The 57098-nt window shown below is 73.2% G+C and carries 53 protein-coding genes and 2 pseudogenes (1 of these 55 only partly in view); 38 read left to right on the top strand and 17 right to left on the bottom strand.

Annotation, left to right across the window (positions count from 1 at the left end; genetic code table 11):
* From AB0O36_RS08800 to AB0O36_RS08765, 8 genes are all read left to right on the top strand, one after another.
* Positions 1-208 carry the 3' portion of a WYL domain-containing protein gene (locus tag AB0O36_RS08800; RefSeq protein ID WP_365106085.1) on the top strand. Its footprint begins 755 nt before the window's first position, so only the last 208 of its 963 coding nucleotides appear in the window; its start codon lies beyond the left edge, outside the window; its stop codon occupies positions 206-208.
* 211 nt (positions 209-419) lie between these two features.
* Entirely contained in the window at positions 420-683 is a 264-nt protein-coding gene (locus AB0O36_RS08795; RefSeq protein WP_365106082.1) for a hypothetical protein, read from the top strand.
* Between the two features lie 112 nt (positions 684-795).
* Positions 796-993 (top strand): hypothetical protein, encoded by a 198-nt coding sequence (locus AB0O36_RS08790; protein ID WP_365106079.1) that lies wholly within the window; start codon positions 796-798, stop codon positions 991-993.
* A 157-nt stretch (positions 994-1150) separates the two neighbouring features.
* Entirely contained in the window at positions 1151-1438 is a 288-nt protein-coding gene (gene tatA / locus AB0O36_RS08785) for a Sec-independent protein translocase subunit TatA (protein ID WP_365106076.1), read from the top strand.
* Between the two features lie 50 nt (positions 1439-1488).
* The gene (gene tatC, locus AB0O36_RS08780; RefSeq protein WP_365106073.1) at positions 1489-2454 is read left to right on the top strand and encodes a twin-arginine translocase subunit TatC; all 966 of its coding nucleotides are present in this window, start codon (positions 1489-1491) and stop codon (positions 2452-2454) included.
* 17 nt (positions 2455-2471) lie between these two features.
* Complete coding sequence (locus tag AB0O36_RS08775; RefSeq protein ID WP_365106070.1) at positions 2472-3359, top strand: diacylglycerol kinase; 888 nt, start codon at positions 2472-2474, stop codon at positions 3357-3359.
* 46 nt (positions 3360-3405) lie between these two features.
* The gene (locus AB0O36_RS08770) at positions 3406-6243 is read left to right on the top strand and encodes a DEAD/DEAH box helicase (protein ID WP_365106068.1); all 2838 of its coding nucleotides are present in this window, start codon (positions 3406-3408) and stop codon (positions 6241-6243) included.
* Positions 6244-6495: 252 nt separating this feature from the next.
* Positions 6496-7122, top strand: coding sequence for a helix-turn-helix domain-containing protein (locus AB0O36_RS08765; RefSeq protein ID WP_365106065.1), 627 nt, complete (start codon positions 6496-6498; stop codon positions 7120-7122).
* Here the strand turns inward: AB0O36_RS08765 and AB0O36_RS08760 are convergent.
* From AB0O36_RS08760 to AB0O36_RS08745, 4 genes are all read right to left on the bottom strand, one after another.
* Positions 7086-8054 (bottom strand): RluA family pseudouridine synthase, encoded by a 969-nt coding sequence (locus AB0O36_RS08760; protein ID WP_365106063.1) that lies wholly within the window; start codon positions 8052-8054, stop codon positions 7086-7088. The genes AB0O36_RS08765 and AB0O36_RS08760 overlap by 37 nt on opposite strands.
* Before the next feature lie 88 nt (positions 8055-8142).
* Positions 8143-9705, bottom strand: coding sequence for a serine hydrolase (locus tag AB0O36_RS08755; RefSeq protein WP_365106061.1), 1563 nt, complete (start codon positions 9703-9705; stop codon positions 8143-8145).
* A 259-nt stretch (positions 9706-9964) separates the two neighbouring features.
* Positions 9965-10795 (bottom strand): siderophore-interacting protein, encoded by an 831-nt coding sequence (locus AB0O36_RS08750; protein ID WP_365106058.1) that lies wholly within the window; start codon positions 10793-10795, stop codon positions 9965-9967.
* A 56-nt stretch (positions 10796-10851) separates the two neighbouring features.
* Entirely contained in the window at positions 10852-11757 is a 906-nt protein-coding gene (locus AB0O36_RS08745; RefSeq protein WP_365106191.1) for a 5'-3' exonuclease, read from the bottom strand.
* A gap of 161 nt (positions 11758-11918) precedes the next feature.
* Here AB0O36_RS08745 and AB0O36_RS08740 point away from each other — a divergent pair, with 161 nt between their 5' ends.
* Together AB0O36_RS08740 and AB0O36_RS08735 are read left to right on the top strand one after the other, a co-directional pair.
* Positions 11919-12512 carry an XRE family transcriptional regulator gene (locus AB0O36_RS08740; RefSeq protein WP_365106056.1) on the top strand — a complete coding sequence of 198 codons (594 nt, stop codon included), beginning with the start codon at positions 11919-11921 and terminating at the stop codon, positions 12510-12512.
* Positions 12513-12514: 2 nt separating this feature from the next.
* A complete protein-coding gene (locus tag AB0O36_RS08735; RefSeq protein ID WP_365106054.1) occupies positions 12515-13225 on the top strand; it encodes a helical backbone metal receptor in 711 nt (236 codons plus the stop codon).
* Positions 13226-13283: 58 nt separating this feature from the next.
* On the opposite strand, the gene AB0O36_RS08730 is transcribed toward AB0O36_RS08735, so the two are convergent.
* Positions 13284-14408, bottom strand: a complete 1125-nt coding sequence (locus AB0O36_RS08730; protein ID WP_365106051.1) for a TDT family transporter — start codon at positions 14406-14408, stop codon at positions 13284-13286.
* 70 nt (positions 14409-14478) lie between these two features.
* On the opposite strand from AB0O36_RS08730, the gene AB0O36_RS08725 reads away from it, so the two are divergent.
* The gene (locus tag AB0O36_RS08725) at positions 14479-15411 is read left to right on the top strand and encodes a LysR family transcriptional regulator (RefSeq protein WP_365106048.1); all 933 of its coding nucleotides are present in this window, start codon (positions 14479-14481) and stop codon (positions 15409-15411) included.
* Positions 15412-15648: 237 nt separating this feature from the next.
* Here AB0O36_RS08725 and AB0O36_RS08720 read toward each other — a convergent pair whose 3' ends face one another.
* The 5 genes from AB0O36_RS08720 to AB0O36_RS08700 form a co-directional block, all read right to left on the bottom strand.
* A complete protein-coding gene (locus AB0O36_RS08720) occupies positions 15649-16119 on the bottom strand; it encodes a hypothetical protein (protein WP_365106045.1) in 471 nt (156 codons plus the stop codon).
* A gap of 188 nt (positions 16120-16307) precedes the next feature.
* Positions 16308-16745 carry a hypothetical protein gene (locus AB0O36_RS08715; RefSeq protein WP_365106042.1) on the bottom strand — a complete coding sequence of 146 codons (438 nt, stop codon included), beginning with the start codon at positions 16743-16745 and terminating at the stop codon, positions 16308-16310.
* A 120-nt stretch (positions 16746-16865) separates the two neighbouring features.
* Entirely contained in the window at positions 16866-17567 is a 702-nt protein-coding gene (locus AB0O36_RS08710; protein ID WP_365106039.1) for a gamma-glutamyl-gamma-aminobutyrate hydrolase family protein, read from the bottom strand.
* A gap of 80 nt (positions 17568-17647) precedes the next feature.
* The gene (gene eat / locus AB0O36_RS08705) at positions 17648-19174 is read right to left on the bottom strand and encodes an ethanolamine permease (protein ID WP_365106037.1); all 1527 of its coding nucleotides are present in this window, start codon (positions 19172-19174) and stop codon (positions 17648-17650) included.
* A gap of 150 nt (positions 19175-19324) precedes the next feature.
* Positions 19325-20095, bottom strand: a complete 771-nt coding sequence (locus AB0O36_RS08700; RefSeq protein ID WP_365106034.1) for an FCD domain-containing protein — start codon at positions 20093-20095, stop codon at positions 19325-19327.
* A 78-nt stretch (positions 20096-20173) separates the two neighbouring features.
* Between AB0O36_RS08700 and AB0O36_RS08695 the strand changes: the two genes are divergently transcribed.
* The 4 genes from AB0O36_RS08695 to AB0O36_RS08680 all read left to right on the top strand — a co-directional run bounded on the left by AB0O36_RS08695 (position 20174) and on the right by AB0O36_RS08680 (position 25271).
* The gene (locus AB0O36_RS08695) at positions 20174-21538 is read left to right on the top strand and encodes a glutamine synthetase family protein (RefSeq protein ID WP_365106032.1); all 1365 of its coding nucleotides are present in this window, start codon (positions 20174-20176) and stop codon (positions 21536-21538) included.
* Between the two features lie 7 nt (positions 21539-21545).
* The gene (locus tag AB0O36_RS08690) at positions 21546-22910 is read left to right on the top strand and encodes an aldehyde dehydrogenase family protein (protein WP_365106029.1); all 1365 of its coding nucleotides are present in this window, start codon (positions 21546-21548) and stop codon (positions 22908-22910) included.
* A 5-nt stretch (positions 22911-22915) separates the two neighbouring features.
* Positions 22916-23701 (top strand): 3-oxoacyl-ACP reductase, encoded by a 786-nt coding sequence (locus AB0O36_RS08685; RefSeq protein WP_365106026.1) that lies wholly within the window; start codon positions 22916-22918, stop codon positions 23699-23701.
* Between the two features lie 259 nt (positions 23702-23960).
* Complete coding sequence (locus AB0O36_RS08680) at positions 23961-25271, top strand: HAD family hydrolase (protein WP_365106024.1); 1311 nt, start codon at positions 23961-23963, stop codon at positions 25269-25271.
* Between the two features lie 52 nt (positions 25272-25323).
* Here the strand turns inward: AB0O36_RS08680 and AB0O36_RS08675 are convergent, their stop codons facing one another.
* Positions 25324-26526, bottom strand: a complete 1203-nt coding sequence (locus AB0O36_RS08675; protein WP_365106021.1) for an amino acid deaminase/aldolase — start codon at positions 26524-26526, stop codon at positions 25324-25326.
* Positions 26527-27078: 552 nt separating this feature from the next.
* On the opposite strand from AB0O36_RS08675, the gene AB0O36_RS08670 reads away from it, so the two are divergent.
* From AB0O36_RS08670 to AB0O36_RS08660, 3 genes are all read left to right on the top strand, one after another.
* Positions 27079-27747 (top strand): hypothetical protein, encoded by a 669-nt coding sequence (locus AB0O36_RS08670; RefSeq protein ID WP_365106018.1) that lies wholly within the window; start codon positions 27079-27081, stop codon positions 27745-27747.
* Positions 27748-27851: 104 nt separating this feature from the next.
* Positions 27852-28994 carry a type VII secretion-associated serine protease mycosin gene (gene mycP / locus AB0O36_RS08665; RefSeq protein WP_365106188.1) on the top strand — a complete coding sequence of 381 codons (1143 nt, stop codon included), beginning with the start codon at positions 27852-27854 and terminating at the stop codon, positions 28992-28994.
* A 12-nt stretch (positions 28995-29006) separates the two neighbouring features.
* Positions 29007-29747: an SseB family protein gene (locus AB0O36_RS08660; RefSeq protein WP_365106016.1), complete on the top strand. Its 741-nt coding sequence runs from the start codon at positions 29007-29009 to the stop codon at positions 29745-29747.
* 128 nt (positions 29748-29875) lie between these two features.
* Here AB0O36_RS08660 and AB0O36_RS08655 read toward each other — a convergent pair whose 3' ends face one another.
* Positions 29876-30250 (bottom strand): DUF1844 domain-containing protein, encoded by a 375-nt coding sequence (locus AB0O36_RS08655; RefSeq protein ID WP_365106013.1) that lies wholly within the window; start codon positions 30248-30250, stop codon positions 29876-29878.
* A gap of 333 nt (positions 30251-30583) precedes the next feature.
* Here AB0O36_RS08655 and infC point away from each other — a divergent pair, with 333 nt between their 5' ends.
* From infC to AB0O36_RS08600, 11 genes and pseudogenes are all read left to right on the top strand, one after another.
* Positions 30584-31264: a translation initiation factor IF-3 gene (gene infC, locus AB0O36_RS08650; protein ID WP_365106011.1), complete on the top strand. Its 681-nt coding sequence runs from the start codon at positions 30584-30586 to the stop codon at positions 31262-31264.
* Between the two features lie 106 nt (positions 31265-31370).
* On the top strand, positions 31371-31565 hold the full coding sequence (rpmI, locus tag AB0O36_RS08645) for a 50S ribosomal protein L35 (RefSeq protein ID WP_030192941.1): 195 nt from the start codon (positions 31371-31373) through the stop codon (positions 31563-31565).
* A 108-nt stretch (positions 31566-31673) separates the two neighbouring features.
* Positions 31674-32066 (top strand): 50S ribosomal protein L20, encoded by a 393-nt coding sequence (gene rplT, locus AB0O36_RS08640; RefSeq protein WP_365106009.1) that lies wholly within the window; start codon positions 31674-31676, stop codon positions 32064-32066.
* A 175-nt stretch (positions 32067-32241) separates the two neighbouring features.
* Entirely contained in the window at positions 32242-33099 is an 858-nt protein-coding gene (locus AB0O36_RS08635; protein ID WP_365106006.1) for an RNA methyltransferase, read from the top strand.
* Positions 33100-33155: 56 nt separating this feature from the next.
* A complete protein-coding gene (locus AB0O36_RS08630; protein ID WP_365106003.1) occupies positions 33156-34256 on the top strand; it encodes an ATP-binding protein in 1101 nt (366 codons plus the stop codon).
* Between the two features lie 145 nt (positions 34257-34401).
* A complete protein-coding gene (gene pheS / locus AB0O36_RS08625; RefSeq protein ID WP_365106000.1) occupies positions 34402-35532 on the top strand; it encodes a phenylalanine--tRNA ligase subunit alpha in 1131 nt (376 codons plus the stop codon).
* Positions 35532-38057, top strand: coding sequence for a phenylalanine--tRNA ligase subunit beta (gene pheT, locus AB0O36_RS08620; RefSeq protein WP_365105998.1), 2526 nt, complete (start codon positions 35532-35534; stop codon positions 38055-38057). The genes pheS and pheT overlap by 1 nt, the downstream gene beginning before the upstream one ends.
* 175 nt (positions 38058-38232) lie before the next feature.
* A pseudogene (locus AB0O36_RS08615) lies at positions 38233-38865 on the top strand (SpoIIE family protein phosphatase); the annotation flags it as partial.
* 1242 nt (positions 38866-40107) lie between these two features.
* Positions 40108-41040 (top strand): SpoIIE family protein phosphatase, encoded by a 933-nt coding sequence (locus tag AB0O36_RS08610; protein WP_365106185.1) that lies wholly within the window; start codon positions 40108-40110, stop codon positions 41038-41040.
* A gap of 1089 nt (positions 41041-42129) precedes the next feature.
* Positions 42130-43470: a transcriptional regulator gene (locus AB0O36_RS08605; protein ID WP_365105995.1), complete on the top strand. Its 1341-nt coding sequence runs from the start codon at positions 42130-42132 to the stop codon at positions 43468-43470.
* 53 nt (positions 43471-43523) lie between these two features.
* Positions 43524-44054, top strand: coding sequence for an NUDIX hydrolase (locus AB0O36_RS08600; RefSeq protein WP_365105993.1), 531 nt, complete (start codon positions 43524-43526; stop codon positions 44052-44054).
* A 40-nt stretch (positions 44055-44094) separates the two neighbouring features.
* On the opposite strand, the gene AB0O36_RS08595 is transcribed toward AB0O36_RS08600, so the two are convergent.
* A complete protein-coding gene (locus tag AB0O36_RS08595; RefSeq protein WP_365105990.1) occupies positions 44095-44967 on the bottom strand; it encodes a 3-hydroxybutyryl-CoA dehydrogenase in 873 nt (290 codons plus the stop codon).
* A gap of 162 nt (positions 44968-45129) precedes the next feature.
* Between AB0O36_RS08595 and AB0O36_RS08590 the strand changes: the two genes are divergently transcribed.
* A complete protein-coding gene (locus tag AB0O36_RS08590) occupies positions 45130-46419 on the top strand; it encodes a family 10 glycosylhydrolase (protein ID WP_365105987.1) in 1290 nt (429 codons plus the stop codon).
* 10 nt (positions 46420-46429) lie between these two features.
* On the opposite strand, the gene AB0O36_RS08585 is transcribed toward AB0O36_RS08590, so the two are convergent.
* Complete coding sequence (locus AB0O36_RS08585) at positions 46430-46657, bottom strand: DUF1918 domain-containing protein (RefSeq protein WP_365105984.1); 228 nt, start codon at positions 46655-46657, stop codon at positions 46430-46432.
* A gap of 90 nt (positions 46658-46747) precedes the next feature.
* Complete coding sequence (locus AB0O36_RS08580; protein WP_365105981.1) at positions 46748-47764, bottom strand: DMT family transporter; 1017 nt, start codon at positions 47762-47764, stop codon at positions 46748-46750.
* On the opposite strand from AB0O36_RS08580, the gene AB0O36_RS08575 reads away from it, so the two are divergent.
* The 7 genes from AB0O36_RS08575 to AB0O36_RS08545 all read left to right on the top strand — a co-directional run bounded on the left by AB0O36_RS08575 (position 47763) and on the right by AB0O36_RS08545 (position 55097).
* Positions 47763-49190 (top strand): PLP-dependent aminotransferase family protein, encoded by a 1428-nt coding sequence (locus tag AB0O36_RS08575; RefSeq protein WP_365105978.1) that lies wholly within the window; start codon positions 47763-47765, stop codon positions 49188-49190. The genes AB0O36_RS08580 and AB0O36_RS08575 overlap by 2 nt on opposite strands.
* Positions 49191-49325: 135 nt before the next feature.
* A complete protein-coding gene (locus tag AB0O36_RS08570; protein WP_365105975.1) occupies positions 49326-50075 on the top strand; it encodes an N-acetyltransferase in 750 nt (249 codons plus the stop codon).
* A 158-nt stretch (positions 50076-50233) separates the two neighbouring features.
* A complete protein-coding gene (gene argC, locus AB0O36_RS08565) occupies positions 50234-51262 on the top strand; it encodes an N-acetyl-gamma-glutamyl-phosphate reductase (protein ID WP_365105973.1) in 1029 nt (342 codons plus the stop codon).
* Entirely contained in the window at positions 51259-52431 is a 1173-nt protein-coding gene (argJ, locus tag AB0O36_RS08560) for a bifunctional glutamate N-acetyltransferase/amino-acid acetyltransferase ArgJ (protein ID WP_365105970.1), read from the top strand. The genes argC and argJ overlap by 4 nt, the downstream gene beginning before the upstream one ends.
* Positions 52428-53345, top strand: coding sequence for an acetylglutamate kinase (gene argB / locus AB0O36_RS08555; RefSeq protein ID WP_365105967.1), 918 nt, complete (start codon positions 52428-52430; stop codon positions 53343-53345). The genes argJ and argB overlap by 4 nt, the downstream gene beginning before the upstream one ends.
* Positions 53342-54553, top strand: coding sequence for an acetylornithine transaminase (locus AB0O36_RS08550; RefSeq protein WP_365105964.1), 1212 nt, complete (start codon positions 53342-53344; stop codon positions 54551-54553). The genes argB and AB0O36_RS08550 overlap by 4 nt, the downstream gene beginning before the upstream one ends.
* 7 nt (positions 54554-54560) lie before the next feature.
* Complete coding sequence (locus AB0O36_RS08545) at positions 54561-55097, top strand: arginine repressor (RefSeq protein WP_365105961.1); 537 nt, start codon at positions 54561-54563, stop codon at positions 55095-55097.
* Between the two features lie 31 nt (positions 55098-55128).
* Here AB0O36_RS08545 and AB0O36_RS08540 read toward each other — a convergent pair whose 3' ends face one another.
* Together AB0O36_RS08540 and AB0O36_RS08535 are read right to left on the bottom strand one after the other, a co-directional pair.
* Positions 55129-55806 (bottom strand): L,D-transpeptidase family protein, encoded by a 678-nt coding sequence (locus AB0O36_RS08540; RefSeq protein WP_365106182.1) that lies wholly within the window; start codon positions 55804-55806, stop codon positions 55129-55131.
* 27 nt (positions 55807-55833) lie between these two features.
* Positions 55834-56415, bottom strand: a complete 582-nt coding sequence (locus AB0O36_RS08535) for a pyridoxamine 5'-phosphate oxidase family protein (protein ID WP_365105958.1) — start codon at positions 56413-56415, stop codon at positions 55834-55836.
* Between the two features lie 204 nt (positions 56416-56619).
* On the opposite strand from AB0O36_RS08535, the pseudogene AB0O36_RS08530 reads away from it, so the two are divergent.
* Positions 56620-57098: pseudogene (locus AB0O36_RS08530) on the top strand (hypothetical protein); the annotation flags it as partial.

Below are 57098 nucleotides of genomic sequence, written 5' to 3'. Positions count from 1 at the left end.
CCGCTGGGTCGCCGAGTACTACCCGCACGACAGCGCCAAGGAGCTGCCCGACGGCGGGCTGCGGATCGCGCTGCGCACCCCGGACCCGGCGAGCCTGCGGCGGCTGGCGCTGCGGCTGGGCCGGGACGGGCGGATCGTGGAGCCGGCCGGGCTGGCCGGGAGCGCCCGCCAGGCGGCCCGGGAGGCGCTGGCCGGCTACGGCCTCTAGGCGGTGTCTTCCGGTCCGGGCCGGACGGGCCCGCGGTGCGGGGTGCCGCGGTGCGGGGTGCCGCGGTGCCGGGCCGACGCGGTGCCGGGCCGACGCGGGCCCGGCATGATCCGGAAGCCACGGCCCGGGTCCCGGGAGCGTCCGGCGGCGTGCGGAGCCGGTTTGCGGGGCGGCGCGGTGTGCGGGGCCAGGAACGATGGGGGCGAGGCGGATGTCAGCAAGTGGCGGCCGGTCCGGCGGGGCCGGGGCGGACGGTGCGCCGGGTCCGGTCACGTTCAAGGCGGCCTGTCCGGACTGCCGCGCCCGGCTGGAGCTGGCGGCGGGCGCGCTGCGGCTGGCCATCGGCGGCAGCCGGCGCACCACCTTCTACTCCTTCACCTGCCCGGAGTGCGGGGCGGCGGTCCGCAAGCCGGCCGGCGAGCGGATCGTGGAACTGCTGACCGGCGGCGGGGTGAGCACCCTGCGCAGGGTGTGAGCGCCGGTGCGGTGTCGCGCGGGCGTGAACGGCCTGCGAAATCGCGGAGGCCGCGCGCGGTGCACGAGCCCCTGCGCGCGGTGTGACCGGACCGGTGCCCTAGGCTCGGGGCATGCTGTGGCCGATGCTCGCGATCGCCCTGGGTTTCCTCGGGTGTGCCGTCCTCGCCGTCTTGTCCGTACGGGTCTACGCCGAGGTCAGACGCCTGGCCGGGCAGGTGGCCGAATCGAGCCGCAGGATCGCGGCGGCCTCGGGTGATCTCGAACACGCCGCCGAGGACCTGGCGCGTGCCGGTCACTCGTTGCGCTAGATCCACGCTGGACCTGTGCAATCAGGGGTACCCCAGGGGATTGCCGGGCGTTTACCCCTGCGGGTTACGATCCTTGAAGGGCCGGTGCGGACGTCTGTCCGGTCAGCCCTGAAGTCAGTCCAACCAGCCAGCCGTTTCGGTGAGAAGGAAGTCACACATGATCGGCAATCTGAAGCCTCTTGAGATCATTCTGATCATCGCTGTCATCCTGCTGCTGTTCGGCGCCAAGAAGCTCCCGGAGATGGCCCGCTCCCTGGGCAAGTCGGCCCGCATCCTCAAGAGCGAGGCCAAGGCCATGAAGAAGGACGGCGAGAACGAGGCCGCGGCGGCCGCACCGACCGCCGACGCCCCGCAGCAGGCCGCCCCGCGCACCATCCAGGCCGCGCCGGGTGACGTGACCAGCTCGCGTCCGGTCAACGAGCCCAACCGCACCGCCCAGGGCTGATCCCAGCCCGAAGCGCCGCCAGCCAGCTGCAACGAGACAAGGGACGTGGGTTGCTCAAGTCTGCCCGCAAGCAGGGGAAACCAGGCAAGTCGGAGAAGGACGCCGAAGGGCGGATGCCGCTTGTCGAGCACCTGCGTGAGCTGAGAAACCGCCTGCTGAAGTCGGTCCTCGCGATCCTGGTGATCACGATCGTCGCGGCGTTCTTCTACAAGGACATCATCAACTTCCTGTTGAAGCCGATGCTCGACTCCGTCGGCTGTACCGACGGGGTGGTGACCCAGCGGAACGGCCGTCCCTGCGCCGACATGACCGTCAACGGTCTGATCTCGGCGTTCTCGATCTCCCTGAAGGTCTCGCTGATGGCGGGCGTGGTGCTGTCCGCGCCGGTCTGGCTGTACCAGCTGTGGGCGTTCGCCGCGCCCGGCCTGCACAACCACGAGAAGAAGTACGCGCGGAGCTTCGTCGCGGTCGGCGCGCCCCTGTTCATGGCCGGCGCGGTCCTCGCGTACAAGATCCTTCCGCAGACCGCCGAGATCCTCCTGGAGTTCACGCCGGAGCACGCGCGGAACCTGCTGCCCGTCGACGACTACCTCGACCTGGTCGCCCGCATGGTGATCGTCTTCGGTCTGGCCTTCGAGCTGCCGCTGCTGCTGGTGCTGCTGAACTTCACCGGAGTGCTCTCCGCCCAGCGGCTGGCGAGCTGGTGGCGGGCCTTCATCCTCGGCATCACGATCTTCGCCGCGTTCGCGACGCCCACCGGTGACCCGCTCACCATGCTGACGCTGGCCGCGCCGATCGTGGCGCTCTACTTCGTCGCCCTGGGCATCTGCCTGATCAACGACCGCCGCCGCAGGCGCAACAACCCCGACGCCGAGCTGTCCGAGGACGAGGCCTCACAGCTGGACCTGAGCCCGTCCGCGCTCGGCGAGATCGAGTCGGTCGGAGCACCGGCGGCCCTGCCGGAACAGGCCGACGGCGGCCGGCACCGGATCAACGGTTACGACGACGCGACCTGACAGGTACATTCCGTCGGGTGAGTGCTGAGATCACCCTCTTCGTCAATCCCACCGCGGGACGCGGCCGGGGCGCGCAGGGCGCGCAGCCGGCCGCTGCCGCACTCCGGGCCGCGGGATTCTCCGTACGGACGGTCGTCGGCACCGACGCCGAGGACGCCCTGGCCCGGCTGCGGGCGGCCGTGCGGGAAGGGACCGGCGCGGTGATCGCCGTCGGCGGTGACGGCATGGTCCACCTGGCGCTCCAGGCCCTGGCGGGGACGCTGGTCCCGCTCGGCGTGGTGGCGGTGGGCACCGGCAACGACTTCGCGCGGGCGCTGGGACTGCCGGTGCGGGACCCGGCCGGCGCCGGGGCCATGGCCGCGGAGGCGCTCAAGGAGGGCCGGATCCACGAGGTCGACCTCGGCCGGGTCGGGGACCGCTGGTACGGGACGGTGCTCTGCTCGGGCTTCGACTCCCGGGTCAACGACCGCGGGAACCGGATGCGGTGGCCGTCCGGCCGCTTCAAGTACGACCTGGCGATGGTGGCGGAGCTGGCCGCGTTCCGGCCGTTCCCGTACCGCATCACCCTCGACGACGGCCCGGTGATCGAGACCGAGGCCACGCTGGTGGCCGTCGGCAACGGCTCCTCCTACGGCGGCGGCATGCGGATCTGCGCCGACGCCCGCACCGACGACGGGCTGTTCGACGTCACCGTGGTCGGCGACTGCTCCCGGTCCACCCTGCTGCGGGTGTTCCCCCGGGTCTACAAGGGGACGCACCTCACGCACCCCAAGGTGACCGTGCACCGCGCCGCGAAGGTCACGGTCGAGGCCGCGGGCATCACCGCGTACGCCGACGGGGAGCGGATGGGGCCGCTCCCGGTGACCGCCGACTGCGTGCCCGGAGCGCTGCAGCTCATCATGTAAATGATCGCGACTGTTGTCGGAGGCGGCGGGTAGGCTCCAGAGCAAGATGACCGAGGACCTCTCACCCGCCGAGCGGTACGCCGCTGCAAAGATCCGCGCCGCCGAGGAAGCCACCGAGCTGGCTGCCTTCCGCGAGATGTACGAATTCGGCCTTGATCCCTTCCAGATCGACGCCTGCAAGGCGCTGGAGGGCGGCAAGGGCGTGCTCGTCGCCGCACCGACCGGCTCCGGCAAGACCGTGGTCGGCGAGTTCGCCGTGCACCTGGCGCTGTCCCAGGGCCGCAAGTGCTTCTACACCACACCGATCAAGGCACTGTCGAACCAGAAGTACTCCGATCTGGTCCGGCGTTACGGCGCCGAGAAGGTCGGCCTGCTCACCGGTGACAACAGCGTCAACTCCGAGGCACCGATCGTGGTCATGACCACCGAGGTGCTCCGGAACATGCTGTACGCGGGCTCGCAGTCGCTGCTGGGCCTGGGCTACGTGGTGATGGACGAGGTGCACTACCTCTCCGACCGGTTCCGCGGGGCCGTCTGGGAGGAAGTGATCATCCACCTGCCCGAGTCGGTGACCCTGGTGTCCCTCTCGGCGACGGTCAGCAACGCCGAGGAGTTCGGCGACTGGCTGGACACGGTGCGCGGCGACACCGAGGTGATCGTCTCGGAGGAGCGGCCGGTGCCGCTGTGGCAGCACGTGATGGCCGGCCGGCGGATCTACGACCTGTTCGAGGAGGAGTCCGACCACGGAGGCCGCGGCTCGGCCCGCCGCGAGGTCAACCCCGACCTGCTGCGCATGGCGCGCGAGGAGAACAGCCGCACGTACAACCCGCGGGACCGGCGGCGCGGCAAGATGGTCCGCGAGGCCGACCGCGAGCGGGAGCGGCGCTCCCGGGGCCGGATCTGGACCCCGGGCCGCCCCGAGGTCATCGAACGGCTGGACAACGAGGGCCTGCTGCCCGCCATCACGTTCATCTTCAGCCGGGCCGGCTGCGAGGCCGCCGTCCAGCAGTGCCTGTACGCGGGGCTGCGGCTGAACGACGACGCGGCCCGGCTGCGGGTCCGGGAGATCGTCGAGGAGCGCACCTCCTCCATTCCGGCCGAGGACCTGCACGTGCTCGGCTACTACGAGTGGCTGGAAGGCCTGGAGCGGGGCGTCGCCGCGCACCATGCGGGCATGCTGCCGACCTTCAAGGAGGTCGTGGAGGAGCTGTTCGTCCGCGGTCTGGTGAAGGCCGTGTTCGCCACGGAGACCCTGGCGCTGGGCATCAACATGCCCGCCCGGACGGTGATCCTGGAGAAGCTGGTCAAGTGGAACGGTGAGCAGCACGCCGACATCACCCCGGGCGAGTACACCCAGCTGACCGGCCGGGCCGGGCGGCGCGGGATCGACGTCGAGGGTCACGCGGTGGTGCTGTGGCAGCGCGGGATGGACCCGGGCGCGCTGGCGGGCCTGGCGGGCACGCGCACGTATCCGCTGCGGTCGAGCTTCAGGCCCTCGTACAACATGGCCGTGAACCTGGTGCAGCAGTTCGGCCGGCACCGGTCGCGGGAGCTGCTGGAGACCTCGTTCGCGCAGTTCCAGGCCGACCGGTCGGTGGTCGGCATCTCCCGTCAGGTGCAGCGCAACGAGGAGGGCCTGACCGGGTACCGCGAGGGAATGACCTGCCACCTGGGCGACTTCGAGGAGTACGCGCGGCTGCGCCGGGACCTCAAGGACCGGGAGAACGAGCTGGCCAAGCAGGGTGCCGTGCAGCGCCGGGCGCAGGCGGCGGCCTCGCTGGAGCGGCTGAAGCCGGGCGACGTGATCCACGTGCCGACGGGCAAGTTCGCCGGGCTGGCGCTGGTGCTGGACCCGGGCGTGCCGGGCCGGGTGAACGGGCCCCGCGGGTACGAGTACCACGAGGGGCCGCGTCCGCTGGTGCTGACGGCGGAGCGGCAGGTGAAGCGGCTGGCCGGGATCGACTTCCCGGTGCCGGTGGAGCCGATCGAGCGGATGCGCATCCCGAAGTCGTTCAACCCGAAGTCCCCGCAGTCGCGGCGCGATCTGGCCTCGGCGCTGCGGACGAAGGCCGGGCACCTGGTGCCGGACCGGCACCGGCGGGGACGGGCGGCGGCCGCCGACGACCGGGAGATCACCCGGCTGCGGGCAGAACTGCGGGCGCACCCCTGCCACGGGTGCGACGAGCGGGAGGACCACGCCCGTTGGGCCGAGCGCTACCACCGGCTGGAGCGGGACACCAAGCAGCTGGAGCGGCGCATCGAGGGCCGCACCAACACGATCGCGCGGACCTTCGACCGGATCCACGCGCTGCTGACGGAGCTGGACTACCTGCGGGAGGACGAGGTCACCGAGCACGGCAAGCGGCTGGCCCGGCTCTACGGGGAGCTGGACCTGCTGGCTTCGGAGTGCCTGCGGGCCGGGGTCTGGGAAGGGCTCAGCCCGGCGGAACTGGCGGCCTGCGTCTCGGCGTTGGTGTTCGAGGCGCGGCAGTCGGACGACGCGGTGGCGCCGAAGGTGCCGGCCGGCGCGGCCAAGGCGGCGCTGGGCGAGATGGTGCGCATCTGGGGCCGGCTGGACGCCCTGGAGGAGGAGTACCGGATCAACGGCACCGAGGGCGTGGGCCAGCGGGAGCCGGATCTGGGCTTCGCCTGGGCCGCGTACCAGTGGGCGTCGGAGAAGAGCCTGGACGAGGTGCTGCGCGAGGCGGAGATGCCGGCCGGTGACTTCGTGCGCTGGTGCAAGCAGGTCATCGACGTGCTGGGGCAGATCGCGGCCGCGGCTCCGGGGTCCGCGGGCAACGGCGGCTCCACGGTGGCGCGGAACGCCCGGAAGGCCGTGGACTCGCTGCTGCGGGGCGTAGTGGCGTACAGCTCGGTGGGATAGATGGTTTTGGGCCTTCCTCCGAAGAGGGGGATGGCCTGATCTCATCTCCAGCCATGATCATTCCGGTGCGCGCTGTGCGACGATCTGGCCATGATGCACATGAGTGCCGATGCGGGTGCGGACCGTCACGCCGGCGGTCACGCGGACGGTCATGCGGATGGTCGCACGGGCGGTCACGCGGGCGTGGGTGACGGCCCGGGGGAGGGCACGGCCAGACGGGTCGGCCGGCCCCGGGCCGACCGGCGAAGATCGGTGACCGGCCGGCCGCCGCGCGAGGAACTCCTCGATGCGGCGGCCGAGTTGTTCACCCTCCGCGGGTACGCGGCCACCACCACGCGCGAGGTGGCCCAGCGGGCCGGACTGCGCCAGGCCACCATGTACCACTACTTCCGCGGCAAGGAGGAACTCCTCGTCGAGCTCCTGGAGTCCACGGTCGCCCCCTCGCTCCGGCTGGCCGCCCGGCTGCTGGCCGACACCGGCCGCCCGGCCGCGCTCCGGCTGTGGGAGCTGTGCCGGGCCGACGTGCTGATGCTGTGCGGCGGGCCGAACAACCTGGGCGCCCTGTACCTCCTGCCGGAGGTGAGCGACGGGGAGCGGTTCGGCGGTTTCCGCCGCATGCGGGCCGAACTCAAGAGGGTGTACCGGGGGTTGCTCGGGGAGGCGGCCGGTGCGGTGCCGGACCGGCCGGCCGATCCGGGCGGCCTGGACCTGTGCAACGACCTGGTGTTCGGGCTGATCGAAGGGGTCATCCTGGTGCACCGGGCCGCTCCGCAGCGCTCCGTGGACTCCTTCGCGGCGGCCACCGCGGACGCCGCGCTGCGGATCGCGGGGGTGAGCGTGCCTCAGCCGGCGGCGGGCCCCGCGGCCCAGCCGTCGTAGTCCGTCCAGGCCGACAGCGTCAGACCGCTGGTGAAGCGGTGCTCGGTACCGGTGACCGGGTCGGTGAACTCCAGGTGGCGGGCCAGGAGTTGCAGCGGGCGGCGGTAGTCGTCCGGGGCCGGGTCGGTGACCTCGGGATAGACCGGGTCGCCGAGGATCGGCAGGCCCAGGGCGTTCATGTGCACCCGCAGCTGGTGGGTGCGTCCGGTGTGCGGGGTCAGCCGGTAGCGGGCCAGTCCGGCAGGGTGGCCGTGCGCGAGGAGTTCCACGGTGGTCTCGGCGTTGGGCTCGCCCGGCACCTCCCGGGCCGCGATGACCCCGCGGGTCTTCTCGATGCGGCTGCGCAGGGTGCGGGGGAAGTCCGCCGAGGGGTCGTACGCGGCGACCGCCTCGTACTCCTTGCGGACCGACTTCCGCTGGAACAGCAGCTGGTAGGCGCCGCGGTCCTCGGGGCGCACGCTGAACATCACCAGCCCGGCGGTGAGCCGGTCCAGCCGGTGCGCCGGCGACAGGTCCGGCAGCTCCAGCTCGGTGCGCAGCCGGGCCAGGGCGGTCTGGGTGATGTGGCTGCCGCGCGGGGTGGTGGCCAGGAAGTGCGGCTTGTCGACGACCAGCAGGTGCGGATCGCGGTGCACCACCCGCAGCGGGAACGGCACCGGTGTCTCCGGCGCCAGCTCCCGGTGGAACCAGAGGTGTCCGCCCTCCGGCGGGTACGGGTCCTCCGCGCGCACTCCGCGGCCGTCGGGGCCGACCACCCCGCCGGTGCGGAGCAGCTCGGTCACGGCCGCGGCTCCGGGGCCGTCGGCGTAGCGGTCGGCGAGGAAGGCGCCGACGGTGGGATGGGGGCCGGCCGGGGGCATCCTGAGATGGACCGGGTCGATGCCCGATCGCTGGGGGAGCGGGGAAGGCGGTACGGCGGCGCGGCGTCTCATGGTGAGCCCAGCGTAGGCCGTGCCGCGGGGCGGACCGGACGGGGCAGGGGGCCGGGGGCCGGGCCCGGGCCGATCCGGAGGACACGCCTCAGGAGCGGCGGAAGGTGCCCAGGCCGTTGGCGTCCAGGTACTCGACGGTGACCGTGGCGCCGTCGGTGCCCGCGCCCTTGAAGGTCACGCCGGTGCGGCCGACGGCGTTCTCACCGCGGGTCTCGAAGCTGAACGTGTCGCCCTGGTAGTGGGTGAGGGGGAAGCGCAGCGGCCCGGGCCCCAGGGAGAGGGTGAGCCCGGTTCCGGGTGCGGCCCCCTCCCGCGCCGTGACCGTCAGCTTCCCGTAGTAGGCGTTGTCGTACGTGCCGGTGTACGCGGAGTCCGGACGGGCGGGCGCGGCACCGGCGGGCGGCTTCGTGTAGTCCGTGCTGCTGCCGGCCTCGTCGAGCTGCTGTGCGTACAGCGAGGCGGCCAGCGCCAGCCAGTCGGTGCTCGCCCTGCCGTGCTCGGCGGTGTCGAAGAAGTCCAGGGCGATGGCGTCGGCCTGGCCGACCGGGGCGCCGTTGGTGAGCACGACGATGCCGAGCTGCTCCAGCGGCAGCATGGTCACGTTGGTGTTCGCGCCGAGTTCGAAGGCGCCGGTGTGGGACAGGCGCAGCCGGCCGGCGTCGTCGTAGGAGACGTTCCAGCCGAGGCCGTAGAAGCCGGGGGTGCCAGCGGGTCCGGACGGCTGCCGGGACACGATCGTTGGGGCGTGGGTCGCCTCCAGGGGCGCGGCGCCGACGATCCGCCGGCCGTCCAGTACGCCGTTGCCGAGCTGGAGCCGCATCCAGCGGGCCATGTCACGGGCGGTGGAGCTGACCCCGCCGGCCGGGGCCTGGGCGTCGGGGTCGCGGACGTAGCGCGCGCTCCAGGTGCCGTCCGGGTTCCGCACGTGCGTGACCGCCTTGTTCGCGGCCTTCTCGAAGGCGGCGAAGGTGGTGGAGGTGCTCGACATGCCGGCGGGCTTGAAGAGCAGGTCCTCGTTGAGCTTCTGCCAGCTGACCCCGTGCTGCCGGGCGACGGCCTCGGCGGCCGCGGTCAGGCCGAAGTTGGTGTACGCGTAGCTCGCGCGGAAGGCGGTGAGGGGTTCCAGGCGGAGCCGGCCGAGGATGTGGTTCCGGTCGTAGCCGAGGTCCTCCAGCAGGTCGCCGGCGTGGTCGGGGAGGCCGCTGCGGTGCGCGAACAGGTCGGCGGTGGTGACGTGCCGGCTGACCCACGGGTCCTTGAGGGCGAACCCGGGGAGTTCGACGGGGCGTTCCCAGCCGGCGGGGTCGGTCATGCCGGCGGCGACCACGGTGGACGAGACCGGCTTGGAGAGGGAGGCCAGCTGGAAGACGGTGTCGGGCCCGACCGCGGCCGCGTCTCCGGCCCGGCGCACGCCGTACCCCTTGAGGTGGACCACCCGGTCGCGGTACACGACGGCGACGGAGATGCCGGGGACGCCGGTGCGCTTCATGACCTCGGCGACGTAGGCGTCGAGGTGGCGCAGTGCGGCGTCCACCTCGGCGTCGGTGATCTGCGGCTTCGGCGCGGGCGGCGGGCTGGGGGCGGCGGCCGCCGGACCGGCGGCCAGCACCAGTGCCACACCGGCCGCCCCGAGGGTGCGGAGCACGGCCATGGCGACATTGTCGCGCCGCGCCCGGAACCCCGCCCGTCGGCCGTCCGGGTGGTCCCGCGGGCCCGGTGCCGATACGGCCGAGGGACGGGCGTGCGGGTGGGTCCCGGGACGGACGCGCTGGTGGGTCCGGAACGGACACCAGTGGTTCCGGAACGGTCGAGGGCGGTCCGGGGAGGGTCGCGGGCGGTCCCGGAAGGAGGCGGTGCCCGAAGGAGCCGCCCCCGAACGCCCGCAGGTGGTCGAGGCGGACCACCCGGCGTCAGGCGTGCGCCAGCGACTCCTGCTCGGCCTCGACCCGGGCGTTCCAGTCGCGCTTGATGGCCCGCCAGCCCTCGTCGGTCTCGCCGAGCCGCCAGTAGCCGGAGATGGAGAGACGCTCGCGGGCGATGCCGCGGTCGGCGCGCAGATGGCGGCGCAGCTCCTTGACCACGCCCGCCTCGCCGTGCACGAACGCCTGTACGTCGGTGGACGGGAAGTCGAGCGAGGTGACGGCTTCGAGGAGGGCCTCGCCGACCGGGCGGTCGCCGCGGTGCAGCCAGACCGGGGTGACCCCGTCCGGGGTGGAGATCTGCTGCTCGTCGGCCGGTCCGGCCACCTCGACGAAGGCGTGCACCCTGGCGCCGCGGGGGAGCCGCTCCAGGGAGGCCGCGATGGCCGGGAGGGCGCTCTCGTCCCCGGCCATCAGGTGCCAGCCGGCGGCGGGGGCGGGGGCGTACGCACCGCCCGGACCGACGAAGTGGACGCTCTCGCCGGGCTGGACGCGGGCGGCCCACGGGCCGGCGAGGCCCTCGTCGCCGTGGAGGACGAAGTCGATCGTCAGGTGCAGCCGGGTCGGGTCCCAGGAACGCACGGTGTACGCCCGCTGCCGGGGCCACTCCTCGCGGGGGTGGCTGCCGCGGATCTGCTCCAGGTCCCAGGGCTCGGCGTACCGGACCCCCTCCGGGGCGAACAGGAGTTTGACGTAGTGGTCGGTGTACTCGCCCGCGCCGAACCCGGCCAGTCCGGCGCCTCCGAGGACGACCCGCACCATGTGCGGGGTGAGCCGCTCGGTGCGGACGACGACTGCGGTGTCGACGGGACGTGATGCCACGGCTGTCTCTCCTGACTCACCCGAATACTTAGGATTGCCTAAGTTAACTTAGCATCTCATCGACGCAGCGACGCGCTCAGACGGCCGACCGCCCCGCCGATACCCCACCGGTGGACCAATGCGTCCACCACCTCGGGGTGCGCCGGAGCGGCCGGCAGCGCCGGGTCGAACGCGGGCAGCGGCACGTCCGTGGCGACCCGCACCACCTTGGGCGCGACCGCGATGTACGGGCGGGACTCGTCCAGCCGCCTGCGCTGCGCCGGCGTCAGCCCGGACGCCGGGTCGTCGACCGCGGCCATGATCCCGGCCAGGTCCCCGTACGCCGCAAGCAGCTTCGCCGCGGTCTTCTCGCCGATGCCGGGCACCCCGGGCAGGCCGTCGCTCGGGTCCCCGCGCAGCAGGGCCAGGTCGGCGTAACCGGGGCCGTCCACCCCGTACTTCTCGCGCAGGACGGCCTCGTCGGTCAGCTGCAGCGTGCCCACCCCCTTGACCGGGTACAGCACCCGCCGCCCGCGGGCGTCGTCCACCAGCTGGTACAGGTCGCGGTCGCCGGTGACGATGTCGACCGGGCCGGTGGCCCGGGCGGTCAGGGTGCCGATGACGTCGTCGGCCTCGTACCCGGGCACGCCCACCCGGGCGATGCCGAAGGCGTCCAGCGCGGCCTCGATGACCGGCACCTGCGGGGCGAGCGTGTCGGGGACCTCCTCGGCGTCCGGGCCCGTCTCCGTCTCCTCGGCGACCCGGTGCGCCTTGTACGAGGGGATCAGGTCGACCCGCCAGTGCGGCCGCCAGTCCGCGTCCATGCAGGCCACCAGGTCGTCGGGGTGGTGGTCGGAGACCAGCCGGGCGATCATGTCGAGCAGCCCGCGCACGGCGTTGACGGGCGTGCCGTCCGGCGCCTTCACGGACTCCGGCACTCCGAAGTACGCGCGGAAGTAGAGGGAAGCGGTGTCGAGCAGCATCAGGCGACGGTTCATGGGGGTGATGATGCCGTAACCGAAGGTGGCGGAATCGGGCCGGAGGGGAGGGCGGTCCTCCCGTGCGCGCGAAACCGGGGGCGAATGCTGCGTAAGGTGCTTACAGCACACCGATGTGCGGAGGACAAGGGGAGGGCAGCCCCGCCATGGACGACAGGGAAAAGGAAAAGGACGCCAAGGAAACGCTTCGGGTGGGTGTGGCCGTGCGCAAGCGGCGACGCGCGCTCAAGCTCACCCTCGCCGCGGTCTCCGGGCGCAGCGGACTCTCGGTTCCCTTCCTCAGCCAGATAGAGAACGAACGGGCGCGGCCGAGCATGCGGTCGCTGGAGCGGGTCGCGGACGCGCTGGAGACCACGGCCGTGGAACTCCTGGCGGCCTCGGACACCGCGCGCACCGTCGATCTGGTGCGCGCCGCGGACGCCGGCGGCATCGAGCCGGCCGCCGGGGTGCGCCCGCTCGTCCGCGGCCACCACCAGCTGCACGCGCTGGAGTTCACCGGGGACCAGGACGCCGGCCGCGAGTACCAGCACCGCAACGACGAGCTGATGTACGTCGTCGCGGGAGCCTGCCAGGTCGAGGCGGAGGGCCGGGCCTACCGGCTGGAGGCCGGCGACGCACTGTTCCTGTCGGGCGGGGTGCGGCACCGGTGGCGGGCCGTCACCGAGGACACCAGGATCCTGGTGGTCGCCGTGGGCGAGCACATCCACGCCGTGTCCGAGCCGCCGTCCCCGGAGCACTGACCGTGCGCGTGGTCTCGCTGGTGCCCTCGCTGACCGAAGCGGTGGCGGAGGCCGGGGCACCCGGCGCCCTGGTCGGCGTCACGGACTGGTGCACGCACCCGGCCGGCCTCGCCGCCCGTCGCATCGGGGGCACCAAGAACCCGGACGTGGCGGCCGTCACGGGGCTCCGGCCCGACCTGGTGATCGCGAACGAGGAGGAGAACCGGGCCCCGGACCTCGCTGCGCTCCGGGCGGCCGGCCTGCGGGTCCTGGTGACGGAGATCCGCGATCTGGACGGCGCGTTCCGGGAGCTGGACCGACTGCTGGTCCGGGAACTCGGGCTGCCCCGGCCGGGCTGGCTGGACGCCGCCGAGGAGGCGTGGACGGCCCTCGCACCCGTCGGCGACTGGCGGGCCGTGGTCCCGGTGTGGCGGCGGCCGTGGATGGTGCTGGGCAGGGACACCTTCGCCGGGGACCTGCTCGCCCGCCTGGGCGCCCACAACGTCCACGCCGGCCACACCGAGCGCTACCCGCGGATCCCGGCCGACGCCCTCACGGAGGGCTGTGACCTGGTGGTCCTCCCCGACGAGCCGTACCGCTTCACCGCCCAGGACGGCCCGGAGGCGTTCCCCGGACTCCCCGCGGCCCTGGTGAGCGGCCGGCACCTGACCTGGTACGGCCCCTCCCTGGCGGAAGCACCGAGGGTGCTGGGCGAGGCACTGCGGAGGGCATAGGCGGAACGGGCGCCGGCCGGGGGCCGAGCCCCGGGACGGGATCAGCCCCGGGACGGGATCAGGCCCGGCGCGGGAGCAGGGTGCCGGCGGCCAGGCCGCGCACGGTGTGAGCGGCGGCGGTCAGCCAGGCGGCCACCAGGGCGGCGAAGAGCACCACGGCCAGCCACTGGAACGCGGCCAGACCGGTGTGCCGGGCCAGCCCGGCCGCGCCCGTGACACAGGTGCCGACCGGGAAGGTCAGCGCCCACCAGGTCATGGCGAAGCCCATCCCGTCGCGTGCCGCCCGTACCAGCATGGCCACGGCCAGGGCCAGCCACAGCAGGGCGAAACCCATCACCGGGACGCCGTAGACCACCGCGAAGGCGCCGAGCGCACCGGCGTACGGGGCCCCGATGGCCTGCGGGGCCTGATCGGCGAGCTGGTTCACGGCCGTGGTGGACTGGCCGAGCGGGCCGAGCACCAGGAACAGCGTCGGGGTGAGGGCCAGGGGCAGCGGCCCGCCGACGAGCAGCCGGCCGAAGACCAGCGGCAGCATCAGCAGGGTGGCCAGCAGGCTGATGCCGAACATCGCGTAGCAGGCCAGCAGCAGGGTCTCGCGCGCCTGCCCGGCCGGAAGGTGGGGGATCAGCAGCGGCCCGAGCGCGGCGGACACCATGGGGGCGACCAGCGGGAGCAGCCACACGGGGGTGGCCTGGGAGGGCTCGACCTTGTGCCGTACGACCATCAGATAGGGCACCACGACGGCCATGACCAGCCCGATGGCGGTGCCGGCGGTGAACAGCACGGCGTCGGCGGCGACCGCAGCGGGTTCCCCGATCAGGTCCTTGCCGACGATCAGGGTCCCCCCGCCCACGGCCAGCAGCGCCATCGACAGGCAGCCGTAGAAGGGGGCGACGGCCGGGTCCATGAGATGGGCGCGGGCCTGGTCGCGATGGTGCAGCCAGTGCCCGGCACGGGCGGTGAGGACCGCCGCGAGGGCGAGCGCCGACAGCGCCCAGACCACCTGGCAGACCACGAGCCGGCCCGGTATCCCCAACGGGAGGACGGCACCCGCGTTGGCGACGATGGCCGTGCCCATCACCGTGGCGTACCAGTTCGGGCCGAGGTGGCGGAGGGCGGGGAGAACGAGGGGGGAGCGCCGGGTGTGGCGCTGATGGTGGCGCGGTTGCGCGAGGGTGGCCATGGGCCCAGCGTCCCGCCGCGGGAGCCCCACCGGCAGGGATCATCGTCCTATGAGGTCATAAGCTGTGTTTATGACGCATGGGGTGGACCTTCCCGTACCGCTGGCGCACCGGGTGCCCGACCTGGGAGCGCTGGAGCTGCTGCTCGCCGTCGCCCGGGTGGGCAGCCTCGGCGGTGCGGCCCGGGAGCTGGGCATCACCCAGCCCGCCGCCAGCAGCCGCATCCGGGCCATGGAGGCCCGGCTGGGGGTCGCCCTGGTCGACCGATCCCCGCGCGGCTCCACGCTCACCGCGGAGGGCGCACTCGTCACCGACTGGGCGCGGCGGGTCGTGGAGGCGGCGGAAGCCTTCGACGCGGGCGCGCAGGCACTGCGGACGCGGCGGGACTCCCGGCTGCGGGTGGCCGCCAGCATGACCATCGCCGAGTACCTGCTGCCGGGCTGGCTGATCGCGCTGCGCGCGGCCCGTCCCGACACGGCGGTGTCGCTGCGCGCCGGAAACTCGGCGGCGGTGGCCGAACAGGTACTGGCCCACGAGGCCGACCTGGGCTTCGTGGAGGGCCTGACGGTGCCGGACGGCCTGTCCTCGGCGGTCATCGCGCACGACCGCCTGGTGGTGGCCGTGGCCCCGGAGCACCCGTGGGCCCGCCGCTCGGCGCCGGTGCCGGCGGCGGAACTGGCCGGGACCCCGCTGATCCTGCGGGAGTTCGGTTCGGGCACCCGGCAGGTGCTGGACGCCGCCCTGGCCGAAGCGGGCGGCCTGGCCGTACCCCTCCTGGAACTGGCCTCCACGACGGCGGTGAAGGCGGCATCGATCAGCGGCGCCGGGCCCTGCGTGCTCTCGGAACTCTCCCTCGCGGACGAACTGGCCTCGCGCCGACTGGTGGAGGTGCCGGTGGCGGACACGCTCCTCCGCCGGTCCCTCCGGGCGGTCTGGCCGACGGGCACGCGACCGGCGGGGCCGGCACGGGAACTGCTGTCGCTGACGCGGCGGGGGGTGGGGTGAGGGGGGCTTCTTTTTCCGCGCTTCGCGCGGGGGATTGCCCACCCGCCCACCCGTACAAGGGGTCGCGATGTTGAGCCGCCTGTGGGTGGCCGGGCGTCGTTGGCGGCCGGCGGGTGGGGTGGTGGTGTGCCGGTGCTTCGCCTGGACGGAATCGGGGAGGTGCCCGGGGGCCGGTCTGTCGGCGGATACGGGTCGGTGGTGGTGGGGCGTATGCCCGCGATCGCTCAATGGTGCGATTCAGGTTCCCCAGGTGACCGCGTTCATCAGGCGATCGCAGTGGGGGTCGTCGTAGGCGGAGCTGGTTACGAGCAGCCGCTCTTCGTGTCTGATCAGGCTGGGGACTGCCGCCAGGAGGGTTTCGACGGGCCCGTTCAGAGAGATGTCGATGGCCGTCACCGTGAGATCGGGGCTGCCGAAGTACAGGCGGAGGACGTCAGCGGGGCGGTAGAGGAAGCCACGCAGGGAGGAGGTTTCCTCTCGGCGGAAGTGGGTGAAGAACCGCAGGAAGTTCACCGCGTGGTCCTGGGCCCGGGGTTGGCGGGCGAATGGCCCGGTGGGATCCGCAGTGATGAGCGGCATGCCCATCACCACGGCTGTTTCCCCTTGCCCGGGCCGTGTGCTCTCCGCCAGGCCGCGGAGGGCGGACCAGATCTCGTCGGGCGAGACGAGGATCCCTTCGGTGCCGGTGAGGACGGGGAACTCGAACAAGCGGCTGGGGGCACCCCCGGTGCCCGGGGTCCCGGGGCCGAGTACCGCCCTGATCGTGGGGCTCCTCCCGGGGCCGGGCAGGAGGCCCCTTAGCCACTGGCCGTCGTGCAGGGGGCTCAATACGTAGGGAAAGAGGGACTGGACGATGGCTGCCTGCTGTTCGGCGGCCTCCTCGGCATCGGATGGGGTCACTGGTTGACCCAGTCCGGGCACTTGTTCACACCGACGCAGTAGGCCGTGATCACGCCGATGGGATAGCCGTCCGTCGCCTTGAACTTCCGGTCGTCAGTGCTCTGAGCGTGTTGAACGATGGCGACGATCTTGATCTGTTTCCGGGTGGAGCGGTTGATCGCGTAGGCGATATAGGTCCAGTGTGAGCCTGATCTGGCATCGACGGACCCGTTGAGAGCAGCGTTGACGACCGAGCACTTGCGGATGTTGTGCTCCGCGCTGAGGTGTCGCCAGCCCCATGCACGGTTCCCTTGACGCGTGGGGATGAGGGTGTTCTGCCAGTCCCTCTGCTTGCAGTGGATCACCAATTCCGGAGGAACCGCGAAGGCGTTGGCGGGGCTGCTCGCAAGAAGGAGCGAGACGGCCGCCGACATTCCCGTGACGATGCGCTTCATACACCCATCATCACGACCTGGTGATCGATGTGTCACTGAAAGTCACCTGAAGGAAGCTCGTGCCATCCGCCGGATCGGGCATGCGGTGGCCCCACTGCGTCGTCCGGCCCGGCGTACCCCCTACCCCACCCGTACCGGCACCCGCCCCGCCGCGTCCACCAGCCCTGCCATCACCCTGGTGTCCGTGCCCCGCTCCGGGTGCCATTGGACGCCCACCACCCAGGGCTCGCCGGGTAGTTCGATCGCCTCGACGGTGCCGTCCAGCGCGTGCGCCGACACCACCAGGCCCTCGCCGAGCCGGTCCACCGCCTGGTGGTGGTACGTCGGTACGTCGGACTCCTCCGGGACCAGGGACCCGTACCGGGTGCCGGCCACCGGCGTGACGGGGTGCCAGGTCATGACGCCATGACCGGCCGAGTGCCCGTCGATGTGCTGGACGAGGGTGCCGCCCAGGGCCACGTTCAGTGCCTGCATGCCCCGGCAGATGCCCAGCACCGGCATGTCCGCCTCCAGTGCCGCCCGGATCAGCGCCAGTTCCCAGGTGTCGCGTTCCGTGGCCGCCGGACCCGTGCGGGGGTCGCGGGGGGCCCCGTAGCGTGCCGGGTCCACGTCCGGTCCGCCCGCGATGACCAGGCCGTCCACCCGGCTCAGCACCTCCGCCGCAGCCTCCGGTTCGTCCGGCGGCAGCAGGACGGCCGCGCCGCCCGCCGCCTGCACGAGCCGGTGGTATCCGGTGGGTGTCAGGACGGTGGGTACGTCCCACACCCCGTAGCGGGTGGATGCCTCGACGTAGGTGGAGATGCCGATGAGCGGCCTGGGCACGGTTGATACCTCCGGTGGTATGAGCGGGCGAGGGCGTAGGCGCGGGTCGGTCACGGGTCGGTCGCAGGTTCGGTCGCGGGTCAGTCGCGGTTCAGTTCCGCCTCGGCCGCCGCCAGGGCGGCGAACTCCTCCTCGGGCGCCGAGGCCACCAGGTGGTGCCGACTGTAGATCGCGAAATAGGCCAATGCGACGGCATACACGGCCAGTGCGATGAATGCCGCGTCCTTGTCCACCAGGAAGGTGGCGACGAGGGCCGACAGGGCGAGCACGAAGGCCGTCGAGGAGGTGGCCACGCCGCCGGGCGTGCGGTACGGGCGGGCCAGGTTCGGTTCCGACCGGCGCAGCACGATGTGCGACAGGGCCATCAGGGCGTACGAGATCGTCGCGCCGAACACGGCGATGTTCAGCATGCGCGCTCCGTTCCCCGTTCCGGCGGCCAGCGCGAAGCCGAGCGCGCCGGGGATGAGCAGCCCCAGGTACGGGGCCTTGCGCCGGGAGGTCAGGGAGAGTGCGCGCGGCAGGTAGCCGGCCCGGGAGAGGGCGAACAGCTGACGGGAGCCGGCGTAGATGAGGGAGAAGAACGAGGCCACCAGCCCGGCCAGCCCCGCGTAGTTGACGAAGCGGCTGAGTGCGGTCGGGTCGCCGTCCCCCGCCAGGGCCACGACCAGCGGGTTGCCGGCGTCCTTGATGGCGTTCGCGCCCTGCGCGCCCGTGGCCGCAAAGAAGGTGATCAGTGCGAGTACGGCCAGCACGCCCATGGACAGGGCCAGGGCCCGGGGCATGGACCGCACCGGGTCCTTGGCCTCTTCCGCGGCCAGCGGCACCCCCTCGACCCCGAGGAAGAACCACATGCCGAAGGGGAACGCCGCCCAGATGCCGAGCAGGCCGAAGGGGAGCCAGGAGGAGGACCCGACCGCCGAGGTGTCGACCGGGATGTCGTCCAGCCGGGCGACGCTGAAGTCGGTGAGCGCACCGGCGGCGAAGACGAGCAGTGCGGCGACGGCTATGGCGGTGACGATCAGGGAGAAGCGCAGGGCCTCGCCGACACCCCAGAGGTGCACGCCGATGAACAGCACGAAGCAGCCGAGGTAGACCGGCCAGCTGGATGTCAGCCCGAACAGGCCGAGGGACTCGACGTAGTCACCGATGAAGATGACGATGGCCGCGGGCGCGAGGATGTACTCGATGAGGATGGCCGTGCCGGTCAGGAAGCCGCCCCAGGGGCCGAGCGCCCGGCGGGCGAATCCGTAGCCGCCGCCGGCCGTGGGCAGGATCGCGGACAGCTCGGCGAGCGAGAAGACCAGGCAGGCGTACATGGTGCCCATGAGGACGGTGGCGATCGCCAGGCCGCCGAAGCCGGCCTCGGCAAGGCCTATGTTCCAGCCGGAGAAGTCCCCGGAGACGACGTAGGCGACTCCGAGACCGGTCAGCAGCAGCCATCCGGCGCTGCCGCGGCGCAGCGTCCGGCGCTCCAGATAGGTGTCCTCGGGGGCCTGGGCGGGGGAGGCGGAAGAGGACGGAGAAAGGGAGGCGGAAGGAGAGGCTGAAGGGGAGGATCCGGGGGACGGTCGTGCGGATGGCGTCGCGGGTGCGGTGTCGTCGGCCATGTGCGCTCCTGCCGTAGGGGGATCGGCAATGGTTGTGGAGCGTACCTTTGCGTCAAGGGGGTGCGGCGCGCAAGCCCTGTGCGTTAAACCGCGGTTACGAGGACCCCGACCCCAGTCCCGACCCCGACCCCGGCCCCTCCCCGCCCCCGCTCACAGGAACCGCGGCCCCAGGAACCCCCGCAGCAGCGCCGCGGTGCCGCAGCAGTGCTCCCGCATCACCTCCCGGGCCGCCTCCGCGTCCCGTTCCAGCACGGCCTCCACCAGTGCCGTGTGCTGCCGCTGCGAATGCTCCAGGTTGCGCACCAGCAGGGGGATGCAGTCCAGCAGGTCGTTGACGGTGGCCCGGACGGCCGCGTACTGCGCCGTCAGCGTGGCCGAACCCGCGAGCTCGCACAGCGTCAGGTGGAAGAGGGTGTCCTGACGGCGGTACTCGGCGAGCTGCGCGTCGTGCGTGGCGGCGAGCGCCTCCGTCAGCCGGGTGGTCTCCTCCCCGGTCAGCCCCTGGGCGGCGCACAGTCCGGCCGCGCCCACCTCCAGCACCTCGCGGAAGCGCAGCACGTCCTCCAGGTCCACACCGGCGACCCGGCGCCGCAGTTCCTCCTCGGCTCCGCCGGCCGGGGTGTCGGGCCGGGCGCGCACAAACGTTCCGCCGTACCGGCCGCGCCGCGCCTCCACCAGTCCCTGGTCCTGCAGCACCTTGAGCACCTCCCGCAGCGTGACCCGGCTGATGCCCATGCGTTCGGCCAGTTCCCGCTCCGGTGGCAGCCGTTCGCCGGCCGGCACCAGGCCCAGCCGCACCACCTGCAGGATCTGCTCCAGGGCCTCCTCGAAACCGTTGCCGGCCCGCACCTGGCGCAGCACGGGGCGCAGCACCGGATCCAGCCGTCCGGCCGTGCCTTCCTCACCCGCGGTGTTAGCCATATCGGCGTCTCCCCTTCCCAAGCAATGGTTCTGTTCAATACCTTAGGCCCACTCGGCTCACCCGAAGGAGAGAATCCCGTGGTAGACCGCAAGCCGCCGCTCGCGCCCGAGGAGCTCCGCTCCCTCGTCGCGAGCGGTGAGATCGACACAGTCGTCCTGGCCTTCCCCGACATGCAGGGACGTCTCCAGGGCAAGCGGTTCGCCGCTCAGTTCTTCCTCGACGAGGTCATGGCCCACGGCACCGAGGGCTGCAACTACCTCCTCGCCGTCGACACCGACATGAACACCGTCGACGGCTACGACATGTCCTCCTGGGACCGCGGCTACGGCGACTTCGCCATGCACCCCGACCTCGCCACCCTGCGCCGCGTCCCCTGGAACGAGGGCACCGCGATGGTCATCGCCGACCTCGCCTGGGACGACGGCAAGCCCGTCGTCGCCGCCCCGCGCCAGATCCTCCGGCACCAGCTCGACCGCCTCGCCGCGCACGGATTCACCGCCCAGGTCGGCACCGAGCTGGAGTTCATGGTCTTCCGGGACACCTACGAACAGGCGTGGAACAGCGGCTACCGCGATCTGACCCCCGCCAACCAGTACAACATCGACTACTCCGTCCTCGGCACCGGCCGCATCGAGCCCCTGCTCCGCCGGATCCGCAACGACATGCAGGGCGCCGGCCTCACCGTCGAGTCGGCCAAGGGCGAGTGCAACCTCGGTCAGCACGAGATCGTCTTCCGCTACGACGAGGCGCTGGTCACCTGCGACCAGCACGCGGTCTACAAGACCGGGGCCAAGGAGATCGCCGCCCAGGAAGGCGTCTCCCTCACCTTCATGGCCAAGTTCGACCAGCGCGAAGGCAACTCCTGCCACATCCACCTCTCCCTCACCGACGCCGACGGCCGCAACGCCATGGCGGGCACCGACCCGCACGGCATGTCGGAGGTCATGCGCCACTTCCTGGCCGGCCAGCTCGCCGCGCTGCGCGACTTCTCCCTCCTCTACGCCCCGAACATCAACTCGTACAAGAGGTTCCGCCCCGGATCCTTCGCCCCGACCGCCGTCGCCTGGGGCAAGGACAACCGGACCTGCGCCCTCCGGGTGGTCGGCCACGGCCCTTCCACCCGCTTCGAGAACCGCCTCCCCGGCGGCGACGTCAACCCCCACCTGGCCGTCGCCGGCCTGGTCGCGGCCGGCCTGTACGGCATCGAGAACCGGCTCGAACTGCCCGACCCGTGCACCGGCAACGCCTACACCGCCGACTACGCGCACGTCCCCACCACCCTGCGCGAAGCCGCCGAGCTCTGGGAGAACAGCGAGATCGCCAAGGCCGCCTTCGGGCCCGACGTGGTGGCCCACTACCTCAACATGGCCCGCGTCGAACTCGACGCCTACGACTCCGCGGTGACCGACTGGGAACTGCGCCGCTCCTTCGAACGACTGTGAGGCCCCCGTGTCCGACGCGCTGGAAGTGATCAATCCGGCCACCGAAGAACTCGTCGCCCTCGTCCCGGCCGCCACACGGGACGAGGTCGGTGCCGCCGTCACCCGGGCCGCCGCCGCACAGCGCGCCTGGTCCGCCGCCGCACCCGCCGACCGCGCCCGGCTGCTGCGCCGCTTCGCCGCCGTGGTCGACGAGCACATCGAGGAACTCGCCCTCCTGGAGGTCCGAGAGGCCGGCCACACCCTCGGCAACGCCCGCTGGGAGGCCGGCAACGTCCGCGACCTCCTCGAATTCGCGGCCGGCGGGGTCGAACGGCTCTCCGGCCGGCAGATCCCCGTCCCCGGCGGCCTCGACGTCACCTTCCTCGAACCCCTCGGCGTCATCGGCGTGATCGCCCCATGGAACTTCCCCATGCCCATCGCCGCCTGGGCCCTGGCCCCGGCCCTCGCCGCAGGCAACGCCGTCCTCCTCAAGCCCGCCGAGGCCACCCCCCTCACCGCGCTGCGCCTCGCCGAACTCGCCCTCGAAGCCGGGATCCCCGAGCACCTCTTCCAGGTGCTGCCCGGCGAGGGCCCGGTGGCCGGCGACGCGCTCGTGGAACACCCCGGCGTGGCGAAGATCGTCTTCACCGGCTCCACCCGGGTCGGCAAGCAGATCATGGCCAAGTGCGCGGACCGGGTGAAGCGCGTCACCCTCGAACTCGGCGGCAAGAGCCCCAACATCGTCTTCGCCGACGCCGACCTGGAGCGCGCCGCCGCCGCGGCACCCATGTCCTTCCTCGACAACACCGGTCAGGACTGCTGCGCCCGCACCCGGATCCTCGTCCAGCGCTCCGCCTACGACCGCTTCCTGGAACTCCTCGCCCCCGGCATCGAATCCGTGGTCGTGGGCGACCCGCTCGACGAGAAGACCCAGATGGGTCCGCTCATCTCCGCCGCCCAGCTGGACCGCGTACGGTCCTACGTCACCGACGACCTCGCCCTGATCCGCGGCACCGCCCCCGAAGGCCCCGGATTCTGGTACCCGCCGACGCTGGTCACCGGGACCGCGCCGACCGCACCCGTCGCCGTCGAAGAGGTCTTCGGCCCCGTCGCCGTCGTCCTGCCCTTCGAGGACGAGGCGGACGCCGTACGCCTGGCCAACGCCACCGAGTACGGCCTCTCCGGGTCCATCTGGACCCGCGACGTCGGCCGCGCCGTCCGCGTCTCCCGCGCGGTCGCCGTCGGCAACCTCTCCGTCAACTCCCACAGCAGCGTCCGCTACTGGACGCCCTTCGGGGGTTACAAGCAGTCGGGACTCGGCCGCGAGCTCGGCCCCGACGCCCTCACCGCTTTCACCGAGACCAAGAACGTCTTCATCAGCACGGAGGCCTGAAGCACATGAGCACCGAAGAGATCGTCTGCCGCCGCCTGGTCGGCCGTACCGCCGTGATCACCGGAGCCGGCAGCGGCATCGGCCTCGCCACCGCCCGCCGCCTCGCCTCCGAAGGCGCCAACGTCGTCTGCGGCGACATCGACGAGAAGGCCGGGAAGGCCGCCGCCGAGGAGGTCGGCGGCACCTTCGTGAAGGTCGACGTCACCGACCCCGAGGAGGTCGAGGCCCTCTTCCGGACGGCCTTCGACACCTACGGCTCGGTCGACATCGCCTTCAACAACGCCGGCATCTCGCCCCCCGACGACGACTCCATCCTCACCACCGGGCTGGAGGCGTGGAAGCGCGTCCAGGACGTCAACCTCACCTCCGTCTACCTCTGCTGCAAGGCCGCCCTGCCCTACATGCAGCGCCAGGGCCGCGGCTCCATCATCAACACCGCCTCCTTCGTGGCGATCATGGGCGCCGCGACCTCCCAGATCTCCTACACCGCCTCCAAGGGCGGCGTGCTCGCCATGTCCCGCGAGCTCGGCGTGCAGTTCGCCCGCGAGGGCATCCGGGTCAACGCCCTCTGCCCGGGGCCGGTGAACACCCCGCTCCTCCAGGAGCTGTTCGCCAAGGACCCCGAGCGCGCCGCGCGCCGCCTGGTCCACATCCCCGTCGGCCGGTTCGCCGAGGCCGAGGAGATCGCCGCCGCCGTGGCCTTCCTCGCCAGCGACGACTCCTCCTTCATCAACGCCACCGACTTCCTCGTCGACGGCGGCATCTCCGGCGCGTACGTCACCCCGCTGTAGCCGGCGGCCGGCCGGGTCGGCTCGCCCGCCGGGTCGGCTCGCCCGCCGGGTCGGCTCGCCCGCCGGGTCGGCTCGCCCGCCGGGTCGGCTCGCCCGTCGGGCCGGCCGGCCGGCGCCGCAGCCGGACCGCCCCCCGACGGTTCACCCCCGCTCCACCACCCCGACAGCCGGGCGTCGCACGACGCCCGGCTGCCGTGTCTAGCGTCCCTGACGATCTTGAGGCCGCCCCGGCCTCGGTACGACAGGAGTATCCACCTCAGTGACCCGTTCCCAGACCCTCCGGCGGCTCCAGGCCGTCGGCGCCGCCGCGGCCGTCGCCGCCGGCACCCTCGCCGCCTCCGCCCCCGCGGCACAGGCGGCCCCCCAGGCCCCCTCGGGCTCCGCCCGCTGCACCGCCCCGCAGCTGGCCGGCGGCTGGTACGGCGCCAACCAGGCCCGCCTCCAGCAGCTCATCGACCGGTACCACAGCTGCGACCCGTACCGGGACGCCCGTTCCAAGCCCGTCGCCGTCTTCGACTGGGACAACACCGTCGTCAAGAACGACGTCGGCGACGCCACCATGTTCTGGCTGCTGCGCAACGGGAAGATCCGCCAGCCCGCCCACCGCGACTGGCACACCACCAGCCGGAACCTCACCGACCAGGCGGCCGCCGCCCTCTCCACGGCCTGCGACGGGATCGGCCGCCCCGGCGAGCCGCTGCCCACCCACACCCCGGCCGGCACCGCCTGCGCCGACCAGATCAACGCCGTCTACGGCACCGGCGCCACCACCGCCGGCGCGGCCGCCTTCGCCGGCTGGAACCGCCGCACCACCGAGCCCTCGTACGCCTGGCTGCCCCAGCTGATGCAGGGCTGGACCGCCAAGGACGTACGCGCCTTCGCCGCCGCCGCCCGCACCGAGAACCTGGCCGCGCCCATCGGCGCCAAGCAGCAGGTCGGCAGCGGCACCGCCACCGGCTGGGTCCGCTACTACGACCAGCAGAAGGACCTGATCGGGAAGCTCCGGAAGGCCGGCATCGACGTCTGGATCAGCTCCGCCTCCCCGCAGCCCGTGGTCGAGGTGTGGGCGAAGGGCGTCGGCGTGGACGCCGACCACGTCATCGGCATCCGCAACACCACCACCCGCGGCGGCACGTTCACCCCGCACTTCCAGGGGTGCGGCTCGGTCCGCGACGGCGCCGACACGATGATCACGTACATCGACGGCAAGCGCTGCTGGATCAACAAGGAGATCTTCGGGGTGCGCGGCGCCGCGGCCGAGAAGGTCCAGCCGGCCGCCCGCCGCCAGGTCTTCGCCGCCGGCGACTCCGACACCGACATCTCGTTCCTCCGCGACGCCACCGCGCTCCGGCTGGTGGTCAACCGCAACAAGAACGAGCTGATGTGCCGGGCCTACGACAACAGCGACGGCCGCTGGATCGTCAACCCGATGTTCATCGAGCCGAAGAAGCAGAAGTCCGGCCCCTACCCCTGCTCGACCACCGGGTACGTCAACCCGGACGGCACCACCGGCCCGGTGCGCCGCTGGGACCGGAGCATCGTCCCGGACCAGCAGGACACCGTCTTCTGAGCCGGCACGCAGGCAGCCAGGGCCTGTCCGGCGGACCAGGGTCGGACAGGCCCTAGAGGAAGGTGCGGCCTTCGCCCCGGTACGTCGGGACGGAGGCCGTCACCACATCGCCCTCCACCAGGTGCAGCCGCTCGAACCGCTCGCACAGCTCCCCGGCCTTCGCGTGCCGGAACCAGACCCGGTCGCCGATCAGCAGGTCGTCGGCCGGAGCACCGAGCAGCGGGGTCTGCACCTCGCCCGCCCCCTCCTGCGGGTCGTAGCGGAGCCCACGCGGGAGGTACGGCTCCGGCAGCCGGTCGGCACCCGGCGCGCCCGAGGCCGGGTAGCCGCCGCCCAGCACGGTCACCACCCCCACCCCCGGCCGCCGGACCACCGGGAGCGCGAACAGGGCGGCCGGCCGCCCCGAGAAGGAGGTGTAGTTGTCGAACAGCCGGGGCTGGTACAGCCCCGACCCCGCCGCGATCTCCGTCACCGCGGCCTCCGCCGCCGTGTGCTGCACGCTGCCGGTGCCACCGCCGTTGACGAACTCCAGATCCGGCACCACCTCCCGGACGGCGCGCACCACCTCCGCCCGGCGGGCCGCCAGTTCGCGGCGGGCCGTGGCCTGCATCAGCCGGATCGCCCGCGACCGCAGCGGCCGCCCCGCCACGGCGTCCCCGACCCCCGCGACATGGCCCTCGTACGCCATCAGCCCGACCACCCGGAACCCGGGCCGCCGCTGCACCGCCCGGGCCAGCCCGGCCAGCCCGGCCGGCTCGCGCAGCGGGGAGCGCCGGGCGCCGACGCGCACCCGGCCGCCGAACAGCCGCAGCGCCGTGTCCAGTTCCAGGCAGACCCGGATCTCCTCCCGGCCGCCCTCCCGGGCCCCCTCGATCAGGTCCAGCTGTGCCGGGTCGTCGACCATGACGGTGACCGAACCGGCGAGCTTGGGGTCGGAGGCCAGCTCCGCGAAGCCCGCGCGGTCCGCCGACGGATACGCCAGCAGCACGTCGTCGAACCCCGACCGGGCCAGCCACAACGACTCCGCCAGCGTGTACGACATGATCCCGGCGAACCCCGGGCGGGCCAGCACCCGCTCCAGCAGGGCCCGGCAGCGCACGGACTTGCTGGCGACCCGTACGGGCTTGCCGGCCGCCCGCCGGACGACGTCGTCGGCGTTGGCGTCGAACGCCGCCAAGTCCACGACGGCCAGGGGCGCGTCCAGGTGGGCGGTGGCCCGGTCGTACCGGGCCCGGTCCGAGGCGGGGGAGTTCATGGGCGCAGCTTGCCAGACGGGTCTACCGGTGGGTAGGGGCCGGAGGCGGCGGTCATGGGTCCTTCCCGGCGCCGTACAGTACGGGCAGGCAGCCGCGGCACGGAACAGGGGGCGGAGCGCCGTATGACGACGACCGACCCTCACGCGGCCCTGCCCGCGCCCTGGGCCGCCCCGGCCACCGAACCGGAGCCGGCCGACTCGGGAAGCGGGCGGGGTGCGGGTGCCGGGATACCCGGCGATTCCGCGGGGTCCACCGGGTCCACCGGGTCCACCGGGTCTGCCGACGCGGCCGGATCCGCTGTGGCTCGGGCTTCCGCCGATCCCGCTGCCTCTCCGGTGCCTGCTGCGTCTCCGGCCTCCGCCGTCTCTCCGGCTTCTGCCGACTCTCCGGCCTCCGCTGTCCCTCCGGCCTCCGCTGTCCCTCCGGCCTCCGCGGTCTCTCCGGTCTCTGCCCTCTCTCCGGCTTCAGCCGTATCCCCGGCCTCCGCCGCCCCTCCGGCCCCGGCCGACTTCGCCCGTCCCGTCCGGACCGCCGCCGCCGTCCTGTGCGGAGTGCTCGGGCTCGGACTGCTCGGCTGGGCCGGCCTGTTGCTCTGGCAGGACCGGCAGGAGGCGGACCGCGTGTCCTCGGCCGTGGAGACCTACCGGCGGGCGGGGACGCTCTGGGACCGCGCCCCGGTCGACGCGCTCTTCCCCCCGGTCCTGGACGGAGCCGGCGCCGGCCCCGGCGGGGCCGACCGCAAGTGGACCCGGATCGCCGTGTCCCCCCGGACGGAGTGTGCGGAGGGGCTGTCGAAGGAATGGCAGAAGGAGATGGAGCACACCGGCTGCACGCGGGTGCTGCGCGCGACCTACACCGACGCGACCCGCAGCTCCCTGGTGTCCGCCGGACTGGTCTTCACGACGGCCGGCCCCGAGGCGATGGACGAACTGCGCGGGCAGCTCTCCGCGCCCGCCGCGCTCGGCATCGGCGGCGGGCAGCGGGCCGCGTACAAGGTGTCCGTACGGTCCGACGCGCCCGTGGTGGTGTACACGGTGTCGGCCTTCGCCGACAAACGGGACGTCCCCCAGGCCCGGCCCGCCGAGGACGCGATGAAGCCGGCCGACCGCAGTGCCGTCGCGCTGGCCGGGCTCGGGCACGCCGCCGAGTCCGTCGCCGACGGCCTGGAAGCGGCGCTCGCCGCACAGGTGGCGCCCCCCGCACCGGAGGCCCGATCGTGATCCCGCGTCCGATCCCGCGTCCGGTCCCGAGTCCGTCCCCCGCGCACCCCTTCCGGACCCCGGCCTCCCGGGCCGGTGCCCTCCGGGCCCGGGCCTGCCTGGCCGTGCTGCTCGGCCTGGTGCTGCCCGCCGTGACGGGGACGCCGGCCTCGGCCGACAACTACCGCGACAGGCAGTGGGCGCTGACCGTGCTGCGCGCCGAGGAGGCGTGGGGCATCACCCGGGGCGAGGGGGTCACCGTGGCCCTGCTCGACACCGGGGTCGACGGCACCCACCCCGACCTCACCGGCCGGGTCCTGCCCGGCAAGGACCTCGTCGGCTTCGGAGCCGTCCAGGGGGACAAGGCGTGGGCCCATCACGGCACCGCCATGGCCGGGATCATCGCGGGACACGGCCACGGCGACGACCGCCGGTCCGGGGTGATGGGCATCGCCCCCGCCGCGAAGATCCTCCCCGTCCGGGTGATCCTGGAAGAGGGCGACCCGGCCCGCGGCAAGGCCCGCGAGAAGAAGGGCGGCGCCCTCGCCGAGGGCATCCGCTGGGCCACCGACCACGGCGCCGACGTGATCAACATGTCCCTCGGCGACGACAGTTCGTCCGCGCACCACGAAGCCGCCGAGGACGAGGCCGTCCAGTACGCCCTGTCCAAGGGCGTGGTCGTGGTCGCCTCGGCCGGGAACAGCGGCCGCAAGGGCCACCCGGTCTCCTACCCGGCGGCCTACCCGGGCGTGATCGCGGTCACCGCCGTGGACCGCAAGGGCCGGCGCGCCAGTTTCTCCACCCGCAACTGGTACGCCTCGGTCAGCGCCCCCGGTGACGAGGTGGTGATCGCCGACCCGGACCGGAAGTACTACGACGGCTGGGGCACCAGTGCCGCCGCCGCGTACGTGTCCGGTACCGCCGCCCTGATCCGGGCCAAGTACCCCAAGCTGGCCCCGTCCCAGGTCAAGCGGCTGCTGGAGGACACCGCATCGGACCGTCCGCGCGGCGGCCGGGACGACTCGCGCGGCCGCGGCCTGGTGGACCCGGTGCTCGCCCTGCAGAAGGGCGAACGGTGGAAGCCGGAGTCCGTGCTGCCGGCCCCGGTCGCCCACCAGAGCCGGTACTTCGGCTCCGGCCCGGAGCCGGAACGCCCGGCCGGCCCCCGGCACGGGCTCCAGGCCGGGGCGGCCGCGGGTGCGGGCCTGGCGCTGCTGGTGGCGGCCGTGCTGCTCGCCCGGCGCCGGCGTACCGCGTCCACCGGATAGGGTCGGGTAACTGTGGAGCAGAAGAACATCCCAGACCCCGGTTTCTCCGACGACGACGGCTCCGCCGACCCACGGCTGAGCGCGGCCCTGGCCGCCTGGGCCGAGGACCGCTCCAAGGAGCCGGAGGTCCTGGCGGCACTCAGCGGGGCCCGGCTGCTCGTCCCGGTGGTGGCCGTGCTCGGCGAGGTGGAGACCGACCCGGAGACCGGCCTGAAGCGCGAGAAGACCAGCGACATGGCCGTGCCGACCCTCACCGCCGGGAACCGGCGGGCGCTGCCCGCCTTCACCTCGCTCTCCTCGCTGGCCCGCTGGGACCCGGCGGCCCGCCCGGTCGCCGTACCGCTCCACCAGGCGCTGCGGGCCGCCGCCCACGAGCGGGCCGACACCGTGGTCGTGGACCTCGCGGGCCCGGTGGCGTACCAGCTGACCGGACCGGCGCTGAGGGCCCTCGCGGAGGGCCGTACGGACGCGGACCCGCTGGCCGACCCGGCCGTCCGGGACGCCGTGCGGGCGGCGGTGGCCGGGGAGCCGTCGGTGCTCCGCGCCCACCTGCTGCCGGGCGGCCCCTCCGCCGACGGGGTGCTCGCGGTGGTGCTGGCGGACGGTGCCGACCCGGCCGCGGGGGCGCGCCGGGTGGCGGAGGCGCTGGCCGGCGACGAGACGCTGCGGGAGCGGCTGGTGCGCGGGCTGGAGATGGCCCTGCTGCCGGCGGACGCGCCCGCGCCGCCGGGGGAGCCGCTCTTCACCCGTTGACCCCTGCCCCGGACCCGCTGACCCGGCCCCGGGGCAGCGAAAAGGGCGCATGCGCGCTGCGCATGCGCCCTTTTGGCAGCACCACACCTCAACGTTGAGGTGTGGTGTGTCGTCCTCGGGTCCGGCGGTCAGGAGTAGACGGGACCGGTGAACTTCTCGCCCGGGCCCTGGCCCGGCTCGTCCTGGACGAGGGAGGCCTCGCGGAAGGCCAGCTGGAGGGACTTCAGGCCGTCACGCAGCGGAGCCGCGTGGAAGGAGCTGATCTCGGTGGCGCTCGCGGTCACCAGACCGGCCAGCGCGGTGATCAGCTTGCGGGCCTCGTCGAGGTCCTTGTGCTCGGAGTCCGGCTTGTCCAGGCCCAGGTTGACCGCGGCGGCGCTCAGCAGGTGGACCGCCACCGTGGTGATCACCTCGACGGCGGGCACGTCCGCGATGTCACGGGTCATGGCGTCGTAGTCGGGGGCGGCGGAGGTCTCGGGAGCGGTGGGGGTCGCGTCAGTCATGTCCTTCACCATAAGCGGTGGCTCGGATTGGTCTCCCCGGGGCGTGGGTGCTAACCTTGTGTGACGACCGGCCGGAGACGCATGTCCCCGGCCCACAAGTGGAGGCTCCGAACTCCCACCTGACCACCCTCCGGGGCGGCAGGTCTTCCGGTCAGGCGGCATCCATCGTTCCGTACGGACGATGGAAAGCCGCCCGAGTCTGCGCCCCGCGGTCGACGCGGCGGTGCTCCGGTTGTGTTTGGAGCGCCTGCCTGTGTCCCGTCCGGGGCGTTTTTGCGTTCCGCCCGCGGTGGTCCGTTCAAACAGACATGCACGACTGTCTGCCAGGCAGTCGTGTGGTGCTACCTAGGAGGATCCATCAGCGCCGAGCCCCGCATCAACGACCGGATTCGCGTTCCCGAGGTGCGACTTGTCGGTCCCAGCGGCGAGCAGGTCGGGATTGTTCCGCTTGCCAAGGCCCTCGAGCTTGCGCAGGAGTACGACCTCGACCTGGTCGAGGTCGCGGCGAACGCCCGTCCGCCCGTCTGCAAGCTCATGGACTACGGCAAGTTCAAGTACGAGTCGGCCATGAAGGCCCGTGAGGCGCGCAAGAACCAGGCGCACACGGTCATCAAGGAGATGAAGCTCCGGCCGAAGATCGACCCGCACGACTACGACACCAAGAAGGGTCACGTCGTACGGTTCCTCAAGCAGGGCGACAAGGTCAAGATCACGATCATGTTCCGTGGTCGCGAGCAGTCCCGCCCGGAGCTCGGCTACCGACTGCTGCAGCGCCTGGCGGAGGACGTCCAGGACCTCGGTTTCGTCGAGTCGAACCCGAAGCAGGACGGCCGCAACATGATCATGGTCCTGGGTCCGCACAAGAAGAAGACCGAGGCGATGGCCGAGGCCCGCGAGGCGCAGGCCGCCCGCAAGGCCGAGCGTCAGGGCCTGGTCGCGGACGCGCCCGCCGAGGACGCTGCCGAGGCCCAGGTCGAGGAGCAGGTCGAAGACCAGCCGTCCGCCGAGGCCTGATCCCGGGGCAGCCCGTCCCGGAATCAACCCCACACAACTGACGCTCCGGTGCGCCGGTCCGGAAACGGACCGGCGGGAGCGGCACCGACGAGGAGATAACGGCGCTATGCCGAAGAACAAGACCCACAGCGGTTCCAAGAAGCGCTTCAAGATCACCGGCTCCGGCAAGGTGCTCCGTGAGCGCGCCGGCAAGCGCCACCTGCTCGAGCACAAGTCGTCCAAGCTGACGCGTCGCCTCACCGGCAACGCCGAGATGGCCCCGGGCGACGCCGCGAAGATCAAGAAGCTTCTCGGCAAGTGATGTCCGCCCGCTCCCTCAATGCGGAGCGGGGCGAGACGTCTGGACCGGGACCCAATCGATTTCGGGCCGTGTGAACACAACCACGGCCCCGCTACAAGGAGTTAACAAGTGGCACGCGTCAAGCGGGCAGTAAACGCCCACAAGAAGCGCCGGGCGATCCTCGAGGCGGCCTCCGGCTACCGCGGTCAGCGTTCGCGCCTGTACCGCAAGGCCAAGGAGCAGGTCACCCACTCGCTGGTCTACAACTACAACGACCGCAAGAAGCGCAAGGGCGACTTCCGTCAGCTGTGGATCCAGCGCATCAACGCCGCTGCCCGCCAGAACGGCATGACGTACAACCGCCTCATCCAGGGTCTGAAGGCCGCCAACATCGAGGTGGACCGCAAGATCCTCGCCGAGCTGGCCGTCAACGACATCAACGCGTTCGCCGCGCTGGTCGAGGTCGCGCAGAAGGCGCTTCCGGCCGACGTCAACGCCCCGAAGGCGCCCGCTGCCGCCTGACGGCAGCAGTAGCCCCACCAGGCTGATCCCGGACCCGCAGGCGTCTCGCCTGCGGGTCCGGGTGCTTTCCCCCGGCCCGGAGCCCCGCAGGCCGAGTGCCCCGGGCCCGGTGCCCCGCCGCCCCGAGCCTCCGCAGCCCCGAGCCTCCGCAGCCCCGAGAGAGAACCGACAGGACATGGCTACCCCCGCCGAGCTGATCTCCCCGCGCAACCCCCGGGTGGCCGCCGCCCGCCGGCTCGCGCGGCGCAACTTCCGCACCAAGGAGCGCCGCTTCATCGCCGAGGGTCCGCAGGCCGTACGGGAGGCCGTCGAGCACCGCGGCGAGGCCGGGCCCACCCTGATCGAGCTCTTCGCCACCGTCGAGGCCGCCGAGCGCTACGCCGACATCGTCTCCGCGGCGCGCGACGCCGGAGCCCGCGTCCACTACGCCTCCGACGAGGTGCTCGCCGAGGTCTCCCAGACGGTCACCCCGCAGGGCCTGGTCGGCGTCTGCCACTTCCTCGACTCGCCCTTCGAGGAGATCCTCAAGGCCGGGCCCAAGCTGGTCGCCGTGCTGGCGCACGTCCGCGACCCCGGGAACGCGGGCACCGTACTGCGCTGTGCCGACGCCGCCGGCGCCGACGCGGTGGTGCTCACCGACGCCTCCGTGGACCTCTACAACCCCAAGTCGGTCCGCGCCTCCGTCGGCTCCCTCTTCCACCTGCCGGTGGCCGTCGGCGTCCCCGTGGAGCAGGCCGTCGAGGGCCTGCGCGCGGCCGGCGTGCGGATCCTGGCCGCCGACGGGGCGGGGGAGCACGACCTCGACGCCGAACTCGACGCCGGCACCATGGGCAGCCCCTCGGCATGGATCTTCGGCAACGAGGCGTGGGGCCTGCCCGAGGAGACCCGCGCCCTGGCCGACGCGGTCGTACGGGTGCCGATCCACGGCAAGGCGGAGAGCCTGAACCTCGCCACGGCGGCGGCGGTGTGCCTGTACGCCTCCGCGCGAGCACAGCGGGCGCCCGGAGGGTGCCGCAGCGTGACCCCCAGCTAGTAATGTGGCGGCCCGGGGGCCCTCCGCGCTCCTGAAGAGATGTGGGGTACGGGGACATGACCGTCGGTACGAACAGCTCTCCGCGGCAGGCCGCGGTCGCCCCCGGGGCGCAGGACTGTTTCGGGCTGGACCCGGACGAACTGCCCGACGGGCTGGTGGTCGCGGACGACACCGGACGGGTGATCTGCTTCAACCGGGCCGCCGCCCGGATCACCGCCATCTCCCCGCAGGACGCCCTGGGCGCGCGCATCGAGCGCGCCCTGCCTCTGGAAGACCTCGACGGGCGCCGCTGGTGGGCGCTCACCGACCCGTACGGGGGTCTCGCCACCCGTTGCCGGCAGCCCGAGCGCAACCTGCTGCTGCCCGGCGGACGCGAGGTCCTCGTCTCCGCCCGGTACGTCCGCAGCGGTCCGGCCGGGCCGCTGCGCCGCCTGGTCGTCACCCTGCGCGGCACCGAGGCGCGCCGCCGCACCGAGCGCAGCCACGCCGAGCTGATCGCCACCGTCGCGCACGAACTGCGCTCCCCGCTGACCTCGGTCAAGGGCTTCACCGCCACCCTGCTGGCCAAGTGGGAGCGCTTCACCGACGACCAGAAGCGGCTCATGCTGGAGACGGTGGACGCCGACGCCAACCGGGTCACCCGGCTGATCGCCGAACTCCTCGACATCTCCCGCATCGACTCCGGCCGGCTGGAGGTGCGGCGGCAGCCGGTGGACCTCGCCACCGCCGTCGGCCGGCACGTCCAGGCCCTCACCGCGAACGGCCAGGCCCCCGACCGGTTCCTCGTCCGGGTGAGTCGCCCGCTGCCCGACCTGTGGGCAGACCCGGACAAGGTCGATCAGATCCTGGGCAATCTTCTGGAAAATGCGGTGCGACACGGAGACGGAACGGTCACCATCGATGTGAGCCCGCACGAGAAGGGAACAGCCGTCACCGTGACCGATGAAGGCCCCGGCATCCCCGAGGAGTCCATGGGCCGCGTCTTCACCCGCTTCTGGCGGGGCAGCAAGCGCGGCGGCACCGGGCTGGGCCTGTACATCGTCAAGGGCATCGTCGAGGCCCACGGCGGGACGATCACGGTCGGCCGCGGCCCCGGAGGCGGCGCCGAGTTCCGATTTATCCTGCCCGTCGGCGCGCCGGCCTACCTCACGCAGTAGCCACTGCGGACGGTCTCGCCAGGCGGCCCACGGGCCCCTCCATCCCCGGCGACCTTTAGACTCGTCCTTTGGCACCTTTGTGTCCTTGTGGCGAACACCATGCGTCGCGCGGACCACCAGCCAGCCATCGGAAGTACGGGAAGAGATGTCGGCACCGAACAAGTCGTACGACCCTGTCGAGGTCGAGGCACTGAAACCGGAAGAGATCGAGCGCATGCGGGACGAGGCGCTCGCCGCCTTCGCGGCCGCCGGCGACCTCGACGCACTGGCGCACGCGAAGACCGCCCACACCAGCGGAACCTCGCCCCTGGCCCTCGCCAACCGCGAGATCGGCGCGCTGCCGCCCCAGGCCAAGGCCGAGGCCGGCAAGCGGATCGGCCAGGCCCGCGGCGCCGTGAACAAGGCGTTCGCGGAGCGCCTCGCGCAGCTCGAAACGGAGCGCGACGAGCGGGTGCTGGTCGAGGAGGCGGTGGACGTCACGCTGCCGTACGACCGGATCCCGTCCGGCGCCCGGCACCCCCTGACCACGCTGATGGACCGCATCGCGGACGTCTTCGTGTCCATGGGCTACGAGGTGGCCGAGGGCCCCGAGGTCGAGGCGGAGTGGTTCAACTTCGACGCCCTCAACTTCACGCCCGACCACCCGGCGCGCCAGATGCAGGACACCTTCTTCGTCCGGGGCCCCGAGGGCACCGAGGGCGACGAGTCCGGCGTCGTGCTGCGCACCCACACCTCCCCGGTGCAGGCGCGCGCCCTGCTGGAGCGCCGCGAGCCGCCCGTCTACATCGTGTGCCCCGGCCGCGTGTACCGGACCGACGAGCTGGACGCCACCCACACCCCCGTGTTCCACCAGGTCGAGCTGCTCGCCGTGGACAAGGGCCTGACCATGGCCGACCTCAAGGGCACCATCGACCACATGGTCAAGGAGCTCTTCGGCGAGGACACCACCACCCGGCTCCGCCCGCACTTCTTCCCGTTCACCGAGCCGTCCGCCGAGATGGACATGCAGTGCTACGTGTGCCGCGGCGAGTCGGTGGGCAACCCCGACCGCCCCTGCCGCACCTGCTCCAGCGAGGGCTGGATCGAGCTCGGCGGCTGCGGCATGGTCAACCCCAAGGTGCTGGTGGCCTGTGGCGTGGACCCCGAGGTCTACTCCGGCTTCGCCTTCGGGTTCGGCATCGAGCGGATGCTGATGTTCCGCCACAACGTTGAAGACATGCGAGACATGGTCGAGGGTGACATCCGGTTCACCCGGCCGTTCGGGATGGAGATCTGATGCGGGTCCCGCTTTCCTGGCTGCGGGAGTACGTCGACCTCCCCGCCGGCACCACCGGCCGCGACGTGGCCGCCAAGCTGATCGACGCCGGCCTGGAGGTCGAGACCGTCGAGCAGCTCGGCGGGATCAAGGGCCCCCTGGTCGTCGGCAAGGTGCTCACCATCGAGGAGCTGGAGGGCTTCAAGAAGCCGATCCGCTTCTGCACCGTCGACGTCGGCGCCGCCAACGGCACCGGCGAGCCGCAGGAGATCGTCTGCGGCGCCCGGAACTTCGCCGTCGGCGACAAGGTCGTCGTGGTCCTCCCCGGCGCCGTCCTGCCCGGCGACTTCGCGATCGCCGCGCGCCAGACGTACGGCAAGACCTCGCACGGCATGATCTGCTCCGACAGCGAGCTGGGCATGCCCGACGACGGCTCGCACGGCATCATCGTGCTGCCGCCGGAGCACGAGGCCGGCACCGACGCCATCGAGCTGCTGGAGCTCGTCGACGAGGTCCTGCACATCGACGTCACCCCGGACCGCGGCTACTGCATGTCCATGCGCGGCATCGCCCGCGAGATCGCCACCGCCTACGGGCTGCCGCTGCGCGACCCCGCGCTGCTCGACGTCCCGGCGCCGAACTCCTACGGCTACCCGGTCAAGGTCGAGGACCCGGCCGGCTGCGACCGCTTCACCGCCCGCACGGTCGTCGGCCTCGACCCCGAGGCCCGCTCCCCGATCTGGCTGCAGCGCCGCCTGCAGAAGGCCGGCATGCGCCCGATCTCGCTGGCCGTGGACGTCACCAACTACGTGATGCTGGAGCTCGGCCAGCCGCTGCACGCCTACGACCGCTCCCGCGTCGACGGCACCATCGGCGTCCGCCGCGCCGAGCAGGGCGAGAAGTTCACCACCCTCGACGGGGTCGTCCGTACCCTCGACGCCGAGGACCTGGTGATCACCGACGCGAGCGGGCCGATCGGCCTCGCCGGCGTCATGGGCGGCGCCAACTCCGAGATCGCCGACTCCGTGACCGACCCCGAGACGGGCCTGGTCACCGGCACCACCGAGGTGGTCATCGAGGCCGCGCACTTCGACGCGGTGTCGATCTCCCGGACCGCCCGCCGGCTGAAGCTGTCCTCCGAGTCCTCCAAGCGCTTCGAGCGCGGCGTGGACCCGCAGGCCGCGGCCGCCGCCGCGCAGCGCACCGTCGACCTGCTGGTGCTGCTGGCCGGCGGCACCGCCGAGGCCGGCGTCACCGAGGTCGCCGCCCCGGCCGCCCCGCGCACCATCGCGATGCGCGCGGACCACCCGGACCGGGTCGCGGGCATGGACTACGGCCGCGAGACCGTCGTCCGCCGCCTCCAGGAGATCGGCTGCGCCGTCCACGGCCAGGACGAGCTCGTCGTCACGGTCCCGAGCTGGCGCCCGGACCTCGCCGCGCCCAACGACCTCGCCGAGGAGATCATCCGGCTGGAGGGCTACGTCAACCTGCCCTCCACGCTGCCGCAGGTGCCCTCCGGCCGGGGCCTGACCCCGCGCCAGGTGCTGCACCGCCGGGTCGGCCGCGCGCTCGCCGGGGCCGGCTACGTCGAGGCGCTCAGCTACCCGTTCATCGGCGAGAAGGTCTTCGACCAGCTCCAGCTGCCCGCGCACGACGCCGCCCGCCAGGTGGTCAAGCTGGTCAACCCGCTGTCCGACGAGGAGCCGGCGCTGCGCACCACGCTGCTGCCGGGCCTGCTGGGCGCGCTGCGCCGCAACGACAGCCGGGGCAGCCACGACCTCGCCCTGTTCGAGACCGGTTCGGTCTTCCGGGCCGGCGCCCGGCCGGGCCTCGCGGTCCGGCTGCCGGTGGACCGCCGTCCCACCGACGAGGAGATCGCCACCCTCGACGCGGCCCTGCCCGCCCAGCCGCGCTACGCCGCGGTCGTGCTGGCCGGTGCCCGCGAGCAGGCCGGCTGGTGGGGCAAGGGCCGCCCGTCGGACTGGGCGGACGCGGTCGAGGCCGCCCGCTCGCTGGCCCGCGAGGCCGGTACCGAGCTGGTGATCCGCGGGGGCCAGTACGGTCCGTGGCACCCCGGCCGGTGCGCCGAGCTGATCGTCACCCTCAACGGGGTGGAGACGGTCATCGGCCACGCCGGTGAGCTGCACCCGCGGGTGGTCAAGGCGATGGGCCTGCCGGCCCGGACCTGCGCCATGGAGATCGACCTGGACCGCCTCGCGGCGGCCGGCGGCGAGCCGGTGACGGCCCCGCGGATCTCCTCCTTCCCGGTGGCCACCCAGGACGTCGCGCTGGTCGTCGACGCCTCGGTGCCGGCCACCACGGTGGAGGCCGCACTCCGCAAGGGTGCGGGCGAACTGCTCGAATCGCTCCGCCTGTTCGACGTCTTCACCGGCGAGCAGATCGGCGAGGGCAAGAAGTCCCTGGCGTACGCGCTGCGCTTCCGCGCCCCCGACCGCACGCTGACGGCCGAGGAGTCCACGGCCGCCCGCGACGCGGCGGTGGCGCTGGCGTCGGAGCGCACCGGGGCGGTGCTGCGCGGGGCGTGAGCCCTGCCGCACGACCGAGCTGAGGGGCGCGTCCGGGAGCACCGGACGCGCCCCTTTCCGTTTTTCCGGGGATCCGGCGATTCCTCACTCATTCGGGTGAGAACGCCGGTGACCCGTGTCCCGCGCAGCGGGTGGTCGACACAATCGTTCCCGGCCGAGGGGAGGCCGGAAAGAGATGACGATGCGCGGGGAGATGCCCCGGGTGCGCCAGGCGTGCGTCCTCGCATGGGGCGGTGCCGCGGTGTCCTGGGAGCTGTCCTCCCCGGGAGCACTGGTGCCGAGCCTGGCGACGTGCGCGGCGTTCCTGATGCTGGCGGGCGGCAGCGTGCTGCACATCCGGCAGCGGCTGCTCGAAGAGCTGCGCCGCACCCGGGAGATCGCCGGCGCCGCCCAGCAGGCCCTGCTCCGGCCGCTGCCGCCGCGTGTCGACGGCCTGGCGCTGGCCGCGGTGCACGGGGCGGAAGTGGGCGGCGACCTCTACGACGCGCTGCCGACGCCCCACGGGGTGCGGGTGGTCATGGGCGACGTACGGGGACACGGGGCGCCGGCGCTGGGCGCGGCGGCGGCGGTCCTCGGGGCGTTCCGGGAGGCGGCGTACGACGAGCCGGCCCTGGCGGGGGTGCTGCGGCGGATGGAACGCGCGCTGGCCCGCCACCTGCGGGACCGGGCCGCGCTGGAGCACCTCGTGGGGGGCGCGGAGGCGGAGTCCCCGCTCGCGGAGGAGTTCGTGACCGTCCTCCTGCTGGAGATCGGCCGCGACGGCACCCTGACCGCCCTGAACTGCGGCCACCCCTGGCCCTACCACCTCCCGGCGACCGCCTCGGCGCCGACGCCCGCCCCACCGCTGTCCGGCGACCCCGGCCTGCCTGGCGTGCCCGCGGTGCCGTCCGTGCCTGGCGAGCTCGCGGTGCCTGGTGTGCCCGAGGTGCCGTCCGTGGCCGGCGTGCCCGCGGTGCGCGTGCCCGCGGTGCCGTCCGTGTCTGGCGAGCCCGGCGTGTCCCGCGCCCCCGCGGTGTCGTCCGCGGTCGGGGTGCCGGCGGTGCTGCCGGCGCCCGGTGAGCTCGGTGATCCCGCGGTGCCGGCCGTGCCCGCCGTGCCGGGCGTGCCGGCGGCGTCGGGCGTGCCGGCCGTGTTCGGTGTGTCTGTGGTGCCCGGTGCGTCTGGCGTGCCCGCGGTGTCGGCGGTGCCGTCCGTTCCCGGTGAGCCCGTGGGGCCCGCTGTGCGCACGGCGTCTGGCGTGTTCGGCGTGCCTGTGGCGCCCTGTACGTCTGGCGAGCCGGTGGCGTCCGGCGAGTCGGCGGTGTCGGGTGAGTCGGCGGTCCCCGCTGCGCCCGGTGTGCCCGTGGTGCCGTCCGAGTCCGGCGGGTCCGCCGTACTCGGGGCGCCCGCGGAGCCCGAGGCGTCCGGCGTGCGCGCCGTGCCGGGCGAACCCGCGGTGTTCGGTGCGTCCAGCAGCGAGCCCGCGGTCTTTGGCCTGTCCGCAGTGTCCGGTGCGTCCGCAGTGTCTGCGGTGCCCGGTGCACCCGGTGTCCCGGGGGGCTGCGGCGTGCCGTTCGAGGCCCCGGTCGTCGGCGTGGGCGATGTGGCCGGCGTGCCCGCCGCGGGCTGTGATTTCCCCACCCCGCCCCTTCCCCAAACCGGGGCGGAGCCCCGGACCCCGGCCGGGGCCGAGCCCCGAAGCCCCGATGGGGCCGGGCCGCTGCCCCAGGCCGGGCCGCTGCCCCAGGCCGGGCCGCTGCCCCAGGCCGGGCCGCTGCCCCAGGCCGGGCCCCAGCCCCAGGCCGGGCCGCTGCCCCAGGCCGGGCCCCAGCCCCAGGCCGGGCCGCTGCCCCAGGCCGGGGCCGCGCCCCGGAGCCGGGTGCTCTCGGCCCGCTGCGCGGTCCCGATCCAGCCATCGGCCGCCCGTGCCGGCACAGGGAGCCGGTCGGCTGCCGCCGGTACCGGGGCCCGCGTGGGTTCCGGGGCGCAGCCCCACCAGGTGTCCAAGGCGGAGCCCAGCCCGAGGCTCGGGGCGGAGCCCGACGACGGGTCCGGGGCAGAGGCCAATGCAATGCCCGGGGCAGAGGCCCACGTGGCTCAGGGGGCAGGGACCCACGTGGCGCCCGGGGCCGTGCCCCATGCAATGCCCGGGGTGGAGTCCCGTGCGGGGAGCGGGGCGAAGATGCCTGAACGGTCTTGGGCGGAGGCTCACAACGGGTCCGGGGCTGAGCCTCACGAGGGCTCTGGGGCTGACACCCGCGCGGGGTTCGAGGCGAAGGCATCCGAGAGGTCCGGGGCAGCGCCCCACGAGGCGGCCGAAACAGAGCCCCTCGACGGGGCCGGCGCGGAGCCGCACGCGGTGTCCGGTGCAGAGCGCCACGAGGGTTCCGGGGCCGAACCCCTCAACGGGGCCGGGGCGGGGACCCAGGTGGAATCCGGGGCGGCGCCCCGATGGGGGCGCGGGGCGGAGCCTCACGACAGGGCCGGGGCTGAGCCCCATGTCGCATCAGCGACGGAGTCCCGTACGGGGGTTGGGACGGAGCCCCATGAGGGGTCCGGGGCGGAGTCCTGTGTGGGGTCCGGGGCGGAGTCCCGGTTTCGGGAAGGGGCGGGGTGGGGGAAAGCCCCGCAGGGGGACGCGGCGGAGCCGCGGGCCGACGCGCAGCGGACGCAGCACGGCGCCCCGCACCCACCCGCGGAGCCGAAGCGGCTGGACGGCGGCGAGACCCTGCCGCCCCTCGGCGTATGGCCGCTGCCGGACGAACTCGCGGCGCAGAACTGCGGAAAGCTCCGCCACGGCGAAGGGCTGTTCCTGCACACCGACGGCGCCGCCGAGGCCCGTGACCGCGACGGTCAGCACTTCCCGCTCGGCGAAGCCGTCGCCCGGGCAGCCGCCACCACCGCCACCCCGGCGCAGCTGGTCGCGAGCGTGCACGACGCGCTGCTGCGCCACACCGGAGGGCAACTCTCCGATGACGTCGCCCTGCTGGTGCTGCGCCGGTAGGCGACACCCACCGCTGCTGCGCGCCCACCGCGGCTGCGGCCCACGTGGTGCCGCGGCCCCCGACGGGGCTGCGTCCGCAGGGCGCCCGGGGAGGACGCGTGCCCACCGCGGCTGCGTGCACAGGATGGTGCGGGTGCCTGTACGGGCCGGGTGCGCAGGATGGTGTGGTGCCTGCACAGGCCGGGTGCGCAGGGTGCCCGCCAGGGCCGCGTGCCCAGGGGCTGCGGTGCCCGCGGGGCTGTGTCCCGGCGCTCCTGCGGCGGCCGCCGTACCCGCCGGGGCTGCGTGCCCGCGTGTCGAAGCCGGCCGCCCGTACCCGCGGCGGCCGGGTGCCCGCGGGGGCTGCGGTGCCCGCTGGGCCGTGTCCCGGCACGCCCGCCGTGGTCGCCGGGCCGCCGTATCGCAGGGGCTGCGCGCCAGGGTGGGCCGCCGTGCCCGCCGGTCCTGCACGTCCGCCGTGGTCGCCGTACCCGCGGCGGCCGGGTGCCCGCGGGGGCTGCGGTGCCCGCGGGGCCGTGTCCCGGCACGCCCGCCGTGGTCGCCGGGCCGCCGTATCGCCGGGCCTGCACGCCCGCCGTGGTCGCCGTACCCGTCGGCGCGGTGTGTCCGAGGCGGCTGCGGGCCCGCCGGGGGCCGTGTGTTCGTTGGGCCCGCTCGGGCCGGAGGGCAGGGCGTTGTCGGCGGATGTCCGCGGGCGGTACGCGGGCGGTGCGCGGGCGGTCCGCCCGCTCCGGCGGGGCCGAGGGAGGCCGCGTGGAGCCGGCGGAGCCGCGGTGGGCCGGGCCCGGGTGGGTGGGGGCCGGCCCGGTCCGCCGCGGGCCGGAGACCAACCGGCCGCAGCGGAGCGAGAAGCGCCGCCCGCCTGCCGTGGAGTGTCGGGCAGACAGCAGGACGGGCGGCGCCGTGCGGGCCGTCGCACTGTACGAGGGGGAGCCGACGGCCCGGGCTGCCTCTTGGCGAGGCGAGACCACCAGTCAAGCGCGCCGCCGCACCCCGCGGCAGCGTGCGCGCCGCATTTATGCGCGTACCGGTTTCACACCCCGTGTGAACCGAGCACCCATTAGCCTGGGAGCGACCCTGGAGGGGCCCATGCAGTCCAACGCCCTGCTCGATGCCCTCCTCGCCGAGGCGGGCATGTCCCACGCCGGACTCGCCGCGTACGTGAACCAGGCCGGCCGCGCCCGCGGACTCGCCCTGCGCTACGAACACACCGCCGTGGCCCGCTGGTTGAAGGGTCAGCGACCGCGCGGCCAGGTGCCGGACCTGATCTGCGAGGTGCTCGGGCAGCGGCTGCGCCGCCCGGTCGGACTGGACGACATCGGCCTGGGGCTGCCGGGGCGGAGCACCGCCCCGCACACCACCCCGCTCAGCGGGTTCGTGGACCGCGCCACCGCCCTGTGGCGGACCGACGAACAGAGCCGCCCGCACCTGCTGAGCGCCACCGCGGTCACCGGCACCCCCGCCGTGATCCCCGTATGGGAGTGGGAGAACCCGCCGGAGGACGCGGACGTGTCCCGCGACGGCCCCACCGCCATCGGCCCCGAGCACATCGAGGTCCTGCGCGCCGCCCGGGTCCACTACGAGCTGATGTACCGGCGGGCCGGCGGCATGGCCACCCGCTCGCGGATCGTCCGCTTCCTCGGCACCGAGACCGCGCCCATGCTGCGCGGGAGTTACTCCGACGCGGTCGGCCGGAGACTGCACCGGGCCACCGGGTCGCTGGTGGCGGTCGCGGGCATCTGCGCGTACGACTCCGACGCGCACGGCCTGGCCCAGCGGTACTTCCACCAGGCGCTGCGGCTCGCCAAGGCCAGCGGGGACCGCGGGCTCGGCGCGTACGTGATCGCCCTGATCGTCAACCAGTCCCTGCACCTGCGGGAGTTCCGGCAGGCGGTGGCCTTCGCGGAGGCGGCGCTGCGGGCGGCCGGCCGGGACACCACCCCCGCGCTGGCCGCCGACCTGTACGCGATGCAGGCCAAGGCGTACGCCCAACTCGGCGACACCCGCGCCGCGCTGGCCTGCATCCGGCACGCGGAGGGGGCCGCCGAGCGGATCCGGCCGGGCAGCGAACCGGATGAGACCGGCTACGTACAGCCGGGCCTGGTCAACGTCCAGGTGGCGGAGGCGTTGCTCAGTCTGGGCGATCTCGACGGGGCCCACGAGCAGGCCGCGACGGCGGTCGGGACACCCGCGCACGACCGGGGGCGGGTGCACCGGCTGGCCATGCTGTGCGAGGTCCAGCTGCGCCAGGGGGAGGCGGACCGGGCGGTGGCCGCGGTGGCCGAAATGGCCGAAACGGCCAAGGGGATGGAGTCGCTGCGGCTGCGCGACCGGCTGCGGACGGTCCGGGAACAGCTGCTGGCCAGCGGCTGCGCCGATGCGGAGGAGACCGCCCAGCTCATCGACGGGGCGTTGCGCGTTCCGCTGTGAGCGCCCCGGCTGCTGCCATGTTGCCACCTGATCGAACGGAAGGTGGCAGAACCGTGCAGTGGACGAACCTGAGCGAACAGACCGTGTACAAGAACCGCTGGTTCGATGTGAACCTCGCGGACGTGGAACTTCCCGACGGCCGGCACCTGGACCACTTCGTCATACGCCTGCGGCCGGTCGCCGTCGCCACGGCCGTCAACGGGGCCGACGAGGTGCTGCTGCTGTGGCGGCACCGCTTCATCACCGACAGCTGGGGCTGGGAGCTCCCCGCCGGAGTGGTCGAGGACGGCGAGGAACCGGCGCTCGCCGCCGCCCGGGAGATGGAGGAGGAATCGGGCTGGCGTCCCGGCCCGCTGCACCACCTGATGACCGTGGAGCCCGCCAACGGGCTCACCGACGCCCGCCACCACCTCTTCTGGGCGGACAGTGCGACGTACACCGGCCCGCCCGAGGACGCCTTCGAGTCCTCGCGCCGGGAATGGGTGCCGCTCGAGCTCGTGCCCGACATGATCGCGCGCGGAGAGGTCCCGGCCGCCAACATGGCGGCCGGGCTGCTCCTGCTGCACCACCTCAGGCTGGGGTAGTCATACGGGCCGGTCGGCACGGGCCCGCCGGCGCGGGCCGTCAGTTGTACGCGTAGAAGCCCGAGCCGGTCTTGCGGCCGAGGCGGCCCGCGTCGACCATCCGCTGCAGCAGCGGGGGAGCCGCGTACAGCGGCTCCTTGTACTCCGCGTACATGGAGTCGGCGATCGAGGCGATCGTGTCCAGGCCGATCAGGTCCGAGAGCTTGAGCGGACCCATCGGGTGGGCGCAGCCGAACTCCATGCCGTTGTCGATGTCCTCGCGGCTGGCGATGCCCGACTCGAACATCCGGATGGCGGACAGCAGGTACGGCACGAGGAGCGCGTTCACCACGAAACCGGACCGGTCCTGGGCGCGGATGGCGTGCTTGCCCAGGACGTCGTGCACCAGGGCCTCGGCCCGCTTGACCGTTTCGTCGCCGGTGGTCAGGGCCGGGATCAGCTCGACGAGCTTCTGGACCGGTGCCGGGTTGAAGAAGTGGATGCCGATGACCTGGTCCGGGCGCGAGGTGGCGACGGCCAGCTTCACCAGCGGGATGGAGGAGGTGTTCGAGGCGATGATGGCGTCGGGACGCGTCAGCACCTGGTCGAGCACCTGGAAGATCTCGGTCTTGACCTTCTCGTTCTCCACGACCGCCTCGATGACCAGGTCGCGGTCCGCGAACTCGCCGAGGTCGGTGGTGAAGCTGAGCCGCGCCAGGGTGGAGTCGCGCTCCTCGTCCGTGATCTTGCCGCGTTCGGCGGCCTTGCGGAGCGAGTTGACCAGACGGGTGCGTCCGATCTCCAGGGCCTCGCCGGTGGTCTCGGCGACCTTGACCTCAAGGCCGCTGCGGGCGCACACCTCGGCGATTCCGGCGCCCATCTGGCCGCAGCCCACTACGCCGACGCGTGTGATGTCGGAAGGGAGGTCAGTCACTTCGTGCCTTTCGCTGGCTCAACGGGTCGGCGGGTCCCCCGTATGGTTCCGGCGCCCGCCACGCCCCCCGACGTTACTCCCGGCCTTGCCGCTCCGGATCCGCCGGGGCGGGCATGCTGGGCGCACACGACGGATTGTCGCTCAACGTAGGGGAGCAGTCACATGACGTATATCGGCCGCCGTAGTCTGCTGGTCACGGCAGCGGGGGTGGTGGCGGCGTCCGCGGCCGGACCGGCCCGGGCGACACCGGGGGAGGGCGTGGCGGACGGGGCGGTGCCGGGCGGCGCCCCGGAGGGCCGGCCGGTGCCGGCCCGGGCGGGAGCCGGGCCCGAGATGCGCGGGATGTGGGTCGCCTCCGTGCACAACGTCGACTGGCCCTCCAGGACCGGGCTGAGTGCGACCCGGCAGCGGGCGGAGCTGATCGGGCTGCTGGACACGGCGGTACGGCGGAAGCTGAACGCCGTGATGCTGCAGGTGCGGCCGACCGCCGACGCGATGTGGCCGGGCGCGCGGGAGCCGTGGTCGCAGTGGCTGACCGGGGTGCAGGGCCGCGATCCCGGCTGGGACCCGCTGGGCACGGCGGTCACCGAGGCGCACGCCCGGGGGCTGGAGCTGCACGCCTGGTTCAACCCCTACCGGGTGGCCAACACGCACACCGACCCCTCCCGGCTGGCGGCCGGGCACCCGGCGCGGACCAACCCGGACTGGACCGTGGCGTACGGCGGGAAGCTCTACTACAACCCGGGCCTGCCCGAGGTCCGGGCCTTCGTGCAGGACGCCATGCTCGACGCGGTCGCCCGCTACCCGCTGGACGCGGTGCACTGGGACGACTACTTCTACCCCTACCCGGTGGAGGGCGAGTACTTCGACGACGACGCGGCCTACGAGGAGTACGGCGACGGCTTCTCCTCGCGTGCCGCCTGGCGCCGGCACAACACCGACACCCTGGTGAAGGAGATGTCCGGGCGGATCGCGCGGGTGCGGCCCGGCGTACGGTTCGGGGTCAGCCCGTTCGGGGTCTGGCGGCACCAGGGCCAGGACCCCCGGGGGTCCCGGACCCGGGCCGGTCTGACCTCGTACGGCGACCTGTACGCGGACACCCGCAAGTGGGTCACCGAGGGCTGGATCGACTACATCACCCCGCAGTGCTACTGGCACATCGGCCACTCCACGGCCGACTACGCCGTACTGGTGCCCTGGTGGGCGGACACCGTCGCGGGCACCGGGGTGGACCTGTACATCGGGGAGGCGCTGTACCGGTGCGAGCGGGACAGTCCGACCACCGCGTGGCGCGACCCGGCGGAGCTGTCACGGCACCTGACGCTGGCGGCCCGGCACAGGGAGGTCCGCGGCCACTGCTTCTTCTCCGCGAAGCAGGTGGCCGCGGATCCCATCGGTGCCATGGCCAGGGTCGTCTCGGACCACTACCCGGCGGCGGTGCCGCCGCGCTGACCGCCCGGGGTCAGCGGAAGGGGGTCGTGGACGGCGGTTCCCTGTGCGCGGGCTCGGCGGGGTGCCGGACGACGCAGTCCGGCCCGGGGGACATGATGGCCTCGTGGCCGTCCGGGAAGTGGACGCGGTAGGGGGGCGCGCCGTCCTCTCCCAGGACCTGGGTGATCTCGCCGATCTTGTCGTGCTGGCCCACGACCCTGCCGTGCTGTACCAGCTGGTCGCCCTCGGTCGCTCGCATGCTGACCTCCCTGGAGCCGGTCCGATCCGGTGACGTCAGTTTACGGCGATTCGCCCCGATTCCACCCGGGGAGGGCGGCCCCGCGGCCGCTCAGCCGCGGGACGCCGACCGCTGGGTGACCACGATGCAGACCAGCACCGCGCAGGCGGCGAGCGGCGCGGCCGGGGTGAGCCGCTCGCCCAGCAGGACCACCGACCAGACCAGGGTCAGCAGGGGCTGCGCCAGCTGCAGCTGGCTGGCGCGGGCCGCACCGATCCTGGCCATGCCCCGGTACCAGACGTACAGGCCGAGGAAGGTGGACCCGGCGGCCGCCCAGACCAGCCCGGCCACCCCCTGTCCGGTCAGCAGGACGGGTTCCGCGGCCAGCCCGGCCGCGGCCCCCGCGAGGGCCAGGGGCAGGCACAGCACCAGCGCCCAGCCGATGACCTGCCAGCCGGGCATCACCTTCGCCAGCCGGCCGCCCTCGGTGTAACCGGCCGCGCAGGCCAGCAGGGCCGCGAAGAGGAAGCCGTCGCCGGCCGACGGGGCGCCGCCGCTCTGCGCCAGGGCGAAGGCGAGCACCACGACGGCCCCGGCGACCGCGGCCGCCCAGAAGGTCCGGGACGGCCGGGTGCCGGTGCGCAGTGCGGAGAACGCGGCGGTGGTGAGCGGCAGCAGGCCCACCACCACGGCGGCGTGGGAGCTGCTGGAGGTCTGCAGGGCCAGGGTGGTCAGCACCGGGAAGCCGATGACCACGCCGCCGGCCACCACGGCCAGCCCCGCCCGGTGCTCGCGGGCGGGCAGCGGGACCCGCTTCGCCAGCAGGAACCCGGCGGCGATCAGCGCGGCCAGCACGGTGCGCAGCGAGACCAGGGACCAGGGGCCGAAGCTGTGCAGGCCCCAGACGGTGGAGGGGAAGGTCAGCGAGAAGGCGAACACGCCGAGCACGGCGAACGCGGTGCCGGCCCGCGCCGAGCCGCCGGCCGCAGTGGCACCCGCGGCACTCGGGCCGCTCGCGCCGCCGGTGGCACCCGTGCCGCCGTCCACTGCGCCGCCCGCCGGAAGCGGGTGGGTGGTCCGGGGAACTGCTACTGCGGGCGAACCGATAGCGCTATTCTGAGCTCTCATGTATGAGCGTAGCAGTGTGACGGAACTGGCCGAATCACTGAGGTCGGAACTCGACCGCTATCCAGTGGGTGGAAAACTGCCGTCCAGCCGGGCCCTGGTCGAGCGCTACCGGGTCAGCCCGGTCACCGTCTCCCGCGCCCTCGCCCAGCTCGCCGCCGAGGGCCTGGTCGTCACCCGGCCCGGAGCCGGAGCCTTCCGGGCCCAGCCCCGCACCACCCCGGACCGGCCCGCGGGGGACACCTCCTGGCAGGAGGTCGCCCTCAGCGCGGAGACCGCCGGCGAATCCGTCCCGCGCTCCGTGGACGCCTCCGGCGTGCTGGTCTCGCTCGCCGCGCCCCCGCCCGGCGTGATCGAGCTCAACGGCGGCTACCTGCACTCCTCGCTGCAGCCGGAGCGGGCCATGGCCGCCGCCCTGGCCCGGGCCGGCCGGCGCCCCGGCGCCTGGTCCCGGCCGCCGGTGGAGGGGCTGACCGAGCTCCGCTCCTGGTTCGCCCGGGAGATCGGCGGATCGGTCACCGCCGCCGACGTGCTGGTCACCGCGGGCGGCCAGAGCGCCCTGACCACCGCCCTGCGGGCCCTCGCGCCCCCCGGCGCCCCGGTGCTGGTGGAGTCCCCGACCTACCCCGGCCTGCTCGCCATCGCCCGCGCCTCGGGCTGCCGCCCGGTCCCGGTCCCGGCCGACGAGGACGGCGTACGCCCGGACCTGCTGGCCGCCGCCTTCGAAGCCACCGGCGCGCGGGTGTTCGTGTGCCAGCCGCTCTTCCGGAACCCGACCGGCGCGGTGCTCGCCGACGCGCGGCGGGCCGAGGTGCTGCGCATGGCGCGGGAGGCGGGCGCCTTCGTCGTCGAGGACGACTATGCGCGGTCCCTGGCCCACGAGGACTCCGGTCCGCTGCCCGGCACCCTGGCCGCCGAGGACGACGACGGGGTGGTGGTGCACGTCCGCTCGCTGACCAAGGCCACCTCGCCCAGCCTCCGGGTGGGTGCGCTCTCCGCGCGCGGCCCGGTCCTCGACCGGCTGCGGGCGATCCAGGTGGTGGACAGCTTCTTCGTGCCCAGGCCGCTCCAGGAGGCCGCCCTGGAGCTCGTCGGCGCCCCCGCCTGGCCCCGCCACCTGCGGGACGTGGCCGTCGAGCTCAGGCACCGCCGGGAGGTGCTCGCCGGGGCGCTGCGCCGGGAGCTGCCCGGTCTGACGCTGACCCATCTGCCGCGCGGCGGATACCAGTTGTGGGTGCGGCTGGCCGAGGGCGCGGACGAGGCGGGGTTCGTGGCCGGGGCCCTGCGCGCCGGAGTGGCGGTCGCGCCCGGCCGCCCGTACTTCTGCGCCGAGCCCCCGGGCCCGTACGTCCGGCTCAGCTTCGCCGGGGTGGCCGGTACGGCCGAACTCACCGAGGGGGTGCGGCGGCTCGCGGCCGGACAGTCGTAGGGCCGCCCGGCGCGGGCCCGGCAGCGGGCCGGGCGGGCAGCGGGGCGGCGGGGCCCGGTGGCGCGCGGAGCGGCCGCCCCGGGACGGTCCGATATCCGGAGGCGGACGTCCGCGGATGCGTCCTAGCCTGGCCGGATGACCGAGACAGTGATCACGACCATCGCCGACCGTCCCGAACTGACCGACAGGCTGTGGGACATGGCGGACTCCTGGCCGAAGTTCTCACTTGAGGACCCGGTGAGCTACCTGCTCTACGGCCGGATGGTCAAGGAGCTCCCGGAGTACGTCTTCATCGCCACCGAGGGCGACACCGTGGTGGCGCGCGCCTTCAGCGTGCCCTTCGCGCTGCACGCCGAGGGGCGGGGCGAGCTGCCGGCCCGCGGCTGGGACCAGGTCCTGCTGTGGGCCTTCGCCGACCTGCGGCACGACCGCGCGCCGGACACGGTCAGCGCGATCGAGATCAGCGTGGCCGCGGACCGGCAGGGCCGGGGGCTCTCCGGCCGGATGCTGGCGGCCATGCGGGAGAACGCCAGGTCACACGGGTTCGCCGAGGTGGTGGCCCCGGTGCGGCCCAACCGGAAGTCCGCCGAGCCGGACGCCTCGATACACGAGTACGCGTACCGGACCCGGGAGGACGGCCTGCCGCACGACCCCTGGCTGCGGGTCCACGTCCGTGCGGGCGGGGTCATCGACTCGGTCGCCCCGGCGTCCATGACCATCTCCGGTTCGCTGGCGGAGTGGCGCTCCTGGACCGGGCTGCCCTTCGACCGGCCGGGTCCGGTGCACGTCCCCGGTGCCCTGGTGCCCGTCGACTGCGACCCCGAACAGGGCTTCGCCGTCTACGTGGAACCCAACGTCTGGGTGCGCCACCCCCTCGTGGACTGACGCCGTGCGGGGATCGGTGCGAAGATCCTCACTGGGCGAATGCCCCGCCCGAGGGGCCGTGCGCGGACCTGACGGAGGGGCGTGACAGAGGCGTATCCCATGGCTTTGCATAAACGTGCAGGGAAACGTATAGTCATGCCATCTAGGAGGAGGGTTCGATGGTGGTACGTGTAGCGGTGGCCGGTGCGAGCGGATATGCGGGCGGCGAGGTCCTGCGCCTGCTGCTCGCCCACCCCGAGGTCGAGATCGGAGCCCTGACCGGCAACTCCAACGCCGGGCAGCTCCTCGGAGGCCTGCAGCCGCACCTCGTCCCGCTCGCCGGACGCACCCTGGAGCCGACCACCGCCGAGGTCCTCGCCGGCCACGACGTCGTGTTCCTGGCGCTGCCCCACGGGCAGTCCGCGGCCATCGCCGCCCAGCTCGGCGACGACGTCCTCGTCGTCGACATGGGGGCCGACCACAGGCTGCGGAGCGCCGCCGACTGGGAGAAGTTCTACGGCTCCCCGCACGCCGGCACCTGGCCCTACGGCCTGCCCGAACTCCCGGGCCACCGCGCCGCGCTGGAGGGGTCCAAGCGCGTCGCGGTTCCCGGCTGCTACCCGACGGCCGTCTCGCTGGCCCTCGTCCCCGCGTACGCGCAGGGACTCGCCGAGCCCGAGGCCGTCATCGTCGCCGCCACCGGCACCTCCGGCGCGGGCAAGGCCCTCAAGCCGCACCTGCTCGGCTCCGAGGTCATGGGCTCCATGAGCCCGTACGGCGTCGGCGGCGGCCACCGCCACACCCCGGAGATGGCGCAGAACCTCTCCGCCGCGGCCGGCGCCCCCGTCTCCGTCTCGTTCACGCCGACCCTCGCCCCGATGGCCCGCGGCATCCTCGCCACCTGCAGCGCCAAGGCCGTCCCCGGCACCACCGCCGAAGCGGTGCGCGCCGCCTACGAGAAGGCGTACGCCGACGAGCCGTTCGTCCACCTGCTCCCCGAGGGGCAGTGGCCGGCGACCGCCTCGGTCTACGGCTCCAACGCCGTCCAGCTCCAGGTCGCCTACGACGAGACCGCCGGGCGGATCATCGTGGTCAGCGCCATCGACAACCTGACCAAGGGCACGGCGGGCGGCGCCGTACAGAGCATGAACATCGCCCTCGGGCTTCACGAGGGCCTGGGACTTTCCACGATCGGAGTCGCACCGTGAGCGTCACGGCAGCACAGGGATTCACGGCCGCGGGCATCGCGGCCGGGATCAAGGCGAACGGCAACCCGGACCTGGCCCTCGTGGTCAACAACGGGCCGCGTCTGGCCGCGGCGGGCGTCTTCACCTCCAACCGCGTCAAGGCCGCTCCGGTCCAGTGGTCCGAGCAGGTCCTGCGCGGCGGCGCGGTCAGCGCCGTCATCCTCAACTCCGGCGGCGCCAACGCCTGCACCGGCCCCAAGGGCTTCCAGGACACCCACGCCACCGCCGAGAAGGTCGCGGCCGTCCTCAACGGGCGGGGCACGGACGCCGAGCACAACGCCGGAGAGATCGCGGTCGCCTCGACCGGCCTGATCGGCGTCCTGCTCCCCATGGACAAGCTCCTCCCCGGCGTCGAGACCGCGGCGGCCGCCCTCTCCGAGGACGGCGGCGAGTCCGCCGCCATCGCCATCAAGACCACCGACACCGTGCACAAGACGTCCGTGGTCACCAAGGACGGCTGGACCGTCGGCGGCATGGCCAAGGGCGCGGGCATGCTCGCCCCCGGCCTCGCCACCATGCTGGTCGTCCTCACCACCGACGCCGACCTGGACAGCGCCGCGCTCGACACCGCGCTGCGCGCCGCCACCCGGACCACCTTCGACCGGGTGGACTCCGACGGCTGCATGTCCACCAACGACACCGTGCTGCTGCTGGCCTCCGGCGCCTCCGGCGCGGTCCCCGCCGCCGACGAGTTCGCCGAGGCCGTCCGGGCCGTCTGCGACGACCTGGCCCGCCAGCTCATCGGCGACGCCGAGGGCGCGAGCAAGGACATCCGCATCGAGGTCATCGGCGCCGCCACCGAGGACGACGCCGTACAGGTCGGCCGGACCATCGCCCGGAACAACCTGCTCAAGTGCGCCATCCACGGCGAGGACCCCAACTGGGGCCGCGTGCTGGCCGCGATCGGCACCACCTCCGCCGACTTCGACCCGGACCGCCTCAACGTCGCCATCAACGGCGTCTGGGTCTGCAAGAACGGCTCGGTCGGCGAGGACCGCGACCTGGTCTCCATGAAGGACCGCGAGGTCGTCGTCACCGCCGACCTGTCCGCCGGTGCCGCGTCCGCGGTCATCTGGACCAACGACCTGACCTCCGAGTACGTCCACGAGAACAGCGCGTACTCGTCGTGACCGGCACCGCGCGGAAGCACACCGCGCTCCCCAAGGCCCAGACGCTGATCGAGGCCCTGCCGTGGCTCACCCGGCACCACGGCAAGACCGTCGTGATCAAGTTCGGCGGCAACGCCATGGTCAACGAGGAGCTCAAGGCCGCATTCGCCCAGGACGTGGTGTTCCTGCGACACGCCGGCCTCAAGCCGGTCGTGGTGCACGGCGGCGGCCCGCAGATCAACGCGCAGCTGGACCGGCACGGCCTGGTCAGCGAGTTCAAGGCCGGCCTGCGGGTCACCACCGACGAGGCCATGAGCGTCGTACGGATGGTCCTGGCGGGCCAGGTCCAGCGGGAACTGGTCGGCCTGCTCAACCAGCACGGGCCGCTCGCCGTCGGCATGACCGGCGAGGACGCCCACACCATCACCGCGACCCGCCACACGCCCGAGATCGACGGCGAACTCGTCGACATCGGCCGGGTCGGCGAGATCACCGCCATCGAGACCGGGGCCATCGAGGCACTGCTGGCGGACGGCCGGATCCCGGTCATCTCCTCCGTCGCGCGCAGCGCGGAACCGGGCGACACCGGCGTCTTCAACATCAACGCCGACACCGCGGCGGCCGCGCTCGCCGCCGCCCTCGGCGCCGAGACGCTGATGGTCCTCACCGACGTCGAGGGCCTGTACGCGGACTGGCCCAACAGCGACGAGGTGATCAGCCAGCTCACCGCGAGCGAGCTGGAGAAGCTGCTGCCCGAGCTGGCCAGCGGCATGGTCCCCAAGATGGAGGGCTGCCTGCACGCCGTCCGCAACGGCGTGCGCACCGCCCGCGTGATCGACGGGCGGGTCCAGCACTCCATCCTGCTGGAGATCTTCACGGACGAGGGAATCGGCACGATGGTCGTGCCGGACGGGAACGAAGGGGGAGAACAGTGACCGGCAGCACCGGGGGCAACCAGGAGTTCGGCGCACGCTGGCAGAACGCGCTGACCGACAACTACGGCACCCCCGCCGTCGCGCTCGTCCGCGGCGAGGGCGCCCAGGTCTGGGACGCCGACGGCAAGCAGTACACGGACTTCGTCGGCGGCATCGCCGTCAACGCGCTCGGCCACGCCCACCCGGCCGTGGTGGAGGCCGTGACCACGCAGATCTCCACCCTGGGCCACGTGTCCAACCTCTTCGCCTCCGAGCCCGTCCTCGCCCTCGGCGAGCGGCTGCTGCAGCTCTTCGGCCGCGAGGGCAGGGTCTTCTTCTGCAACTCCGGCGCGGAGGCCGTCGAGGCCGCCTTCAAGATCGGCCGGCTGACCGGCCGGACCCACATGGTGGCCACCGACGGGGGCTTCCACGGCCGCACCATGGGCGCCCTCGCGCTCACCGGCCAGCCGAAGAAGCAGGAGCCGTTCCTGCCCCTGCCCGGCGAGGTCACCCACGTCCCCTACGGCGACGTGGAGGCCCTGCGGGCCGCTGTCACGGCGGAGACCGCACTGGTGATCATCGAGCCCGTGCAGGGCGAGAACGGCGTCGTGGTGCCGCCCGCCGGCTACCTGGAGGCCGCCCGGGAGATCACCCGGGCCACCGGCACCCTCCTCGTCCTCGACGAGGTGCAGACCGGCATCGGCCGCTGCGGCCAGTGGTTCGAGCACCAGGCCCACCACGGTGTCGAGCCCGACCTCGTCACCCTCGCGAAGGGCCTGGGCGGCGGACTGCCGCTCGGCGCCGTCGTCGCCTTCGGGGACGCGGCCGCGCTGCTCCGGCCCGGCCAGCACGGCACCACCTTCGGCGGGAACCCGGTGGCCTGCGCCGCCGGCCTCGCCGTGATCGACACGATCGCCGCCGACGGACTGCTCGACCGGGTCAAGGCGCGGGGCGAGCGGCTGCGGGCCGGGATCGAGGGGACGGGGCACCGGCTGGTCTCCCACGTCCGCGGATCCGGCCTGCTGCTGGGTATCGTGCTGACCGAGCCGCTCGCCGCGCAGGTGCAGCAGGCGGCTCAGGAAGCCGGCTTCCTGGTCAACGCGCCCGCCCCCGACGTCGTACGGCTGATGCCCCCGTTCGTCGTTTCGGAGGCCGAGGTGGATGCGTTCACGGCGGCGCTGCCCGGCATCCTGGAAGCGGCAGGCGGGGACGGACGATCCGGGGAATGAGACGACGATGAGCCAGGCGCAGGACAACGAGCAGATCGGGCCGTCGGTCCCGCAGACCCGAACCGCCCGCCACCGCCGGATCGTGGACATCCTCAACCGGCAGCCGGTGCGCTCCCAGAGCCAGCTGGCGAAGCTGCTCGCGGACGACGGGCTGAGCGTCACCCAGGCGACGCTCAGCCGGGACCTCGACGAGCTCGGCGCGGTGAAGATCCGCAACACCGGCGGGGAGCTGATCTACGCGGTACCCAGCGAGGGCGGTTTCCGCACCCCGCAGGCACCGCTGGGCGAATCCGCCAAGGAGGAGCGGATGCGCCGCCTCTCCGGGGAACTGCTGATCTCCGCGGAGGCCTCGGCGAACCTCGTGGTCCTGCGCACCCCTCCGGGCGCGGCCCAGTTCCTGGCCTCGGCCATCGACCAGGCCGAACTGCACGCGGTCCTCGGCACGATCGCGGGCGACGACACGCTGATGCTCATCAGCCGTGACCCGGCGGGCGGCCAGGCCCTGGCCGACCACATGCTGCGCCTGGCGCAGAAGGAGAGCTGAGCCGGAACCCCGGGCCCCCTCCCGTCACCTGCTAGTAGCGGGTGACGGAGAGGGGGCCCGTTTCCGTTCCCACCGCGATGTGCGGCCGGCGGCGGGGGTCAGCCCAGCGCAGGATCGCCCGCATCGCCCGTTCGGGTACGGACACGCAGCCGGCCGTGGCCCCCTTGCCGTGGACGTGCAGGAAGATCCCCGCGCCCCGGTTGCGCACCGGCCGGTCGTAGTTGAAGCCGATGACCAGGGCGTGCGCGTACTGGGCCTCGTACGTCACCAGGTGCTCCGCCTCGCCGGGCCGGCAGTCCCCGGGCAGCGGCTCCGCCCACCGGTTGTACGCGGACGAGGCATTGTCCTGGCACCACCAGGAGTCCGGGGTCACCGGGCGGTACCGGATGCGGGTGCCTGCCGGGGCGCGCCGGATCCCGAAGCCGTACGGCAGGTCGTACAGCCCGGTGGGGGTGGTGCTGGTGCCCTGCCGGCGGCCGGCCCCCTCGGCCAGCCCGTTCGACCCGAAACGGGCCTCCGCACTGCCCGCCTCGAACCAGTGACCGGCGTGCCGTTCCCACCAGGTGACCCGTCCCGTGGCTGAGCCGGGGGCCGGGGCGACGGCGGTGATCAGCTGGCTGCCGCCACCGGTGTCGGCCATCCGGGCGGGCAGCGGGACGGCGAACGGGGGCGGGAGGGACGGGGCGGTGACGAGGGCGAGGCCGACCAGCGTGGCGAGGGCTGTTCTGATCACACGTCAGACACTACGCGGAGGCAGGGGCAGCGGCAGTGCAGGCAGGCCGTCCAGGGACTGTCCGATGTAGTCCTTCTTCTCGCAGTACGCCGCGAACTCGTCGTCCGTCTTCCGGCCGAAGTATTCGGCGTGCAGCGTCCGCTCGTCCCGGTACTCCATCAACGGCACGGCGAACCCGCAGCTGTCGGAGACGCGCTTGGCGCGGACGATGATCACGGCCCGGGCGGAGGGCCCGTCGGCCGCCCCGAACAGCGGGATCAGCTCTCCCCAGCGGGGGTCGTCACGGAACACGGCCTCGCCCTCGCCGTGCACCCGGACGATGGTCGGGGGCCCGTCGAACGAGCACCACATCAGGGTGATCCGGCCGTTCTCCCGGACGTGCGCGATGGTCTCGGCGCCGCTGCCGCCGAAGTCCAGGTAGGCCAGGGTCTGCTCGTCGATGACCACCAGGGTCCCGGCCCGGCCCTTGGGGGAGAGGTTGACGTGCCCGTCGCCGGAGAGCGGGGCGGTGGCGGTGAAGAACAGCGGCTGCGCCTCGATGAAGCGCCGGAGCCTGCCGTCTATGTGCTCATACAGTTTTCCCATGTGATCAGTATCGGAGACCGGCGGTGCGGACACGGAGGATTTCCGGCCGTGGGCGCATCGCCGGCGCCCTTATAGTGGCGCCGGCCTCCGATGTCAAGACACGTATTCCTGTGGCATGACTCCATTTCCCGTGGCGGGTTTATTTGAGGCAGGTCCTCACCGGGGGCAAACGGATTCCCCCGGATTCCCGAACGGAGAATTCCCATGAAGATTTCCCGCAACCTCCTGCTCGCCGCTGCGTCCATGGCGCTGGCCGGCGGTATCGCCCTGCCGGCCACAGCGATGGCCGCCCCGGCCCCGCAGACCGCGCAGACAATGTCGCAGCACCCGCAGACGCCGACCAAGCCCTGCAAGAAGAAGTGCCGGGTGAATACCCCGAACACGCCCAACACCCCGAACACCCCGAACACCCCGGGTGGCGGGAACAACACGCCGAACACGCCGAACACCCCGAATACCCCGAACACTCCGGGTGGTCACGGCAACAACACTCCGAACACGCCTAACACGCCGAACACCCCGAACTCCCCGGGTGGTGGCGGTAACAACACTCCGAACACGCCTAACACCCCCAACACCCCGAACAGCCCGGGTGGTGGCGGTAACAACACTCCGAACACGCCTAACACCCCCAACACCCCGAACAGCCCGGGTGGCGGTGGCAACAACACTCCGAACACGCA

Origin of the sequence: Streptomyces sp. NPDC089799 (genome assembly GCF_040684755.1) — a bacterium.
Lineage (GTDB): Bacteria > Actinomycetota > Actinomycetes > Streptomycetales > Streptomycetaceae > Streptomyces.
Note: the sequence above shows the minus strand (reverse complement) of the source record. Positions and strands in the feature narration are given on the sequence as shown.

Coding starts and splice junctions, on each gene's coding strand:
- AB0O36_RS08795 (WP_365106082.1), top strand. CDS start 420: ATGTCAGCAAGTGGCGGCCGGTCCGGCGGGGCCGGGGCGGACGGTGCG.
- AB0O36_RS08790 (WP_365106079.1), top strand. CDS start 796: ATGCTGTGGCCGATGCTCGCGATCGCCCTGGGTTTCCTCGGGTGTGCC.
- tatA (WP_365106076.1), top strand. CDS start 1,151: ATGATCGGCAATCTGAAGCCTCTTGAGATCATTCTGATCATCGCTGTC.
- AB0O36_RS08770 (WP_365106068.1), top strand. CDS start 3,406: ATGACCGAGGACCTCTCACCCGCCGAGCGGTACGCCGCTGCAAAGATC.
- AB0O36_RS08760 (WP_365106063.1), bottom strand. CDS start 8,054: ATGAGACGCCGCGCCGCCGTACCGCCTTCCCCGCTCCCCCAGCGATCG.
- AB0O36_RS08755 (WP_365106061.1), bottom strand. CDS start 9,705: ATGGCCGTGCTCCGCACCCTCGGGGCGGCCGGTGTGGCACTGGTGCTG.
- AB0O36_RS08745 (WP_365106191.1), bottom strand. CDS start 11,757: ATGCTGCTCGACACCGCTTCCCTCTACTTCCGCGCGTACTTCGGAGTG.
- AB0O36_RS08740 (WP_365106056.1), top strand. CDS start 11,919: ATGGACGACAGGGAAAAGGAAAAGGACGCCAAGGAAACGCTTCGGGTG.
- AB0O36_RS08730 (WP_365106051.1), bottom strand. CDS start 14,408: ATGGCCACCCTCGCGCAACCGCGCCACCATCAGCGCCACACCCGGCGC.
- AB0O36_RS08725 (WP_365106048.1), top strand. CDS start 14,479: ATGACGCATGGGGTGGACCTTCCCGTACCGCTGGCGCACCGGGTGCCC.
- AB0O36_RS08715 (WP_365106042.1), bottom strand. CDS start 16,745: ATGAAGCGCATCGTCACGGGAATGTCGGCGGCCGTCTCGCTCCTTCTT.
- eat (WP_365106037.1), bottom strand. CDS start 19,174: ATGGCCGACGACACCGCACCCGCGACGCCATCCGCACGACCGTCCCCC.
- AB0O36_RS08700 (WP_365106034.1), bottom strand. CDS start 20,095: ATGGCTAACACCGCGGGTGAGGAAGGCACGGCCGGACGGCTGGATCCG.
- AB0O36_RS08685 (WP_365106026.1), top strand. CDS start 22,916: ATGAGCACCGAAGAGATCGTCTGCCGCCGCCTGGTCGGCCGTACCGCC.
- AB0O36_RS08675 (WP_365106021.1), bottom strand. CDS start 26,526: ATGAACTCCCCCGCCTCGGACCGGGCCCGGTACGACCGGGCCACCGCC.
- AB0O36_RS08655 (WP_365106013.1), bottom strand. CDS start 30,250: ATGACTGACGCGACCCCCACCGCTCCCGAGACCTCCGCCGCCCCCGAC.
- rpmI (WP_030192941.1), top strand. CDS start 31,371: ATGCCGAAGAACAAGACCCACAGCGGTTCCAAGAAGCGCTTCAAGATC.
- AB0O36_RS08635 (WP_365106006.1), top strand. CDS start 32,242: ATGGCTACCCCCGCCGAGCTGATCTCCCCGCGCAACCCCCGGGTGGCC.
- AB0O36_RS08630 (WP_365106003.1), top strand. CDS start 33,156: ATGACCGTCGGTACGAACAGCTCTCCGCGGCAGGCCGCGGTCGCCCCC.
- pheS (WP_365106000.1), top strand. CDS start 34,402: ATGTCGGCACCGAACAAGTCGTACGACCCTGTCGAGGTCGAGGCACTG.
- pheT (WP_365105998.1), top strand. CDS start 35,532: ATGCGGGTCCCGCTTTCCTGGCTGCGGGAGTACGTCGACCTCCCCGCC.
- AB0O36_RS08610 (WP_365106185.1), top strand. CDS start 40,108: ATGCCCGGGGCAGAGGCCCACGTGGCTCAGGGGGCAGGGACCCACGTG.
- AB0O36_RS08605 (WP_365105995.1), top strand. CDS start 42,130: ATGCAGTCCAACGCCCTGCTCGATGCCCTCCTCGCCGAGGCGGGCATG.
- AB0O36_RS08590 (WP_365105987.1), top strand. CDS start 45,130: ATGACGTATATCGGCCGCCGTAGTCTGCTGGTCACGGCAGCGGGGGTG.
- AB0O36_RS08585 (WP_365105984.1), bottom strand. CDS start 46,657: ATGCGAGCGACCGAGGGCGACCAGCTGGTACAGCACGGCAGGGTCGTG.
- AB0O36_RS08575 (WP_365105978.1), top strand. CDS start 47,763: ATGTATGAGCGTAGCAGTGTGACGGAACTGGCCGAATCACTGAGGTCG.
- AB0O36_RS08580 (WP_365105981.1), bottom strand. CDS start 47,764: ATGAGAGCTCAGAATAGCGCTATCGGTTCGCCCGCAGTAGCAGTTCCC.
- AB0O36_RS08570 (WP_365105975.1), top strand. CDS start 49,326: ATGACCGAGACAGTGATCACGACCATCGCCGACCGTCCCGAACTGACC.
- argC (WP_365105973.1), top strand. CDS start 50,234: ATGGTGGTACGTGTAGCGGTGGCCGGTGCGAGCGGATATGCGGGCGGC.
- AB0O36_RS08545 (WP_365105961.1), top strand. CDS start 54,561: ATGAGCCAGGCGCAGGACAACGAGCAGATCGGGCCGTCGGTCCCGCAG.
- AB0O36_RS08535 (WP_365105958.1), bottom strand. CDS start 56,415: ATGGGAAAACTGTATGAGCACATAGACGGCAGGCTCCGGCGCTTCATC.